Below are 56,408 nucleotides of genomic sequence, written 5' to 3'. Positions count from 1 at the left end.
AGGTCGTCGCCCTTGTCCCTCACCATGGCCCAGCCGAGGGCGTTGCGCAGGCCGCTCCAGGCCTTCTCGCCGCCGTAGAGCCGGCTGATCACGCCGGTCCAGGCCGTGGTGGAGGTGAGGGTGCGGCCCTTCGAGGTCTTCAGCGGCTTGTCCTTGAGGCCGTCGAGGAAGTCGGCGAGCTTCTGCGGGGCGCGGGCGGCGTCGGTGCCGAGCGGGCACGGGTTCTTGGTGACGCAGTCGGCGGCGAAGGCCTTCAGCGCGCGCTCGAAGCCGGCCTGCTGCTCGACGTTGTGCTGGACCAGGGAGAAGGAGGGCGAGGTGGCGCCGTCCAGGACGAGCCGGCCGACCCGGTCCGGGAACTCCTCGGCGTAGAGCGAGCCGAGGTAGGTGCCGTAGGACATGCCGAGGTAGCTGAGCTTCTGGTCGCCGAGGGCGCCGCGCAGCACGTCCATGTCGCGGGCGGTGTTGCGGGTGCCGACGAACGGGAGCACCTGGGCGTACTTGGCCTGGCAGGCGTCGGCGAGCTGCTTGCCGTGGTCGGCGCCGGGGGTGTCGGTGTTGAGCCAGCCGTCCCGGGCCTGGTCGTCGAGGCACTGGAGCGGGCTGGTGCCGGCCGTGCCGCGCGGGTCGAAGCCGACGATGTCGTAGCGGTCGTGCAGCGGGCCGTCGAAGCGCTTCGGGTCGAAGGTGACCATCCCGACGCCGGTGCCGCCCGGGCCGCCCGGGTTGAGCAGCAGGGAGCCGATCCGCTGGTCGGTCCTGGTGGCGGGGTTGCGCACCACGGCGACGTCCAGGGTGGCGCCGGCCGGGGCGGTGTAGTCGAGCGGGACCTTGAGCGAGGCGCACTGGAGGGCCGAGGTGTCGGCGTCGTTCTGCGGGTCCTTCGGGCAGGCGCCCCAGGCGAGTTGCTGGCCGTAGAAGGGCTTGAGCGCCGGGTCGGCGGCGCCGGTCGGCTTGGCCGTCGGCGTCGGGGTCGGGGTGGCGCTGGGTATCGCGGCGTCGGCGGCGGTCGTGGGCGAGGCCTTGGCGCCGCCGCCCCCGCCGGTGCAGCCGGCCAGCAGGGCGACGGCGGCGAACGCGGCGAGGGTGGCGGGCAGGGCACGCCGTGAGGTTCGTGTAGTGATCGAATGCACCGCACACAACTATCACCAGGCACCCACGCCGGTCACATGGGTATACCGGAACCGCCCCGAATCCCGTGCGATGCCCGCCGGTCGGCTCCGGTTTGCCCGATTCCGCCCCACCTCGAACGGTGTCATGCTGGGGCCATGACAGAAAGCAGTGCGGTCGCCCCGCCCCGCGACGAGGCGCACACCGGCGGCAGGCGACGGGAGTTGGCCGCGGCGACGGTCGGCTCGGTGGTCGAGTCCTTCGACTGGAACATCTACGCCGTGCTCGCGCCCTACTTCGCGGCCGACCTCTTCGGCCACGGCAAGCACGGCTTCGGCGGCGTGCTCGGGGCGTACGTGACCTTCGCGGTGGGCTTCGTGGCCCGGCCGGTCGGCTCGTACCTGATCGGACGTCTCAGCGACACCCGGGGACGGCGCTTCGCGCTGAGCCTCGGCATGGCGGTGATCGCCGTCGCGAGCCTGGGCATCGCCGCCGTCCCGGGGGAGCGCACGATCGGGGCCTGGGCGGCGGTCCTGGCCGTCCTCGCCCGGGTGGTGCAGGGGCTCGCCTTCGGCGGGGAGGCCCCGAGCGTGGCCGCGTACGTGACCGAGACGGCCCCGCCCCGGCACCGCTTCGCCTTCAGCTCGGTCTCCTACGGCGGGATCATCCTCGGCTCGCTGCTCTCCTTCGGGGTGCTCACCCTGCTGATCCACACCATCGGCAAGTCCGGCCTGGAGAACGGCGGTTGGCGCTGGGGCTTCGTGGTCGCCGCGCTGCTCGGGCTGGCCGCCGTCTGGGTGCGCCGGTCGGCGCCGGAGAGCGCGGAGTTCCACCGCGCCCGGGCCCGGGCCGCCGCCGGGCGCCCGCCGTTCCTGCGGATGCTGCGCGAGCACCGGTGGGCGGTGCTCACCGTCTTCCTCAACACCCTCGGCGGCACGGTCGGTTACTACTTCGCGCTGGTCTACCTGCCGCAGTACGCCGCCGCCTACCACGTCATCGACAAGGAGCAGGCGGCCTCGTTCATGACCGTGGTGCTCGGCGTGGTGCTGGTCACCATGCTGCTCACCGGCGCCGCCGCCGACCGCTTCGGCCTGCTGCCGGTCGCCCGGATCGGGTTCGGCCTGCCGATCCCGCTGGTCGGGGTGCTGCTCGTCGGGCTGCGCCAGGGCTGGCTGCCGTTCCAGGTCGTCGCCGTGGTGCTGGGGATGCTGGTCGCGACGGTGCTCGGCACGCTCAACGTCTTCACCGGGCTGCTGTTCCCGACCGAGGTGCGGGCGGTGGGCCTCGGCGTGGTCAACGCGGCCACCATCGCCGCGTTCGGCGGCACCTTCCCGCTGCTCGCCGAGTGGCTGGGCGACCGGCACTGGCTCGGGGTCATCCCGGTGTACGTCACCGTCTGCACGGCGGGCCCGGCGCTCGCCCTGCTGACGGCCGTGAAGGTGCCCTCCTTCGCCGCGGCCGTCCGGAACACCGGCACCGTGACCCGGAGTTCACCGGCATCCACCTGACGGACGATCATCGGCTGTGGTTGAGTGGTCTGGACATCCGCCGATCGGGGAGGGCGAGCGTGGACGTCGACACGCCGGGCAGCAGCGCGTCGGACAGCAGTGAGCGGGAGGGCGGTGCCGGGGCGAACGGTGCCGGGGGAAGTGGTGCCGGGGGAACCGGCGGCTGGGACGGCGGTGTCTGGGACGACGGTGCCTGGGAGGGCGCGGCGGCCGGCCGAGCCTCGGAGAGCTGGCTGACCGAAGCCGGCTTCGAGGCGCCGCCGCAGGTCGACCTGCGCACCGACCAGGCGCACTCCGCCCGGGTCTACGACTACCTGCTCGGCGGCAAGACGAACTTCCCGGCGGACCGCGAGGTCGGCGACCGGGTCATCGCCGACCTGCCCGGTGCGCGCGAAGGCGCCGCCGCCGCCCGCGCGGTGATGCACCGGATGGTCCGCCGGCTCGCGGAGGTGCACGGCGTCCGCCAGTTCCTGGACGTCGGCACCGGCATCCCCACCGCGCCCAACCTGCACGAGATCGTCCAGTCGGTCGACCCGTCGTCCCGGGTGGTGTACGTGGACAACGACCCGATCGTGCTGGCCCACTCGCGCGCGCTGCTCACCAGCACCCCCGAGGGCCGCACCGCCTACGTCCAGGGCGACCTGCGCGAGCCGGAGCGGTTCCTGGCGGACCCGGCGGTGGCCGCCACCCTGGACCTGAACGAGCCGGTCGCGCTGACGCTGATCAACATCGTGCACTTCCTCTCCGACGAGGCGGCGCACCCGCCCGTCCGCAAGCTCCTGGACGCCCTGCCCGTCGGCAGCTTCCTGGCGCTGACCGCCGGCACCGCCGACACCGCGCCCGACCGGGTCTCGATCGGTGCCCGCCGGTACGCGGAGGCCGGGATCGAGGTCCACGTGCGCTCGCACGAGGGCGTCGAGCGCTTCTTCGCCGGGCTGGAACTGGACGACCCGGGAGTGGTGCTGATCAACCATTGGCACCCGGAGCCGGGCGGGGCCGCGTCCCCGGCCGACGAGCTGGTCTCGGTGTACGGGGGAGTGGGCCGCAAGGTGTAGGGGTGGAGGGGGCCGCTCCGGCCGGGGTCCCCGCACCGCCGATATTGCGTCAATCCGACGTACGTCAGCCAGGGAGTCAGCCAAAACGATCGTCTTTACGTGTACATGTCATTAAAGTGACTGCCCGTCGAACCCCCCACTCGACAGGCGGAGACCTCATGACCATCGCACGCAGGACCATCCTCAAGGGCACCTCGGCGGCCGGAGCCGCCCTGGTGGCGACAGGCGCCGCGGCCACCACGCCCGCGGCCGCCCAGCCGGCCGACGACGCTCCCACCAGCCCGCTTCTGCAGTCCACCCCGCACCGCACCGGAACGGCCGGAGTGACCGGCCTGCACCTCCAGTTCGGCACCGACGCCGGCACGGAGATGACCGTCTCCTGGATCACCCCGCAGTCCGTCCGCCGCCCGCAGGTGCGCTACGGCTCGCCGGACGGCGGCCTCGGCCGGGTCGTCCAGGCCGAGACCCGCACCTACCGGGACTCCCTCGACAAGGTGGAGGTGTACGTCCACCACGCGCACCTCACCGGCCTGCGCCCGGGCACCCCCTACCTCTACAGCGCGGGCCACGACGGCGCGACCCCCGAGACGGGCACCTTCACCACCGCCCCGCGCGGCCGTGCCCCGTTCACCTTCACCAGCTTCGGCGACCAGGCCGCGCCCAACCTCCGCCGCCTGGTCACCTTCCCGGACGGCATGCCCTCGCCGCTCGGCAAGTACCCGGTGTTCATGAGCAGCCAGGTCGGCACCTCGGCCTCCGCCGACATCGTCGCCGCCGTCGAACGCGTCGGCCCGCTGTTCAACCTCATCAACGGCGACCTCTGCTACTCCTCCTACGCCGGCCGCCACGGCCAGAGCCGCACCGCGACCTGGGCCGACTGGTTCATCAACAACAGCCGCTCCACCCGGCTGCGGCCCTGGATGCCCTGCGTCGGCAACCACGAGAACGAGGGCGGCAACGGCCCGATCGGCGCACTCGGCTACCAGGCCTACTTCTCCCTCCCCGACTCCTCGGCCTCCTCCGACGAGGAGACCCAGGGCATGTGGTACGCCTTCACCGTCGGCTCGGTGCGCTTCATCAGCCTCGCCAACGACGACGTCGCCATCCAGAACTCCGGCGACCTCTACCTGCGCGGCTACTCCGGCGGGGCACAGCAGCGCTGGCTGGAGCGCGAGTTGCGCGCGGCCCGGGGCAACCGCTCGGTCGACTGGATCGTGGTGTGCATGCACCACCCGATGATCTCCAGCTCCATGCACGGCTCCGGCAGCGACCTCGGCATCCGGGAGAGCTGGGGCAGGCTGTTCGACGCCTACGGGGTCGACCTGGTGGTCTGCGGCCACGAGCACTACTACGAGCGCTCCCACCCCGTCCGCGGCACCCTGCCCAACGACACCCGCACCCCGGTGCCGACCGACACCCGCACCGACCTGGTCGACACCGGGCGGGGGACCGTCCACATGATCATCGGCGCCGGGGGCAACGCCGCCACCACCCAGGACGACCTCTTCGAACAGCCCAAGGGCCGGGTGGTCGTCGGCCTAGCGGACCCGAAGCCCGGCGCGCCCTACCGGGAGTCGATCTGGCTCACCGAGGACGCGCCGTGGGCCGCCGTCCAGGACCGCCGGCACGCCCACGGCTTCGCGGCCTTCGAGGTCGACCCCGGCGACCGGCGCGGCGGCACCACCACCATGAAGGTCACCTACTACACCTTCGACGGGCCGCACGGCGACCTCACACCGGTGGACACCTTCACCCTGTACCGGCGGCGGACCGACGGGCGGGACTGACGGGCGGGGCCGACCGGCGCGTCTGACGGGCGGGGCCGACCGGCGCGTCTGACGGGCGGGACAGGCGGGCGGGACTGACCGGCGGGGCCGACCGGCCGGCCCGGGCGGCTCAGCGGCGGAAGACGCCGGTCAGCACGTCCCACCAACTGCGCCGCTGCGCGGGGACGACGGGGGAGGCGGGGGAGGCGGGGGAGGCGGGGGCTGCCGGGGCACTCGGCGCGGCCGGGCCGAGCGGAGTCGGCGCTGGGGTCCGTTCCGGAGCCCGCTCCCCCTGCGAGGTCCGCGCGGCCTCGGCCGCCGCCACCGCCTCCAGCGCCGCCTCCGCCGACTCCTCCGCAGCCTCCGCCTCGGCGAGCGACAGCGGGTCCGGATCGATGTCCTGCGGGGTGAACTCCACCGGCAGCGCGGTCAGGTGCCGGGAGATCCAGGCCGAACTCCAGGTCAGGTCCTCCTCCGGCACCGCGAGCCGGACGTCCGGCAGCAGGGTGAGCAGGATGTCGATGCCGGCCTCGGCGACGTGCCGCCCGATGTCCTGGCCCGGGCACTCGTGCGGCCCGGCGCCGAAGGACAGGTGGGAGCGGTTGCCGTACAGCGGGGTGGCCAGGTCGGGCCGGACCACCGGGTCGACGTTCCCGGCCGCCAGCCCGAGCAGCAGCAGGTCCCCGGCCTCGATCCGCTGCCCGCCCAGCTCGGTGTCGGCCGTCGCCCAGCGGCCGGCCACCAGGGACATCGGCGGCGAGTCCCAGAGCACCTGGTCCAGCGCCTCGCCCAGGGTCATCTGGCCGCCGGACAGGTGGGCGCGGAAGCGCGGGTCGGTGAGCACCATCTTCAGCGAGTCGGCGATCAGGTTGACGGTGGTCTCGTTGGCGGCGAGCAGCACCACCCGCAGGTGCTCCATCACCTCGTCGTCGGTCAGCCCGGCCGGGTGCGCCAGCAGGCGGCTGGTCAGGTCGTCGCCGGGCGCCTCGCGCTTGATGGCGATGGTCCGGCGCAGGCCGGCCACCACGTACTCGTTGCTGGCGATCGCCGTCTCGGTGCCCTTCATCAGGTCCCGGGCGGCGTCGACCAGTTGCGGCCCGTACTCGTCGGGCATGCCGAGCAGCTTGGTCATCACCAGCATCGGCAGGTGCTCGGCGAACTGGGTGATCAGCTCGGCCCGGCCGGTCGGCCCGACGACCTGGACCAGGTCGGTGGTGAACCGCCGGACGTGACGGCGGATGCCGCGCCGGTCGAAGCGGCTCAGGCCGTCCAGCACGGCGCCGCGCAGCCGCCGGTGCTCGTCGCCGTCCGCGAACACGCAGATCGGCTGCCAGGCGATCACCGGCAGCAGCGGGGAGTCCATCGGGACCTCGCCGGTGCGGAACGCCGTCCACAGCCGCGAGTCGCGGGAGAACAGCGAGGGGGTGCGCATCGCGGTGATGTTGGCGGCGTGGCCGAGGATCAGCCAGGCGCGGTGGTCGCCGTGCAGCAGCACCGGGGCGACCTCGCCGTACTCGGCGCGCAGCTTCTCGTAGAGGCCGGCCGGGTCGGCCTCGGCGTCCGGCCCGTACAGGCGCCGCAGGCCGCCGGGGCCGATCGGGCCGGGCTGCTCCGGCGCGCGTACGGTTCCGGCGGTGCCCGACGCGGTCGGAGCGGCCGGAGCACCGGGAGCGCCCGGGGTGGCGGACGACGGGTCGCCGGGGCGGGCGTGCGCCGGGCAGCCGGGCGGCGGGACGGGGACGGCGGCGCGGTCGGGGAACGGGGTGGTCACGGGATCTCCGGTCACGGGGTTCGGGTGGTCGGGGCGGCCAGCTCGTACAGGTAGTGCATCAGCGTCATCAGGGTGTCCCGGCTGGACTCGCGGCTGCGCGCGTCGCAGCTGACGATCGGCACGTCGGGCGGCAGGTCGAGCGCGCCCCGCAGCTCGTCCACCGGGACGGCCGGGGCCTCCGCGAAGCCGTTGACGGCGACGACGAAGGGCACGCCGCGCTCCTCCAGCCGGCCGATCACCTCGAAGCTGACCTCCAGCCGGCGGGTGTCCACCAGGACCACCGCGCCCAGCGCGCCCTCGAACAGGCCGTTCCAGAGGAACCAGAAGCGCTCCTGCCCGGGGGTGCCGAAGACGTACAGGACGAGCCGTTCGCTGATGCTGATCCGGCCGAAGTCCATGGCCACGGTGGTGGAGGTCTTGAGTTCCACGCCGGTCGGGTCGTCCACGCCGACCCCGGCCTGGGTCATCGTCTCCTCGGTGGTCAGCGGGCGGATCTCGCTGACCGAGCCGACCAGCGTCGTCTTGCCGACGCCGAAGCCGCCCACGATCACCACCTTGACCGCGGTGGTGACGGTGTCCGGCAGCAGGTCCGGGTCGGCCGGACCGGGCATCGTGTCAGAGCCGCTGAAGTCCATGGATCACCGCCTCCAACAGGGCACGGTCGGGAAGTTCCGCCGCCGGGACGGCGGCGCGGGCCTCGATCAGCCCGTCGTCGAGGAGGTCAGCCAGCAGGACGGTGACCACGCTCGTGGGCAGCTCCAGGTAGGCGGACACCTCCGCCACGGACAGCGGGGAACGGCACAGCCGCAGGATGGCGGCGTGCTCGGGCTGCAGGGCGGGCGGCGGCTCCGCCCGGGAGACGATCAGGGTGACCAGGTCGAAGACCCCGGGCCCGGACGGGCCGCTGCGGCCGCGGGTGATCACGTACAGGCGGTCGGGCTCGGGGCCGTCCCAGCCGCCCTGGTCTGCCGTCATGCAACCGCCTCACTGTGCTCGTTCATGTGCCCGTCACGTCTCTGCGCCGGGCCGGGAGGCGGTTCACGCGACCACCTCGGGGTTGCGCGGCGGGGTGGACAGGTGCTCGCCGATCCGGTCCACCAGGTCGCGCATCTGGTGGCTCACCAGCCCGGCGTCCACGCCCTCCTCGGCCAGCACCGCGAGGTAGGCGCGGTCGCCGGCGGCCATCAGGTAGAAGTAGCCGCCGTCGACCTCGATCACCACCAGCCGCATCGAGCCGTCGCCGTGCGGGAACTCGTGCCCGATCGCGCCGGCCAGGCTCTGCAGCCCGGCACAGGCGGCGGCGAGGCGGTCGGCGGTGTCCGGCTCGGTGCCGTACTGCGCGATCCGCAGGCCGTCGGCGGACAGCACGATCACGTGGCGCACGTACGGGACGCTGTGTGCCAGGTCGTTGAGGATCCAGTCCATGTTGCTGCGGTGCGGAATCACTGCTCGCCCTTCCCTGCCGTCTCTTCACTGGTGTGTCCGGGGCTCGGGTGCCCGGTCCCCGGCGCACCGGTCCGGCCGGCCGGACCGGCGGACGGTCCGGGCCCGTTGCCCTTGATCCCGTCCATGAACGCCTCCAGCCACAGCCCGGGCTGCTTCGGCTCCTTGGCGGGGCGCGGGGCCTGCGCGGCCGGGCCCGCCACGGGACCGGCCGTCGGACCGGCGGGCTGCGGGGCGGAGGGCGCGGTGCGCGCGGGCGCGGCGAAGGTACGGGTCATCGAGGGGCGGCGCCGGCGCTGCGGCAGTCCGTTGGCCGTGCGCTCGGTCACGATCACCTCGTCGTCCCCGGCCGCCATGGAGGAGGCCGGCGGACCCCACGGGTTGGTCGAGCCGTAGGACGGGCCGACGCCGGCCGAGGTCGTCCGGGCCCCCCACGGCCGGGTCGGCGCCGCGTGCCGGGGCGGGTTCGGCGGGAGCGGGCGCGGCCCCGAGAAGGCGCCGATGCCGTGCGCCCGGCCGGTCGGCGGAGCGGTGGTGAGCAGTTCCTGCGGCACGACGAGCACCGCGCGCACGCCGCCGTACGCGGAGCGCCGCAGCGAGACCTGGAAGCCGTACGCCTGGCAGAGCCGGCCGACGATGGCGAAGCCCAGCCGGGGGGACTCGGTGAGGTCGTCGAAGTCCTTGGAGACCATGGCCTCGCGCATCGCCTGCTCGGCGCGGGCCCGGGCCTCGTCGGTGAGGCCGAGGCCGCCGTCCTCGATCTCGATCGCCATCCCGCTCTGCACCTCGGAGGCGCTCAGGTGCACGTGGGTGTGCGGCGGCGAGTAGCGGGTGGCGTTGTCGAGCAGCTCGGAGACGGCGTGGATCAGCGGTTCGACGGCCGGACCGGTGACCGAGATCTGCGCCACCGGGTGCAGGTCCACCCGCTGGTACTCCAGGATCCGGGACATGCCGCCGCGCAGCACGCTGTACAGGGCGATCGGCCGGGTCCACTGGCGCCCGGGCCGGGCGCCCGACAGGACGGCGATGCTGTCGGCGAGGCGGCCGGTCAGGGCGTTGCCGTGGTCCAGGCGCAGCAGGTCGTCGAAGACCGCCGGGTCGTTGCCGTGCCGGTCCTCCATCTCCCGCAGGTCCTTGGCCTGCCGGTGGATGATCGCCTGGACCCGACGGGCGATGTTGACGAAGGCGCGCTCGGCGGAGTCACGCCGGCTGACCTCGTCGTCGACGGCGACGGCGACGCCCTGCGCCAGCGCCACCAGGGACTTGCGGAACCTGGGCGAGACCGGCACGACGTCCTGCTCGATGTTCCTCACCAGGACGTCCATCGAGTACCCGTAGCGGGCCCCGGCGACCACCCGGCGCAGCTCGACCTCGGCCAGCCGCGCCAGTTCGTCCTCCTGCCCGGCCAGGCGGCGCTGCACGTCGTCCAGCTGTCGGGCGTGCCGCTCGCGCAGCTCCTTCAGCGCCCGCCCCCGGCGGGCCGACTCGGCGGCCACCACGGCCACCAGCACGGTGCCCGTCGCCCCGCACCACAGCACCCCGGCCCGGGCCCCGACGGACACCACCGCCGCGGCGGCCGCCACGGCCGCCGCCATCACGGCCGTCGGCAACAGCCAGCCGAGCAGGGGCGCAGGGCGCCGTCTGGCGTGTGACGATCCAGCTCGAAGCATTCAGCATCCTCAAACGATCGGAACAGTACGGGGACGGGCGGCGGCCGGCTCCGGAGGCATGGTGCTGCAGCATAGCCAAGTTCAGGACAATCCTGACCGAAACTCAAAAATACTGTCCCTCAACCGACTTGTGGCGACGTGCCGGACATGCCCGACATCTCGCACACCAGTCCCGCACCCGCGGGGAGGCCGCCCCGCACCAGGCTTCTCGCCCGGCCGCCGTCGCACCGCCAACCCGGCCAGGATTCGCCCATGCGAAGGGTTTCCGTGCCAAGTCCCCCCACCGCGAGCCGAGTTCGTGCTAGGCCCACGCCCGTCCGTCAACCCGCCACCCCCCGATCACCCACAGGAGGACCCCACCGCACACCTCCGGGCGAGCGTTCCCCCCACCCCGAACACCGGCTTCCACGCCGGGACCCGGGGTCTTCTCCTAGGGTCTTCGCATGACCGAACACGGCACCCGGGCCCCGGGCCCGCTCGACCGGACCCTGCGCCGCCTGATGGGCGAGGAGGCCTGGACGCGGATGCTGGAGGGCGCGTTCGAGCGCAGGCACCCGATCGGTGCCACCCTGCTGCGCCAGGGCGAGGCCGGCACGCACGTCCTCGCCCTGCTGTCCGGGGTGGCCAAGGTGAGCCGCCGCGAGCGCGACGGCGACGTCAGACTGCTGGCGTTCCGCGGGCCCGGCGAACTGCTCGGCGAGGTCGCCGTCCTGGACGACGGGGTCCGGTCCGCGAGCGTCCAAGCGATAACGGACTGCACGGTCGCGGTGCTGGCCAAGACGGTGTTCCTGCGCTTCGTCGGCGAGCAGGACCTGTTCCCCGTGATGGTGCGCTACGCCATGGGCCGGCTGCGGGAGTCCGACCTGGCCCGGTCCGGCGGCGACGTCCTGCCACGGCTGGCGGCAGCGCTCGTCGCGCTGGCGGACGTCTCCGCCGGGGCCGACGGGGCCGGCGGGGCGCGCGGGGCACGCGGGGCGGGGCGGGTCGAACTCGCGCTGACCCGTGACGAACTGGCCCAGCACCTCGGCGTGTCCCGGAACACCGTCACCGCCGCGCTCGCCGGGCTGGCCGCCCACCGCGTCGAGGCGGGGCGGCGGGCGATCACCATCGGCGACCTCCCCGCGCTCCGGCGGGCCGCCGGGACGCCCCGCGCCTGACGCCCCGGACCTCCGTGTGACCTCCGTCACCACGTTTCCGCACCGAGTGGGCACACCGGACGACGCGGCCTCGCGAAGCTTGGTGACGCAAGGTCAGTACGGGAACCACAAGGAGCAGAGATGACGGAGTTCGACCAGCCGCTGCCCGAGGCCAGCGCCCTGCCCTACAGCCGCAGTCGGCACCTCCCGCCCTACCGGGGCATCGTCGCCGTGGACGCCAAGGACTTCACCGGATACCCGGCGATCGAACACGGCAGGATCAGCCAGAACGTCCCGCAGCTGCTCCAGTGGTCCTTCGAGCGGGCCGGACTGGCCGAGGTCTGGGCCGACCGGAGGTTCCCGAACTCCACCGGCGACGGCTACGTGTTCGGCTTCGACCCGGCGTGGATGCCCTACCTGATCCACCCCTGGCTGCACACCCTCCAGGAGGTGCTCACCGAGTTCAACGTGCACTCGGCCGGCACCGTGCGCATCCGGTTGCGGGTCAGCCTCAACATCGGCCCGCTCCCGGACACGGGCGGCGAGTTCGACGGCAACGGCACCCCGCGCAACGACACCCACCGGCTGCTCGACTCCCGCCCGGTGAAGGCCGTGCTGGCCGCCTCCAACGAGGGCGTCACCCAGGTGGCAGCCATCCTGTCCGACCGCTGCTACCAGGACACGGTGGCCGGCGGGTTCACCGGACGCCACCCCGACCACTTCATCGAGGTGCCCGCGACGGTGGAGGGCAAGCGCTTCGACCAGCGGGCCTGGCTCTACGTGCCCGCGCCGTCGGGGAACCTGTACGACCGCAGGATCCTCGGAGACGCCGTCGTCGAGCAGCAGGAGAAGGAGCAGGGGAAGCGCGGCGGCGGGGATGCGGACGGCGGGGCCTCGGCCGGACGTCCGGAGGGCCGCCGCGGGCCGAGGACGCTGGTCAACCAGCGGGCCGACCACGGCAACACCAACAGCGGCACGGTGCACGGCGGCCAGAACGTCACCAATGTGCGGGGCGACTCCGTCAGCGGCTTCGGCGGCGACTACGTGGCGGGCAACAAGGCCGGGACGGTCCACGGCACACAAGGCGACACCGTCCACGGCGACAAGAACGAGCACCACCGATGAGCCCGGACGAGCGGCCGGACGAGCGCCCGGCCATCGAAGGGCCGGCCGTCGTGGCGCCCCCCGGCGCCGGTGCGCCGGACCCGGGGGACCCGGCGGACGACCCGGACCTCGACGACTTCGACCGCGAGTTCGCGAACCGGTTCGGCGCCTGGCGGGATGACCGAGGGCCCTTCATCTACGCGCCGAACGGCAACATCAACACCGGTTCGGTGCACGGGGACCAGCGGGTCGAGAACGGCGGCGCCGACGCGGCCCCCGGCGGCGGCCTGCGGGTGGAGGCGCAGGACGGGCCGATCTCCTTGGCGGAGGTGATGGAGGCCCGGACCGGGTTCGCCCGGCCCGACTGCTTCGCCGAAGCGTCGGAACAGCTCCGCACCGGGCTGCTCCTCCTCGTGGGGGAGCCCGGCACCGGACGGCGGACGACGGCCCTCAACCTGCTGTTCGAAGGTAGCGGGAGCAGCCCCGCGCTGCGCGCGCTCGACAGCGACTCCGACCTGTCCACCTGGCGGCCCACCCACACCGGGGCACGCGGCTACCTGGTGCACGGCCTGTCACCCGAGGTCCGGCTCGGGCCGACGGCGGTCGCCAAGCTGCGCGAACGGCTGCAGGCGGCCGACGCCCGCATGGTGGTCCTGCTGCCGCACGACCCGCACACGCTCCGCCGCCTCGCCCGTGAGCTGGACACCGGCCCGGTGGCCTACACGCCGCCGGTGCCGCGCGCGGTCTTCGACGCGCGGCTGGCGGCGGCCGTGCCGGACGAGGCGCGTCGCCGGGAGCTGACGGACCGGCTGGAGCCGGAGCTGGCCGAGCTGCTGGCGCCCGAGCTGGTTCCGGCCCAGGTCGCCGAACTCGTCGACGAGGTCAGCCGGCCCGGTGCGGAGGGCCCCGATCCGGCCGACCTCGGCCAGCGGCTCAGCTTCCTGGCGGAGACGGAGGTCCCCGACCTCCTGAAGGAGCTCCGCGAGGACTCGGACGGGCTGGCGTTCCTGCTGGTGACGAGCGTTCTGGAGGGCCTCGACCACCGGATCGTCCGGGAGGAGACCGACCGGCTCCTCGAACTGGCCGCCGGGCGCCTCGATTCGGTGCAGCGAGCGAACCCGAACGGCTCGAACGGGGACGTGCTGCAGAGCCAGGCCGGCCCGGCCGAGGGCCCGCAGCCGAACCCGCGGTTCGTCTTCCGGCGGTCACTGGACGAACTGCTGGCGACCATCCGCGCCGAGTGCGCGCCCGACGGGATGCGCCAGGCCTCCGGCTACGCGTACGCGGTGGAGCCGGTCCGCTTCAAACGGCACCGGCAGGCGGAGACGGTGCTCAGGCACGTGTGGCGGCAGTACGGAGAGGTGTCCGGCCTCCTGACCGAGTGGATCGACAAGGTCCCGGGGCACGAACCGGACCTCGCCGGACCGATGGGCCGTGTCGTGGGGCTGGCCGCCGGGTGGAGTGGAGGCCGCCGGGCGCTGCGCCACATCCGGGAGCTGGCCCGGTCGGAGAGCGCGCAGAGCCGCAGCACGGCCGCCTACGCGCTGGGGATCGCGGCCCAGGACCCGGTCATCGCCGGCGAGGTGAAGCACCGCCTCGGCCGGTGGAGCCTTGAGGGCGGGGTACGGCTGCGGTCGACCGTGGCCGACGCCTGCGGCCGGGACTTCGGAGCGGCGCGGCCGGAGCTCGCGATCTCCCTGATCCGGCGCTGCTACCGGGGGGAGAAGGACGACGAGCGCTGGGTCGCCGACGAGGTGCGGCGCTCCCTCGCGAGGCTCTTCGCGGCCGGGCATCAGTCGGCCGTCTTCCGCCAGTTCGTGGAGTGGTCGGAGCAGCCGGGCCGGGACGCGGAGCTCGCGCACCGGACGTTTCCCGGGCTGCTCCGGGACACCGCCTGGTTCCGTGAACAGCTCGGCTCCGACGGGGAGTTCGCCGACGCCGTGGTGGCCTTCGTCCGGCGTTCCCTGAACGACGAGGACCTGTTCGCCGCCACCAGCACCCGGCTGCTCGGCTGGTGCCGTCAGGCGGTCTGGGACGAACCGCTGCGGCCCGCCGTGGAGACGCTGCTCACGGCCCTCGCCGGGGACATGCGGCCCGGGGAGCTGGGGCTGCTGACCGGGATCGACAGCAGCGACGACCCCGACCTGGTCGGCCGTGCCATCGCCCACCGGGCCCTGGAGGCCTGGCGGCACGGCGAGCCGCAACCGTTCCGCTCCGCCCCTACGTTCGGAGGCCCCGATGACCGTCGATACTGACCGGCCCGTCTACACCCAGGCGACCCGTGCCCCGTGGCGGGAGATCCTGCTGCACCGCTGGTCCGGGCGGCGCGACCGTGCGCTGGTCGTACGCGACGGGGCCGGGGCGCACCACCGGCTGGGGGAGCGCCGCCGGGACCTCCCCGAGGCAGGCCGACCGGTCGGACCGGGCGCGGAGGACGGGCCCGGTCCGAAGCCGGGCCTGCGCGGATTCGACCGGGCGTACCTGGTCGAACTGGAGGAGCGCCCGGGCGTCCGGGCGGTCCGCCTCCCGACCCCGTACGGCACGGAGTCGATGGACGTCCACGTCCTGTGGTGGGTCCACGACCCCGCGCAGGTCGTCCGGACCCGCACCAGCCGGGGCTGGCTGCCGGTGCGCAAGGACCTCGAAGGCCGGCTGCACCGGCTCAACGAGCAGTTCGCCGCCGCGCAGACCCGGCTGGGCCCCGACGAACTGCTGCAGTACCTCGCGGCCCCGTACCTGCTGCCGCAGCTCGGCCTCTGCTACCGCGTCGCGGACGTCGCCGCCCGCGAGCACGGCAACGAGCTGCGGCTCGGGGAGCCGGACGCGGCGGACGTGCCCTTCGACTGGCTGGCCAAGAGCGAGGAGGAGTACCGGTTCTGCCGCCGAGCGGTCCAGGACGGCCCGGTCGCCCTCGCGGCCCTGTGGCTCGCCAGGAAGCCCGACGAGGTGCGCGACGTCCTGGACTGGGCCGTCGGCCACGCCGAGCTGCTCCGCGGCGAGACCACCTGGCAGGACCAGCTGGCGGGCATGCTGGGCAAACTGACGGCGCAGGAGCAGCAGGAGCTGTCCAGGATGCTGCGCGACCGGCTGATGGCCCTCGGACGCCAGGTCCCCGGTCCGGCACCGCAGCAGCCGGGCCCGGACTTCGGCAAGGCCCGTCCGTACGTCAACGGCTGGTCCGGCGGGGCGCCGAACGGGGCGCCGCACGGTGTGCCGAACGGGGTGCCGAGGTGACGCGGGCGGTCTTACGCCACGGGCCGGTACGCCGGGAACGCCGTGGAGCCCGCGGCCGCGCGCGGGGCGGGAGCCCCGCGCGGCCGGTCCCCGGGCGGGGCGGCCGGTCCGTGGCGCGGGCCGTGACGTCCGGGTCCGTCAGGCCCGGCCCGTCCTCGCTGTCGGCGATGGAGCGCCTGATGGCGGCCAACAGCGCGGAACTCGTCCGGGCCGACACCAAGGCCGCCGTGTTCCTGGCCTTCACGGGCGCGGTGCTCGCCACGTTCGTCCCGCTGGACGGCGGCGGCGCCGGCCCCGGGGGCCGGGCCCTGCGGTGGGCCGCGGTGGCCTGCGCCCTGCTGGCCGTCGGCTGCTTCGCCTCCGCGCTGGTGCCGCGCCACCGCAAGGGGCGGCGCGCCGGGCCGGCCGGACCGGGCTACTTCGAGCACATCGCCCCGGGAACCGGGCCGGACCGGCTGCGCCGCGCCTTCGAGCGGGCCGGGCGGGACCCGTCCGGTCCGCTGCTGGCCGCGCTGGCCGGGACCAGCGCGATCATCCGGGCGAAGTACCGCTGGATCGAGGCCGGAACCGTGCTGCTCCTGCTGGCCCTTCCGCAGTTCGCGCTGACGCTCCGGCCGCTGTGAGGCCCGGGCCCCGGCCGCCACCGGCCGGGGCCCGGACCGGATGAGCCCGTCACGTCCGATATCCGCCACTGCCCGCCGGGCCGGGCGCTGACAATTGTCACGCCGCACCGGTGTGCGGGGACACTGCCCTCCGCGCCCGGCCCGCCGCCACGATGGACCCATGACCTCCACCGATCTGCACCACCCCGACACCCGTCGGGCCTTCCGCACCGTACGGCGGTTCGTGTTCGCCTACCTCGGCCTCAGCGTCGCCACGCTGGCGGTCGCGTTCGTCCTCCGCGACCACCCCTCCCTGGTGACCTCCGGGGTGTGGGTGCGCGGCGCCATCGTCGTGGCCAGCGCCGCCGTGACCCTGCTGCTCACCGTCCGGGCGTCCCGCGGCGACCGGGGTGCCTACCGGCGGCTGCGGATCATCTCCTCCGTGATGATCGTCGCGATCGCCACGATCATCGTTCTGCCCGGGCTGTTCCCGGTGTGGATGAAGATCGAGCAGGGCCTGTGCGGGCTCGCCCTGCTGGGCGTGGCCGCCGTGGTGAACGGGCGGCACCTGCGTACCCTGTTCGCCAGGCCTGAGGAGGGGGCACGAGGGTGACCGAGCCTGACCGCGAGACCGCGACCGTGTCGGCCCCGGCGGCGCCGCAGGCCCCCGCCCACCCGTGGGCGGGGGCCCGGCGCCGCCTCCTGCTGGGCACCGGGATGCTGGTCTTCCCCGCGCTCACCGCGATGGCCGTGAGCCGCACCGTCGCCGGGTCCGCCGCGGTCGCCGGGTACGCCGTGGTCGGGGTGTTCTGCCTCTGCTACGCGCTCACCGCTGCCGCCGTCGCCCTGGGGCAACGGCAGCGGATCGCACCGCTGTTGGCGGCGATGACCGTCCTGTTCCTCGCCGCGCTGCCGTTCGCCCACGAGGACGCCTTCTTCCTCGCCACGGTGGTCGTCTCCGCGGTCGCCGTGCTGTGGCGCGAGCACGCCGCCCGGACGGTGACCGCCGGCGCGCTGGCCGCGTTCCTGGTGCCCTGGGCGGTCCGCCCCTGGCACACCGGGCCCGGCGGATTCCAGGCCCTGGCCCTGCTGTTCACCGCGCTCACCTGCGGCGCCTTCGCCGAGATCGCCGCCACCAACCAGGAGCTGTTCGCCGCCCGGGCCGAGGTGGCCCGGCTCGCCTCGGAGGCCGAGCGGAACCGGATCGCCCGCGACCTGCACGACCTCCTCGGCCACTCGCTCACCGCGATCACCGTCAAGTCCCGCCTGGCGCAACGGATGGCGGGCCGGGACCTGGACCAGGCGGTCGCCGAGATGACGGCCGTGGAGGCGCTCTCCCGCCAGGCGCTGTCCGACGTCCGGGCCGCCGTCACCGGCTACCGGGAGGTGACCCTGGCCGGCGAGCTGGCGCGCGGCCGTGAACTGCTGCGCGCCGCGGGGGTGGTGGCCGACCTGCCGACGGCGGCGGACGCCGTCGGGCCGGAGCGGCGCGAACTGTTCGGCTGGGTGCTGCGCGAGGGCATCACCAACGTGGTCCGGCACGCCCGGGCCGGGCGCTGCTCGGTGCTGCTCACGGCGACCTCGGTGGAGATCCGCGACGACGGTGTTGGCGGCCGGTTCGGACGCGGCGGTGCGGGCGGTGCGGGCGGCGGCACCAACGGCGGCACCGGGGACGGCCCCACAGGCGGCACCGGGGACGGCAAGGGCCTGACCGGCCTGCGCGAACGGGTCGCGGCCGCGGGCGGTACGGTCGAGGCCGGCCCGGTCGCCCCGTACGGCTGGCGCCTGCTGGTCACCGCCCCGCCCCCGGGCGCTCCCGACTCCCCCCACGAAGGGACGCCATGACGATCCGTCTGCTGCTCGCCGAGGACCAGGAGCTGGTGCGCACCGCACTGCGCGCCCTGCTGGACCTGGAGGACGACTTCGAGGTGGTCGCCGCCGTGGGCCGCGGCGACCAGGTCGCGGAGGCCGCCCGCGAGCACCGGCCGGACGTGGCCCTCCTCGACATCGAGATGCCCGGGCTGGACGGCCTGGCGGCGGCGGCCGTCCTGGCCCAGCAGGCGCCGGGCTGCCGGGTCGTCATCCTCACCACGTTCGGCCGGGCCGGTTACCTGCGCCGGGCGATGGAGGCCGGCGCGCTGGGCTTCGTGGTCAAGGACGCGCCCGCCGAGGTGCTGGCCGACGCCATCCGCCGGGTCGCGGCGGGGGAGCGGGTGGTGGACCCGGAACTGGCCGCCGCCACCATCGCCGCGGGCAACTCCCCGCTCACCGCCCGCGAGCGCGACGTGCTGAACGCCTCCCGCTCGGGCGCCGGCGTGGCCGAGATCGCCGCGAAGCTCTACCTGTCCGAGGGGACGGTCCGCAACTACTCCTCCGCGGCCATCGCCAAGACCGGCACCCGCAACCGTACGGAGGCCCTGCGGGTCGCGGACGAGCGCGGCTGGCTCTGACCCGCCGCCCCCGCCGGGTCCGGTCTCACACGCGTCAGTCCCCGAGGAGGGTGTACGCCACCGAGCGGTCCAGCTTCTGCCGCCGGATCCGGCCCTTGGCGACCAGCGCCTCCAGGGTGTTGCGCACCACCTGCGGGGTGGGCTCGCGGTCCGGGTGGTCGCGCATCAGTTCCGCGCGCAGGTCCTTGGCCGAGCGGGGTCCGGTGTGGCCGCGCAGGAGGTCCAGCAGGAGGTCCGTGAGGAGCGGCTGCCGCGGCTTGCCGCCCGCCCGGGGGCCGGCCGGCCCGGGCTCGCCCTGGGCCTGCTCGGGGAGGGCGGAGGGTTCGGACAGGCCCTCGTACCGTTCGGCGAGGGCCAGGAGTTCCAGCAGGATGGCCTCCTCCTGCTCCAGCCGTTCGATCTCCTCGGCCAGGTCCCGTTGCCGGCGCCGGTTCTCCTCCAGGTCCGTCGCGGCCTGCAGGACGTACCGCGATCGGCGGGTGGCGGCCGATTGGCTGGTCACAACTGTTCACTCCCTCGTCGTGGCTGGGTCTGCGCATGGTACCCACCCGGAGCGCGGTGCAGGGGCGCGGGTGCTCCGTCTGTCCGCCCCGGAGACAGCGTGCGCGCCCCGTCCCGCGCCCCTTCCTGCGGCCCTCCCGCGCGCCCTCCTGCGGCCCGGCCGGAGGTCCGGCCGCAGGAGCGGCCCGGGCCACCGCCGGGGTCCGCCGGGGCTCCGGCCCCGGGCACGGGGAGCGCTCAGCTGAGCCGGAGCACCAGCTTTCCGGTGTTCTCGCCGCGGAACAGCATCCCGAGGGCCTCCGGGAAGGCGTCCACCGTGCCCTCCACCACCTGCTCCGTGGCCTTGATCCGGCCGTCGCCGATCCAGCGGGCGATCTCGGCGGCCGCCTCGGCGTACCGGCGGGCGTAGTCGAACACCACGAAGCCCTCCATCCGGGCCCGCCGGACCAGCAGCGAGAGGTAGTTGGACGGGCCCTGGACGGCGTCCTCGGCGTTGTACTGGCTGATCGCCCCGCAGACCACCACCCGGGCGTGCATCGCGAGCCGGGTCAGCGCGGCGTCCAGGATGGGGCCGCCGACGTTGTCGAAGTAGACGTCGATGCCGTCCGGGGCGTGGGTGCGCAGCGCCTTGCGGACGTCCTCGGCGCGGTAGTCGACCGCCGCGTCGAAGCCCAGGTCCCCGGTGAGCAGCGCGCACTTCTCGGGCCCGCCGGCGATGCCGACCACCCGGCAGCCCTTCACCTTGGCGATCTGGCCGACCATGCTGCCGACCGCCCCGGCGGCGCCGGACACCACCACGGTCTCGCCCTCCTTGAGCGCGCCGACGTCCAGCAGCCCGAAGTAGGCCGTCATGCCGGGTATCCCGAGCGCGCCGAGGTAGGTGGACAGCGGCGCGAGCGCCGGGTCCACGGTGGTCGCGCCCTTGCCGTCCGAGACCGCGTACTCCTGGACCCCGAAGGCCCCGACCACGTGGTCCCCGACCCGGAAGCGCGGGTGGTTCGACGCGAGGACCTCGACCACCGAGCCGGCCCGCATCACCTCGCCCAGGCCCACCGGCGGCAGGTAGGAGGGCCGGTCGTCGAGCCAGCCGCGCATCGCCGGGTCCAGTGACAGGTACCGGGTCCGTCCCAGGAACTCCCCGTCCCCGGGCACCGGCAGCGGCTCGCTCCCGTGCGCCCAGTCCTCCGGCCGGATCTCCCCGACGGGCCGGCGGGCGAGGCGGATCTGGCGGTTGACGGCGGTGTCTCCGGTCATGACGGCTCCTGGGTGCGCGTGCGGGCGGGCTCGACGCACCCGAGCTTAAGCAAGCGCTTAGTCATCTGACCAGAGCCGGGGACCCCCGGATACGCCTCGGCCCGCCGGTGCGGAGGGACGGCTGCCGCACCGGCGGGCCGGGCGGTCAGCCCTCGCCGGGCGCCGGGGCGGGCCGCCAGCCGAGGGCCGGGCCGAGCCGGGTCGCGAGGTCGGTGAGGATCTGCACGTAGTCCTGGTGCCCGAAGGTGAACGGCAGCGCGAAGGCCACCTCGTCGACCTCCCGGTACCCGGCGTGCGCGTGCAGCCGCTCGACCAGTTCCTCGGAGGTGCCGACCAGGTCGGGCGCGAAGAGCAGCCGGGCCGGGCCCTGCGGGGTGCCGGTGCGCGCGTTGCGGGCGTCGGCGTACGCCTCGTACCGGGCGCGCTGGTCCGGCGTGGCGGAATCGGTGGGGATGACCACCAGGCCCTGCGAGACCCGGGCGCGCCCGCCGTCGGGGTGGTGCTCGCGGAACGCGCGGATCACCCCGGCCTGGATCCGGGCGAAGTCGTGCGGGCCGTCGTCCGCCTCCGCCTTCACCACGCTGCTGGTGAGCAGGTTGAGCCCCTGCTCGCCGGCCCAGCGGGCGGAGCGCAGGCTCCCGGCGCCGTACCAGAGCCGGGAGGCGAGGCCGGGGGAGTGCGGCTGGACCCGGCGGGAGTACACCTCGATGCCCTCGGTGCCGGCGAAGTCGGAGGCGTCCTCGCCGCGGACCAGGGCGAGCAGGCGTTCGGCGCGGCGGGGGCTGAAGTCCTCGTGCTCGGCGGTGTCGGGGTGGAGCGCGTCGCGCACCCGGTCGTAGTGGACGGGCGGGCCGACGCTGAAGCCGGGGTTGAGCCGGCCGCCGGACAGGACGTCCACGGTGGCGAGGTCCTCGGCGAGCCGCAGCGGGTTCTCCCAGCCGAGCGGGGTGACGGCGGTGCCGAGATGGATCCGGCTGGTGCGCTGGGTGGCGGCGGCGAGGACGGCGACGGGGGAGGAGATCCCGTACTGGAGGTGGCGGTGGCGGAGCCAGGCGCTGTCGAAGCCGAGCTGCTCGCCGAGCGTGATGAGGTCGAGGGTGGACTCGTGGCCCCGGCGCGGGTCCGCCTCGTCGAAGAGCCCGATGGTGAGGAAGCCGAGCTTTTGCAGCGGGCGTGGGTCCGGCGACATGGTGGGTGCTCCGCGTGGTGTGAGGCGGCCCCGGGGGAGGGCCGGGGGCGGGTGGTGCCCTTCGAACGTACGCATCCGGGCCGGGGCCGGACAAGATCGGCACGTGATCCGGACACCTGACCGCAACGGGGCGCAACACGGTGCCATGTCCGGCGGCCCCCGCCCGGGTGGGACGGGCGGGGGCCGCCGGACGGGGCCGCCAGACGGGGGCCGCCGGACGGGCCGGTGTCAGCAGCTGCGCAGCTCAGGGCTCTGGTTGCGGATCTGGTTGTGCAGCGAGGTGAACTCGCGGTACGCCTGGCCATCCTCGGAGCCGGGGCGGAAGGCGCCGACGCGGTGGCAGTTGACGAAGGCGAGCTTCACCCCGAAGTGGTCCTCCAGGCTGCCCCGGATGGCGTTGCTGGCGAGCGCGCGCAGCAGCTGGGCGCGCTGCTCGTCGCTGGGGGTGGTGTTGTCGGTGCTGAACTCGGCGTCGCCGGCCGCGAGTTCGGTGCTGAGGCCGGCGACGACCTGGTAGGCGTACGGGAGCGAGGCGCGGACGGTCTCGAGGAAGTCGGCCTCGTCGACGCGGCCCTCCCGGGCCTGGGCGAGGAGCGCGGGGGAGACGTCGAGCGACATGGGTGTCCTCTTTCGGGGGGATGCGTGGGGTGCGCGGGTTCGCGGCGCACGTCGGTCCCGGTGGGCAGCGGCCATGGGCAGCGCTCACCGGCCATGGTTTTCGAAGATGAAAACCATTGCTGTTAAGACTCTCCCGTCCGGCCCGACGCCCTGTCAAGCACCGCCCCCCGAAGGGCTGACGCCCGCCGCCACCGGCAGCCGGGGCACCTTGATCACGACGACGGCGATCAGCACCGCCAGGGCCGCGAAGACCAGCCCCAGCTGGAAGGCGCTCGCGATGCCGTGCACCAGCACCTCCGAGGAGTACGGCGCCGGCAGCTTCCCGCTCGCCCTGAACCGGGCGACCTGCTGCGGGGTGGCCTGTCGGAGGAAGCTCCGGACCTGCTGCCCGGCCTCGTTGCGGCTCGCCGTGCCGTACACCGTGACGAGGATCGACAGACCGAGCGAACCGCCCACCTGCTGCATCGTGTTGAGGCTGCCGGTGGCCGCGCCGGTCTCGTGCGGGGCGACATGCGAGACGACGGTGAGCATCACCGGGACGAAGATCGAACCCATCCCGAAGCCGAACAGCAGGGTCGGCCCGAGGATCCCGCCCAGGTACGTGGTGTGGACGTCGATCCGGGTCGCCCACGCGACACCGGCCAGCACCAGGGCCGAGCCGGTGACCAGGAACGGCTTCGGGCCCCACCGGATCTGGTTGCGCGCGGCGAACTGGGCGGCGGCGACGATCGCGACGCTGATCGGCAGGAACGCGAAGCCCGCCCGCAGCGGGCTGAAGCCGAGGATCTCCTGCACGAACAGGGTGATGAAGAAGAAGATGCTGAACATCGTCGCGGCCACGCAGAGCATCAGCCCGTACGCGCCGGAGCGGTTGCGGTCGCGGAGCAGATGCAGCGGGGTGATCGGCTGCGGGACGCGCCGCTCGTTGAGGACGAACGCCGCGAGCAGCACCACCGCGAGGCCGAACGCGGTGAGCGTCACGGAGTCCGTCCAGCCGTGGTCGGAGGCGCGGATGAACCCGTACACCAGCGAGACCATGCCGGTCGTGGCGGCGAACGCGCCGGTGAGGTCGAAGCGCCCGGGGTGCCGTTCGGACTCGTTGATGTAGAGCGGCGCCAGCAGGGCGATCGCGATGCCGATCGGCACATTGACGAAGAGGACCCAGCGCCAGGACAGCCAGGAGGTCAGCATGCCGCCGAGCAGCAGCCCGATGGCGCCGCCCGCGCCCGCGACCGCGGAGTAGACGCCGAAGGCCCGGTTGCGCTCCGGGCCCTCCTTGAAGTTGGTGGCGATCAGCGCCAGCGCGGTCGGCGAGGCGATCGCCCCGCCCACGCCCTGGAGGGCGCGCGCGGCCAGGAGCCAGGGGGCGTTCTGGGCGACGCCGCCGAGCAGCGAGGCGAAGCTGAACACCAGCACACCCACGACGAACACCCGCCGGCGGCCGAGGATGTCCCCCGCGCGCCCGCCGAGCAGCAGCAGCCCGCCGAAGGTCAGGGTGTAGGCGTTGATGACCCAGGACAGGTCGGTGGTGTTGAACCTCAGCGCCTGCTGGATGTGCGGCAGGGCGATGTTCACGATCGTGATGTCGAGAACGACCATCAGCTGGGTGGCCGCGATGACGGTGAGGGCTATCCCTGGGTGCTGGCCCCGACGTGCGGTCGCGGGCGGAGCCTCAGCCAGGGCACGCGAGGTGGCCATGGCACCTCCCCCAATGGGTTCGGGGGTGAACGGCGGGCAGGGAACGGATCCGCTCACCACTACCGACGGTATGCCCGGGCGATAGGGAACACAACCGTTCATTACGGATATGTGGCTACTAACCGGTCACCCCGCGTATCGCCGCGAAGCCGGACCGGTGCTCTCAGGCGCCGGCCGATCACGGTCGTGCCGCGGAGGCGCTTGTCGGGCCGCCGCCCGGCAGGCAGCACGGCGGCCACTCGCCCTACCAGGTGCCCGTGGGGTCAGCGGGATCCTGCGGACCTGAACGTCCCGTGTGGCCAGTGGCCGAGCCAGAACGCCGCGGTGGACGGGCTGGCGTAGCCCTCGGTGGAGCCGTCGTGTGGAAGGAACTCGGTGGGGGCGAGGTAGCCGTCGCCGGGCGCGAGGCGTATCCGCAGGCACGTCATCGGGAGCCCGGCGGCGGCGTAGGCCCGCAGGTCATCGGTGTGCGGGTAGCACGTCACGTGGTCGGGTCGGATGGCACGGCAGATCTGTTGGATGTCGGCGTCGCAGACCAGTAGATACCGGGTCCCGGGGCCGAGGTTCACGCACAGGCGCCGACGGCCGAGGGCTTTGTCGTGGTAGCTGAGCTTGTCCCAGTTGTCGAGGTGCAGGCCGATACGGCGGCCGTCGCGGTAGTTGTGGGTGGTGGTGAGTGCCCGCGCGGGGCTTTCGGCCCGGCCGAGCCGGGTGACGTGCGGGGCGGTGAGCAGGCGCGCTTCGATGGCGGCGGCGTCGACCAGTTCGACGAGCGTGGTGTCGACGGCGGCGGGGGAAGCAGCCCGGCGGACCATGTCGTCCGGGGGAGGGTGCCAGGGTCCGGCCGGGACGACCGCCCCGTCCTCGTAGCCGCTCTCGCCGCTGGTGACCCGTACGGTCGTGGCCTCGCACCGCCGACGGATCACGTCGGCCGGCGCCGCGATGTGCAGGCTCATCGGCGCCTCGCGGAGGCAGGGTCGTCCAAGTCGTCCCCGAAGACGGCCTCCAGCTCGGTGACGAGGGCACGCGCGAGTTCGGCTTCCTGTCCCCGGTCGATGATGACCTTCGCCAGGTTCCCGGCACCGCGCAGCTCGGACAGGTCGTTGCCGCGCAGGTCGAGTTCCCGGTACGACCCGTGCTCGAACTCGGTGCGGCGCAGCGTGCAGTCGTCGAGCACGGCGCGGTTGAGGTCGCAGCCTGCGAACGTGGCCTCGGTGAGCGTGCACTTGGAGAAGACGGTCGGGCCGCTGGCCCTGATCCGGGTGAAGGCGGCGAAGTCGAGCTTGCAGCCTTCGAAGAGGACGTTGTCGAGAGTCAGGCCGGTGAGCGTTGCGCCCATGAGCTTGCAGTCGCGGAAGACGACACGGGAGAGCTTGCTGTCGGACCACTGCATGGAGCCGAGGTCGAATGCCGGGGCGGCGTTCGCGTTGTCCCAGGTGGGCCGGTTGTCGAACTTTCCGACGGCCGGCTGCGCGCTGGTGGCGGCGATGAGGTCGGTGATCACGGGGGCATCGGATGCCTCCAGCAGTTCGAGCAGGGTCATGCGGCTTGCTCCTCTCGGACGGTATCGGACAGGGCGACCACGAGGGCTTGCCTCGACACGCGGCAGTAGCTCGTTTCGGTGGTGTCGAAGCGGCCGGTCTCGAAGTACCGGTTGCCGGCCTGCGCGCCCCGGCAGAAGCCGAAGAACTCGCAGGTCGCCTCGCAGCGGTCCAGGCCGGTCAGGAACTCGTCCACGTACCGGAGCCGGTGGGCGCTCTCCAGCATCGAGGCGATGGACTGCTCCAGAACGTTCCCGGCCCGGAAGTCGTCGTAGGCGGGGGAGGCGGTGTCGGCGAGTTCCGGTGACAGCAGGACGACGTCGCCCGTCGCGGAGATGGTGGGGATCGGGTCGATCAGGGTCGAGCGCCAGCCGTCGCCGGCGCGCATGGCCCGCAGATAGCCGCCGAGCCGGTCGACCTCGCGCACCGTGAGGCCGGCATTGCGGCGGGTCCAGGACGATCCACACGTCCGCAGCGAACAGCTTGGCAAGGGTGGACAGTCGCGGGAACAGGTTCGGCTGGTGGATGGCGCACACCAGCTCGGTGGGCGGTGCTGTGTCAGTCGAGCAGCTTGCTGTCGAATCCGTCGGCCAAGAGCCGCTGGTACGCATCACGGACCGTCTCCGGAACATCCTGGGCGACGGCGAACCCGAGCCTCGGGTACTCGATCACCCGCTGGAGGTCGCCCACGAGGCTGTCGATCACGAGCCCGTCGTCGCCGATCGTCTTCACGTAGTCGTTCAGGTTCATCGAGGCCGAGGTACACACCGCCTCGACCTCCGGCCACACCTTGCGGCACGTGGCGTACGCCCGGCGCTCCATGTAGGGCATGCTCACCAGCAGCACCGAGCGCACGTCGACGCCGGCCGTCTCCAGGAATTCCCTGGAGAGCTGGACGTTCTGCCCGGTGTTGCGCGCCTGTGGTTCCTGGTGGATCGCGTGCTCGGGCACGCCGAGGGAGAGGGCGTGCTCGGTGAAGTGCGCGGCTTCGCCACGGGGGAAGTGGTCGGGCCGGGACGGATTCGGGCCGCCGGTGAACACGATCCGCTGCACCAGGCCGTCCAGGTACAGCGCGGCCGTCTCGGCCGCGACGCCGAGGTCGTGGCAGCCCAGGCCGATCGCCACGTCGCACGGGCGCCGCTCGTGCCCCATCCGGTGGTAGTCCCAGATCAGCGCGGTGTCCGCCCACTGCCGGTCGGTGATCTCGCGCTGCCGCGTGTCCGCCACGTTGTTCTCCCGCTCATTGGAGGCACGGTGCCCGCCGTTGGAAGCGACTCCGGATGCCTTGGATGCTCCTCTGCTGGTGGGTCATACCGTACTGGGCCGCCTTCGCCTCGGCCCTTCCCAGCAGGGCAAGCCCCTCTTCGGCGGTGGCGTGGTCGCTCAGCAGGATGTGCCCGTGTGCGGTGGTCAGCCGTACGTCCTGCATCGGAGCTGAGCCGGTGGTGTTGGCCCGCGCCACCTCGATCAGTCGCACGGCCTCCCCTAGGTTCCGCGCGCCGCGGTGAGCGAGTGCGAGCTTCTGGTGCCCCGTCGCCCAGTCCTCCGTCTCTCCAAGGTTTTCGAACACCTGGAGTGCCGACGCGGTGATGCCGATGGCCTGCTCGTGCTGCCCCTGTTTGTCCAGTGAGGTGCCGACCCACAAGGCCGCCCGCGCACGGTCCCGCGCGCTGAGGCGCGGGTCGCCGGCCAGGTCCGAGTACCGGGACACCGCAGCATCGAGCTGTCCGGACATCTCCGTGACCACCGCCAGCGACAGGTCCAGCTGCGCCGTCCGCCGCGGGATGTCCAGCCGGGTGAACAACAACCGCGCCTGGGCGTAGGACGCCGAGGCTGACAGCGGGCCTAACAACGCGCCCTGGTCACGGCGAAGGTCTCCCACCAGCGCCGTCGAACGGGCCGACGGGTAGAGCCCGCGGTCGTCCAGGTCGGCCACCGGCCAGCGTGACCGCCAGCGTTCCAGCAAGTTCCCGGCGAAGACGAAGTCCTGCCGGGCCGCTGCGAGAACCGCCCGTTCGATGTCCTCCGTCCACGACTCGTACTCCCACGCCCGAGGCCGGGCCTGAGCCTCAGCGAACACCGGAGCGCCGGGATGTAGCGCTAGGAGAGCTTCGAAACGCATTCGAGCCTCGGGATCGCACTGACGAAGTACGGTGTCGAAGATCGCCTGAGTGTCGGGCCGGGGCCGGGTGCCGGCCCCCAGCCTCTCCCAGTTCGTCACGGCCCGCACCGACATGCCCAAGATCGCGGCCCAGTCCCGCACCGATTTTCGGCACGCCGACCGCAGAGCCTGCGCTTCCAGTCCGGTCCACACGATCACTGCCGCCATCGCTACCTCCCGCTCCGGGGAGCCATCGAAGCACTGTCGGCAGTGCTGGTGCGCCGGAACTGCCACGGAACTGCCACGCCACGTGATTCCGCAGCGATCGCGGCTCCGGCAGTCTCGACTGCGGACGGCCTCCTCGATCGGAAGGACCTTGTCGGATGCTGACCGAGCAACTACCCGTCCCTTCACCCCTCGTGGTGGGGCTCCTCCGCACAGCCGTTGCCGCGGCACTGCCTCGCCGACTGGCGTTGACCGGCGTCCTCGACGACTTCTGCGAGCGACGGGAGCTGTACCTCGCCGAGGTGATCACCGACGACGGCTCCGAACCGGACACCCTCCTCGCCTGCGTCGAGGAGAAGCCCGCCCTGTACGCCGTCGTCCTGCCCACCATCGCGCACCTCGGCGGCCGGCCCGACGCCGATCGGCGCCGTCGGCACCTTGAGGGCGCCGGCATACGTCTCCTGGTCGCACGGACCTGAGCAGCCAACTGCCCGGGACGAGGTGGGCCGCAGCAGCACCTCCGCCGATCCCAAGGTCCCAACATGCGCAGTGGCTTGATCAGAGAATGCTCCAGGCGAGCCGGTCTTGGCCGGACTGCAGCCCGTGAATGCGTTGCCGAATCTCCGCGAGCGTCGGGCTGTCAAGCGAGGCCCGTTTGGCATTCGTCGTGATCATCCGCAGTTCCCGGAGCCCCGACAATACCGGGTAGCCCTGCCACGAGGTCACGTCGAAGCCGTACCGGTCGGCGAACTCCCGGTAGTGGGAACGACCATAGCCGAACCGACGGCAGTGGATCTCGACAGTGACAAGGTCGAGTTCCGGCTGCCCGAAACAGGCGGTGTCCCAGTCGCACAACACAGCCGCCCCCTGGTGGTGGAGGGCGTTGCGGTGCTGCGGATCGCCCTGCAACAACCCGGGAGCCAAGACGTAGCGCACCTGGCGAAGGGCTTCGTCCAGTTCGGCCAAGCGCCGCTTGAGGAAGGCGAGATCCCCCGACGGGAGCGCGGTCGTCTCGGCGATCGAGCGCCTGATCGCCCCAACCGTGTCGACGGGCCGCACATCGAAGGGAGGAGGTGGAAGCTCGTGAAGAGCACGAAGTGGTCCGGCGAGATGCACTGCCGGAACAGGGTAGTCGGGCTGAGGGTGGTAGTGCCAGAACGTAACGGCATGCCCATCGACGATGACCGGCTGCTCCACCGGCAGCAGCTCGACGGTGGGGAAGCCGTGGGCGGTGAGCCACTGAACCAGTCGGACGGTGCGGCGGACACTGGCCAGGGGCGTGCCGACCCGAGCGATCTTGGCGACCGCCCCAGCGGCCGGCAAGAGGTATACGGCGTTGGTGTGGCCGCGCAGCATCACGGCGTCGGCCGGGCTGAGCCCGGCTTGATCACAGGCAGCGTTGAGGACGTTGACAACCTCGGACTCGGCGAACCCGCCGATCCGGACGACCGGAGCACTCATACCTGCCAGGCTGACGGGCGGCAGGCGGATCTGTCACGTCGAGCCGGTCGGGAGCGCCAGGAGTTCGCCGAGTTCTCGGGCAGCGCGGGGCCGTACGTTCTCCGGCGTTATCTTGATGATGTCAGCCGCACGGGCACCGAGGATCTGGGTGCGGTGGTGCTCAGGCAGCGTCAGGTAGGTGTCACGGGCCAGTTGGAATGCCTCGGACACGCTGCGCTGCTTGACCAGGCACATCGCCTGCTCCAGGCGCAGCAGCGCCGGGTCGATGCCCGTGCGGTCAGGGTAGAGACGCAGCGCCTCGTCCTGGGCCCGGCCGGCTTGTGCCGTGTCACCGAGCGCGGTGTGGGCGCCAGACAGGTACAACTGGAGGCGCCGGTAGGGGAAGGCCCACGCGTCGTCCCCTGGGGCTGTCGGGCGACTGCGTTCGAACAGGTCGCGGGCCTGCGCGATCGCAGCGCGGGCGCCTTCATCGTCCCCCCGGTGCGCCCTGACGCGGGCGTCAGCGGCGGCGGCGAACGCCCCGGTCGCGGTCGGACGTCCGCGGTTGAGGAGCACGGCCTCGTGGGTGAGGGCCGCTGCCTCCTCCAGGGGGCCGTAGTAGAACGGCAGCATCGCGGCCTGTACCCGTACCCGTGTCCGCAGATCGCGGTTGCCGCTGTCGTCGGCGGCCGACCCCGCGGTGCCGTACCAGTCCCGGGCCTGCTCCTTGCGCCCGAGCTTCATCAGGGCGTCAGCGGTCAGAGTGGACAGCACGGCGAGCATCTCGGACAGGCGCACCTGCACGAGCGCGGGTTGTCGTTCCTCGGAGTACTGCCGGACTTCTTCCAAGGTCGTCAGCAGTCTGGTCAGCATCACTATCGGTGGGTCGCTCACGTACGCCCTCCGCAGGGTGAGCAGCTTGCTGTCCAGGGATTCCAGCTCGCCGCTGGTGAGCGTCGTGGCGGCCAGCGTGCGCTCGATGGCGCGACGGTGGGAGCGTGCCAGCGAATCGAGCGGGTCGCCGCCGCGCGGAGGGGCGGGGGCTGCCGCGAAGCGGGGCGCCGGAAGACGAGGCTCGGCGGGTGCCAGGAACGCGAGCCCAGAGGAATCCTCCTTCCGGTAGCCGCCGGCAAGGCCCAGCCCCTGCGTGTCGGTCTCGTACAAGCGGCACAGCAGGTCGATGGTCTGCGCCCGGGGCATCCGGACGCGACGCTCCCAGGCGCCGAGTTGCTCGGCGTCCAGGTTCGGACGGTCGATCCCGGAGAGCGAGCACAGGGAGACCAGTTCGGCGACCGCGCGCTCACGCGTCCACCCCCGGCCGAGGCGGTGAGCACGCAACCGACTGACACCACAGCACTCGACGATCGCGGACACCGTGGCGTCGATGGTCCACCCGCCCGCCTCGGCAGTAGCCCTGATTCGTGCTGCACAGGACGGCCTGTGAGTCACGATTCACCTCCCTGTCGCTCCCGAGATTCTAGCCGCCCTGAAATAACTGAAGGTGAGTCAAAACCAGTAATCAATTACCGGTTTACCGAAATTCGAGGCCGGTCTCAGTGAGTTCGGCCAGGAACAGCAACTTCTCCCGTTTGCCGGGCGGCCGGAACGCAGCGAATCTCTGTGGACACGCGATGAGTGCCGCTCGCAAGCCCTCGCCGACGGCCCGGGGCCACCTGCCCTGAGTACAGCCCGGAGGAACAGCCATGCACCGTGTCTTCAACTACCGGACCCCGCTGAGAACCGCCTCGATGGGCGTTGTCCGCACACTGCTCCAAGAGCAGTTGAACAAGCTGGACGGGGTCAATCTCGACGAGAGCCGGGCGTACGCACTGCGCCTGTGCGCCTCAGAGATCGTCGACAACGCGGTCAAGCACGGCGCCGATCTCGCCGACACCGATGCCGAGTTGAGCGTCGAGGCCGGTCTCGACACCGCGCGGAGCCGGTTGCGCGTCACCGTCACCGACCCTCGCCTGACGAAGCCGGACATGGGCAGTCGGGCCGAGAGCCTGAGCGCGACCGGAGGTCGTGGGATCACCGTCGTCATGGGCTACGCCGACGATGTCGGATGGCACCAGCGCCTCGACGCTCAGAAGCAGCCGACCGGCTGGTCCGTCTGGTTCGAACTCGACGTGGAAATGGATCCGGAGACGTTCGGCCGGGCCACCGCGGAAGCGGAAGTGCAGCCGGACCCTCCCGCCATACAGGCCTCGACGCTGCGCCTGAAGATCGTCTCTGGGCTCGCCCGCATGGGAGTGGCTGGATGGCGCCGGCCGAGCAGGCGCCACAGGGAACGCACCGCCGCGTAGCCGACGGCCGACAGGTCCGGCGCTTGCCGGACCTGTGATCGACTCCCGGCCGGCCTTCGCCACTCCCGCTGGCGGGCCCGGACGGGCCCGCGCCGTGGCCGACCAGTGACGTTCGGCCTCGGTGCCCGCGCCGTTCGCCTTCCTCCGTCCCACATCGGAAGGACGCGGCAGTGCCCGGCCGCCCCGGACGGCACCGGCAGGCTGACTCGTGAGGAGGAGAGCTGGCCGTTGCCGTGAGCAGGGCACGGCGCCCTCAGTGCCCGCCTGCCGGGAACCCGGACCCGCTTACCCCCGCGTGGCCCCGAGCGGACCCGGCCCGACGGTGAACCCACCTTCCCGAAACGATGATCACTCAGGAGAGCCGGTGACGGTTGACAGCGCGTGCGTCGAGGCCCCGCAGTTATGGGCCCGACAGAAGTTGGGGGGCGTGCCGTTCGGGGCCGGCGTGCCGCAGCTGCTCTTGGGGGAGGCGCTTGACCGCATCGCGACGGAGCTGCCCCGACTGGGCGGCCCCCGCGCCGCTGACCCGTCAGTGGAATGTCTCTCGGAGGCCGTCGAGGACACCGCCCGCAGGCTTCGCCGTGACGCTGGTGCCTGCCCTCGCCCTCTGTTGCTGGACATCATGGGATCACGGCGCTGCCCGACGGCCGTGGCGTCAGCCCCCGCGTGGACGGCGAGCAGATGACCCACCTCGCCCGCCCGGCTCGATCGGCGGTTCGATCACCGGCGCCACCACGCTGGGGGCGGCCGTGATCACCACGGCACACACCTTGGTCCTTCCGCCCGCGCTCGGCGCAGGGCCGACGGCCCCGCCCATCTCGGCCCGTCTTGTCGTCGGGAACCCGTGCCCGGGCTGCCAGCGCAGGCCTCGGCTCTCCGGTGTCCACGGCACCGTCCTGCACCTGCTCTCCACCGGGTGGGATCCGGTGGAGGTCGACCGGGCGTACAGCTGGTGGTGGGGGGCGACGTCCGTGTACGTGCGCGTGGCCGCGCGCTGCCTCCACACGGAGAGCACCGCCCACGCGGTCGACATCGCCGTCCGCGCGGGGCTCCTTATCCCGCTTGCCCGCCAGGCCGGCGACCGCCTGCCGGTCACCGCAGCCATGCAGGCCACCGGACAGCTGATCGCCCACGGCCACAGCCGGGCCGAGATCGCCGAGATCCGCGGCGTCGGACCGCGTGCGGTGTCCACGGCCGTCCGGCGCCTTCGCGAGAGCCTCGACGCCGGTAGCGACGCCGAAATCGTCCTTGCCCTGCATGCCCTCGCGCTGCTCGACGCCCGCCACCCCTGCCCCTGCCGCCCTCAAGCCGACATCGCCGCCGAGACCGCTCCCCACCGCGGCTCGACCGCCCCGAGCATCCAGGAAGCCGCATGACCCCGTACCCGCCCTGGCTGCCACTCTCCGGCGACGCCGGATCGCCCAGCCGGCTCCCGAGCAGCGCCAGCTCCACCCGCCGTGTCATCGGCTACCGCCTTTCGGGCAGCCCCACCGGCATCGAGAGCGTCCCGGACCGGCCCCTCCCGCGACGCCGACCCGGCACCCACCTGCCCAGCCACCGACGCCCGGAAGGTGCAGCGTGACCCCCGACGAGAGCCGCGCCGTAGTCATCGCGACGGCCCGAGCTGCTGCGCCTGGTCCTGGGCCGGGAGGACCTGTACCCGACCGTCGCCGTTCCGGGACACTGGAACGCCAACACCCGCCCACCGGCAAGACCCCGCACCCCGATTGCCCGCCGCGGGTCGTGGTCACGCTCGGGCCCGAAGGTACCGACGCCGAGGCCGAAGCCCGGCGGCACTTCCGTCGGGTGCTGCTCGCAGGCTCCTTCGAGCTGGCCGTGCAAGCCGCGATCACCAAGGGCTGCCACGCGATGGTGGCGGCCGGCTTTGCGGAACGGCACCGCCCGGGCGGCGAGGTCTCCGACCTCTGGGTCGACCTCCACTTCCGCCACCTCGGTGAAGTCGAACTCGTCGGCGTGTGGGAGGCGCCGACCAAACCGATGTGCCTCGCCGCCCGGCCCACGGTGGGGCGCCCTCGTACCCTGGCGCTCCACCCGGCGACCAAGGCGTTCGCCGACCGCTACCTCCCGGACGCCGAACGCCGCTACGTCGATGCCAAGCCCCTGGCGGTACAGCAGGTCCTCGACGGTTGCGCGGAAGGCTGCATCGGCTCGGTCGATGTCGTCCGGCAGGCCGGACTTACCGTCCTGTGCGAGTTCCGGCCCACGATGGTCTGGTGCCTCTACCAGCCCGTCAACCTTCACATACAGAGTGATTAGGGCAAACGCGACTAACTGCGCGAATCGCTGCTAGGCTGCGCGCCAGTTCCCAACTGCTGGGAGCAACAAGTGACTTGGGAGAAGACATGACCAAGGTCCTCATTCTCGGCGGTGCCGGATTCATCGGGTCCACCATCGCCAGCGCCTGTCTGGACGAAGGCATCGAGCCCGTCATCCTGGACGATCTGTCCACCGGACGACCGGAGTTCGTCACCGACCGCACTTTCTACCGAGGCGACATCGCCGACGGCCACCTGGTCGACCGGATCTTCCGCGACCACCCCGACATCGAGGCCGCCATCGGCTGCGCCGCCCAGATCGTCGTCCCCGAGTCGGTTGCCGACCCGATCGGCTACTACGACACCAACGTCACCAAGGGCCTGGCCCTCGTCAACCACCTGCTGCGCAACGGCTGCCACCGGTTCGTGTTCTCCGGCTCGGCCGCGATCTACGACTCCGGCCAGGCCATCACCGAGGACGCGCCCCTCAAGCCGCTGTCCCCGTACGCCCGTACCAAGGCCGCCTTCGAAGGCGCACTGGAGGACATCACCGGCGGATCCCCGCTGCGAGTCATCACCCTGCGGTACTTCAACCCGATCGGCGCCGACCCCAAGCTCCGCACCGGGCTGCAGACCACCCGCCCGACCCACGCCCTCGGCGTCATGATCGACCGCTACCGCGCCGGCGAACCGTACCCGGTCACCGGCACCGACTGGCCCACCCGCGACGGCTCCGGCATCCGCGACTACGTCCACGTCCAGGACCTGGCCCGAGCCCACATCGCCGCGGTGCGCCGCTTCGACACCGTCGTGCCGGAAAGCGGCCCCCGCTACCTGCCCGTCAACCTCGGCTCCGGCACCGGCACCACCGTGTTCGAGCTGATCAAGGCGTTCGAGGACGTCACCGGTGAGCCGCTCGCCCACCACGTCACCGGAGCCCGGCCAGGCGACATCGCGGGTGCCTACCCGGCCATCGACCGCGCCCGCGCCCTCCTGGACTGGAACCCCGAGCACAGTCTCCAGGAGGGCATTGCCGCGGCCCTGGCCTGGATCAAGATCCGCCACACCATCCTCAAGGACGAGTGATGACACCTGCCGAACACGGGCCCCGGCCGGCGGCGTCGATCGTCGTCGCCGGCTACGGGGCACTGACCTCGGGCATCCTGCCCCACCTCGCAGCCCTGCCCGACACGCGAGTCGCCCTCACCAGCCGCCACCTCGCCCAGGCCCCGCACCCCACGATCTCCCTCATCACCCCGGCCGAGCTCGCGGCCCGCTCTCCGGACCTGATCCTTGGCTGCTTCGAGACCGACACCCGCCACCAGGTCTTCTGGGCCGACCGGCACGTCACCACCGCCGTCACCGAGCACCGCCCGGCGTGCCTGGACCTGTCCACCATCAGCCCCGAGCGGGCCGAACGGTGGCACCAGGAGATCACCGCCCTCGGTGGCCTCCCCTGGGAGTGCCCCGTCACCGGCTCCCGTCCCGGGGCCAGAGCCGGCATCCTCTCCGCGTTCCTCCATGCCCCCGCCCCGCACGAGACGGCCGAACGTGCCCTGCTGGCCTTCACCCGCCACCGGTACCGGTTCACGGCCCCGGGCAACCCGGCCCGCTTCAAGCTGATTTTCAACGCCTGGGGCGCCACGCTCCTGTACGCCGCAGGGGAGTTCGCCCGCCAGCTGCCGCTCCGACTCGGCGCCGACTACCCCGAGGCCGCTCGCATCGTGACCACCGACGGCTGGATGGCCACTCTCGCCGCCCAGAAACTCCACCGCATCACCGAACGCTCCTACGAGGAACCGGACTTCTCCGTCCATCACATGATCAAAGACCTCCATTACGCCCGCGATCTTCTCGGCGACCTGCCACTCCTGACCGCCGCGCTGAACGCCTTCACTGAGGCCGAGTCCCGTCACGGCCCCTACGCCGACTTCACCGCCGTCGCCGACACCCGAGGAACGCCGTGAAATCCAACGACCTCCCCCAACTCCTTCGCCAGTTGGCCCGCGAATTCGACGGCATGACCGCTATGTCCGTGGCACTGTCCGGCTCCCTTGCCCGAGGCGACCATCGCACCGGACGCAGCGGACACATCACTTCCGACCTCGATCTGGTCCCCGTCGTCGTCGCCGCAGCCGACGCGTCGGCTGCCCGCGCCGGGTTGCAGCCGATCTTGCAAAGGCTCGCCGACACGTTCCGCATCGAAGCCACGGCTGCCGTCACCACCCTCGCGGCATTCCGGGCGGCCGGCCACGCCCCCTACCGCACCAGCATGCGGCCCGACTGGTTGTGCGACGGCCTCGGCCTTGGTCCGAGGGCCTTCGACCTGCCCGGCCCCGACGACGGTGACCCGCACGCGGCCCTGGCCTGGGCGATGCAGCCCGTTACGTACTACCTCGCCAAGGCCACTGCCCAGGACCCGCAGACCAACCTGCTCAAGGCTCGCTCCGCCGCAATGGGGCTGGCTGACACCTTCGACCTGGAGGGCGTGCGCAGCAGCCTCGACGACCTCCCGCGTGCCTTGCGCAACCTGATCGTTGAACGCCGCATCGCCCCGCTCAGCTCCACCGCCCGATACCTCGACGGCCCCACTCGCCCCGGCGCCGCGCAGGCGGTCCGCGACGCCGTCTTCGCGGAGAACCAGGGCCTGCCGTTCGCGGACTCGGCTGTCGCCGCGTGGCCGTCCGATCTCTAACGTCCGCGTTTCACTTGTGGTGGTGTCCGGATCATGAGCGGGAACGCGAAAGTGCCTTCTGCACTGGGAAGATGAGGCTTGCCGAAGGTCTCTGTCAGCTCGGTGGGAAGGCATTTTCTACGTGCACACTACCGGGCCACGTCCCCGGATCGTCGTCTCCGCTGACGGGCGCGGGGTGGTCAGCCATGCCGGGTCGTGGTTGCTGGCCGATCCCATCGATGCCACCGGCCTCGCTCATGCCTTCGGCGACGCTCTGCGCCGGCTGCGTCCGCGTGGCACCGGACACGATCCAGGCCGGATCACGCCCGCAAGCCTGTTGAGGGCCCTTCAGGGCTGATTGCCACCCCTGATGCCTCAGAAGCAGCCTCTGGGGCTGGACATCTTGTGAACCCTCCAGGGCTGGCTACTGCCACGAAGCGCTACGGCAACCGGCAGGAGGAGATCGGGTTGCGAACCCTCCAGGGCTGGCTGCTGGGAAGATCCACTACCTGGGCACGGACTACCAGTTCGGGTTGCGAACCCTCCAGGGCTGGCTACTGCGCCTTGCCCTGTGATCCGGCCGTGCGGTGTGCCTCATGTTGCGAACCCTCCAGGGCTGGCTACTGCCACCGCGAAGCCCTCGGCCTCCAACTCGTCGACCCGTTGCGAACCCTCCAGGGCTGGTTACTGCCCGAGGGTAAAGCACCAGGCCCGAAGGCGTGGGCGGCCTGCTTGCGGCGGTGCTGTTGCGGCGACTCGCCGGTAGTGCATCGCCGCAGGTCAGGGCGCTTTGGATCCGGTGGTTCCGCGGGTGGAAGCTGTTCTGGTCGAGGGGCCGGCGGCGGTGCCGGGGCCTTTAGCACAAAAGGCTAGCTATTGGCGCATATTGTGAGGAATACGATGTCGATCGTTCGCGCCCAACTAGCTTGCGGCGTGTTCGGGTTGCGACATGCGGGTCGGGAGAGTGCGGTGCGGCTGAGGGTCGATGTGACGCCGGATGCGTCGAGTGTGCGGTGGGAGGACCTGCACGGCGCGGCGCGGGGTGTGGTGTACGGGCTGCTCGGTGGCCAGGATGAGGCGCTGGCGCGGGCTTTGCACGACGGGGGGTGGCGGGGGAAGCCGTTGAAGCCGGTGGGGGTGGCCGGTCCGCTGTTTACGGGGGCGCCGCGCAGGAAGGGCGTGTACTGCACGTCGAGTGACGGGTCCGTGTGGTTCGGGTCGCCGGTGCCGGAGATCGCGTCGGTGTTGGTGAGGGCGCTGGCCGGGACCGAAGAACTGGTGTGGGGGGCCACCCGGTTGCGGGTGCGCGGGGTCGCGGTGGATATGGACGCGGCTCTGTCGGCGGGGGCAGGGCCGGTGGAGCTGGAGACCGTGACACCGGTCGTCCTCAAGTACGAGGACCGCAATTTGTTGCCGGGCGACGAGCACTATCTCGACCGTCTGCAGCACAACCTGGCGCACAAGGCGGACGTGCTGGGTTTGCCGGCGCCGCGTGGCGTTGAGGTCCTGGAGGCCGGCCCCCGGCGGCGGTTCACGGTTCGTGGGGCGCCGCGGATCGGGGCCCGGGTGCGGGTGGCGATGGAGGCTGACGGCCGGTTCGTGGATGCGATCCGTTCCTGGGGCCTGGGTCTGGACACGATCCAGGGTTTCGGGTGGGTGCGGTGACCTCCCTCGTAGCCACAGGCCATCCGTTGCAGCGGGCGGGTGCCTGGGCCGCGGCGGTGATCGCCGAGCGCGATGATCCGAGCCGGGTGAGCGTCGCCGACCTGGACACGGTGTCGTCCATTCTGACGGCGGACGTGCTGGCGGCCGCGACGGCGCCCAAGGGCAGCGGCCGCTACGACTGGTGGAAGGTCCTGTTCGCGCTGTATCCGAACTCGAAGGCCACGCACAGCAAGCGGTCCTCCGACCCGGACGTGCTGACGCCTGACATCGAAAGGCTCTTCGCTCCGGACCTGCCGGGCGCCGGGCCGATGAGGCCGTGCACGTTCTGTGCCGCCGGTACGGCCGTCGTGTGGGCGAAGTCCAACCTGCCGCTGTTCGACACCAGCAAGGCCCTGAACACCTTGCCGCCCGGGGTTCCCGGCTGGCCGGTCTGCCGGGGGTGCCGGATCGCGATGTGGGCGCTCCCTTACGGTGCCTGGGTGACGGCGGGTTCGGCCACTGTGCTGTCCTGTGAGGATCGTTCTGCGGAGCGGGAGTTCGCCCGCCGTAACGTGCGGCGCGCCCGCCGTGTCATGCAGGCCGGGTTTACCGGGCTGCCCGCCGGGACCAGGCCGGAGTTCCTCGTGCTCACCGCGCTGCGGGATGCCACTGACGGTCTGTGCGCGACCACCCTGTGGAGCTTCAAGAACGACAACCAGGAACCCTGGCTGCGCGTCACCCGCACCCGGCGCGCCATCCCGGCCTTCCTCGCCACCGTGGACGGCAACGCGCCACTGCGCCGCGGCTGGCAGCTGCTGAGCCTCTCCCTGAACCGGTACGACGACGAAGGGGGGATCGCCACCAGCGGCGCGAGCGAGGCGGCGCGGCTGCTGTTCGAGGCCGAGGACGGGCGGAGCCGGCCGCTGCTCGGACAACTGCACCGCGTCCTTGCGGACGCAGACGGCGCATGGAGCGTCACCGACCGCGAGGCCCTGGTCCGGCTCGCCTTCACCTACGCCGAGGAGGTCTTCGGAATGGAAACGGATCTCGAACCGGTGGCGACGCTGATCGCCGACTGGATCGCCCGGGGTACCAGCCCGCGCGGGCGCCTGGCCGAGTACCGCAGGGCCGCGCTCAGCGACTACCTGCTCGGCTCGCTCCTGGTCCAGGCCTACACCCGTCTGCAACTGGACGGGAACAAGACCCAGTTGGCGGGACCGGAGCTGTGGAAGCCGCTGATCCGACGTCAGCCGCGGGCCTGGGAGCAGCGGATGCTCCTCTTCGCGCAGGTGTCGGTGATGCTCCAGCAGCGCGGCGTCCCGGTCGGCGGCAAGGAGCCCGACCCGCAGCAGGAACGCGCGATCCAGCAGCTGGCGGATCAGCCGGCGTTCGCGCAAATCCGTGGCGACGAGTACGACGGCTACCACGACTACGAGACGGAGCAAGCGTAAATGGCGTACCTGGCAGGAATGATGGTGCTCTCCGTGCAGGCCGGGGCACCCAACAACGGACGGGGCGAGGACACCATGTCCCGCGTGAAGTACGCGAGGATCAGGGGCCGCAAGCACCCGTACGTCTCCGCGCAGGCGGCGCGCCGCTGGATCCGGGAGACCATGGTCGAGCGCGGCTCGGTGCCGTCCCCGGTCACCAGGGTCGGCAAGGCCCAGGGCAAGGCACAGAAGGCCAACACCCAGGCCCACCCTGTCCGTTACGCGGACGACGACCTGTTCGGCTACATGCGCACCGGCGCGAAGAAGGACGACGCGGCCACCACCCTGCGCGACAGCCCGTTCATGCTCGGCACCCTGATGTCCGTCGAACCCGTGTATCCGACGGAGGACTTCGGCGTCATGTCGCGCGGGGTCACCGAACCGGTCCTGCACGGCCACGAGTTCTACACCGCCGACCTCGCCGCGCCCTTCCTGCTCGATGTCCCGAGAATCGGCACCTTCACTCTGCCGGGCCCCGACGGGGTGGGGCGACCCAACTACCTCACACAGGAGCAGGCCCTTCAGGTGGCGGAGGCCGCGGTGCTCGGCGCCACCACCGGCCTGTTCCGTGACCAGCCGGCCGTGCGGCTGCCGCTGGAGGAGCGCCGCTGCCGGGCCGCGTTGCTGCCCGAGGCGATCGCGCACCTGAGCGGTGGCGCGAAGCAGGCTCTGCACTACGGAGACCGGGTACCCGCCCTGATCGTCCTCGTCCCCTTCAAGGGTGGCATCAACCCGCTGGGTAACGTGATCGACAGCGACCCCGATACGGGAGTGCGCGTGCGTGGCGACGTCCTGGTCCAGGAGCTCGGGGCGTGGGCGGGGGAGTGGGAGGCCCCTGTTCGCATCGGATGGCGGCCCGGTTTCCGCGACCAGGCGCGCGAGGACTTCGAGAAGCAGTGCGCGCGTGAGCTGGACGAGGGCAGTATCGTCATCGACCACCCCCGCACCGTCCTGCTCCAGCTCGCCGACGACCTGCGTGAAGGCCGGCTGGACGGCTGGTTCGACGACCCGGAGCCGCGATGAGCCCGGTACTGCCGACCGGGTCGCTCCGGGCGCTGCGTGCGACGTTCCACGCCCCCGTGGCCTCCTTCCGGGACCCGCTGTTCCCCGGCATCACCCGCATCCTCCCGGTGCCGCCGCCGTCCACCGTCCGCGGGCTGCTTGCCGCCGCCACCGGCGCGTACACCGAACCCTTCGTCTTCGGGATGGCGGCCTGGTCGGAGGGCCACGGCACGGACACCGAGACCTACCACCCGATCGCCGCCGACGGCAGCAACCAGGCCATCGGGGGTCGTGTCCGGGCCGGAAAGGGCGGAGCCACGGCCAAGGACCGGCCCTTCCTCGCCGACGTCCACCTGACCCTGTGGCTCCCCGAACCGGACGGCGACCGGTTCGCCCGGGCGCTGCGCCGGCCGCGCCACGCCCTGCGCCTGGGCCGCTCCCAGGACCTCGTCCACCTCACCGGACTCGCCCAGGTCCTCCTCGAACCCGCCGAACGGGCGGTCGTCGGCCACGCCCTCGCCCCCGTCGACGGCCACGACGTGCCTTCCGCCCACGAGCACCGCCTCGCCGACACCGTCTCCGCCGACCGTCTCACCACCAGCTGGTCGCCGTACCTGTGGTGCGACGAGCCCGTCGGAAAGGCCCCGGTCCGTGGCGCCTACCGCGAAGCACCCACCGACAACGAACACCCGCTCAAGGACACCCAAGCCGTATGGCTCCTGACCCCCTGACCCCACCACTACGGCGCGCCCTCACCGACCTGCGTGCCAAGTCCCTGCCCCGCGACGACCCGGAACGCCTCACCGTCCACCTGCGCACCGTGCACGACACCGTGGCCCAGCTCGAAGCCCGCATCGCCACCGCCGGCGTCATCGCCACCGAACCCCTGTTCTGGGCCCAGGTGCGCGCCGCAGCCCTCCTGCACGACGCGGGCAAGATCGCCGAGAGCTTCCAACGACAGCTCGAACCCGGCGGCGAACCGTGGGGAGAACGTCACGAAGTCCTCTCCCTCGCCTACGTCGACCTCCTGGCCCCGGCCGCGGCCTGGAGCCCCCAGGAACGGCTACTGATCGCCACCCTCGTCGCCGGCCACCACCGGCCACTCCTCGCCGCATCCTCCCTCGGCGGCGGCAAGCCCGCCCTGTCCCGCCTCTACAACGCCGGCACCCGCTGGGACCAGGCGCTCGGCCGCCGGCCCGGTCCCGACAGCAGGCCGCAAGTGCCACGCGGCCTGCACCAGGAACTCCTCGCCTGGCTGGCCGGCTTCCTCCGGACCGAACCGGTGCCGCCCGCGCCCGGCGACCCGACGACCGCCGACCGGGCCCGCCTCCTCCTCGGGGAGGTCCTCGTCGCCTGGAGAGAACCCGTCAAAGCCCACACGGGCCTGCTCGCCGTCCTCGCCCAAGGCGCGCTGACCCTCGCCGACCACGCCGGCTCGGCCCACGTGGACCTGCAGACCCACATGCCGTTGCCGACCGACTACCTGGCCCGCCTCCCGTACACCCCGCACCGCCACCAGCAGCAGGCCTCCGACACCACCGGGCACCTGGTCCTCATCGCCCCCACCGGCAGCGGCAAGACCGAAGCCGGACTGGCCTGGGCGGCACGGCAGTTGGCCGGCATGCCCGGGCGGCCCCGCCTCGTGTGGACCCTGCCCTACCGGGCCTCGCTCAACGCCGCCCGCACCCGCTTCGAGCGCACCCTCCAACCGGCCGCCGGCCAGGAACGACCCGACATCGGACTCCTCCACGGCGCCCTCGCCCGCACCCTCCTCACCGAAGCCCTCGAAGACGACTGCTGCGGCCCCACCAAGGACGGCGCCCGCAAAGCCCGCGCCCGCGCCAACGCCATGCGCCTGTTCACCCAACGCCTGCGCGTCGCCACCCCCCACCAACTCCTTGCCGCCGCGATCGCCGGTCCCACCCACTCCTCCGTCCTCCTCGAACAGGCCAACTCCCTCTTCGTGCTGGACGAACTCCACGCCTACGACCCCGAAACGTTCGGCCGCCTGTGCGCCGCCATGCGGCTGTGGGAACAACTCGGCAGCCGGATCGCCGTCCTGTCCGCCACCCTCGCCCCGCCGTTGCTGGCCATCGTCAACGAGAGCCTTCAGCACCCGGTCACCTGCCACCGGGCCGCACCCGGCACCGCCCCCATCCGCCACCGCCTCGTCGTCGACGACCTCGCGCTGGTGCACCCGGACAGCGTTTCGCGCCTGGAGGGTTGGCTCGGCGAAGGCCACAGCGTCCTCGTCGTCACCAACACCGTCGCCACCGCCCAGAACCTCTTCACCGCCCTCGCCGACCACGCCCGGCAGCAGCGCCCCGATGATCCGCGTGCCGCGCTTCTGCTCCACTCCCGCTTCAAGAACCAGGACCGCGACGCCATCGAGACCTGCCTCCTGGCACGCCACCCCGAACGCCGGCCCGGCGAACCGCGCCACCGCGGCGGCCTCGTCGTCGCCACCCAGACGGTCGAGGTCTCGCTACAGCTTGACTTCGACCGGGGAGCGGTGGAGAACGCCCCCGTCGAGGCCGTCGCCCAGCGCGCCGGCCGCGTCAACCGCCGAGGCCTGCACCCGGACGGACCGGTCGAGTTCCGCGTCCACCGCACCGACAGCCACCGCCCCTACGACCCCGGAGCCGTCGACGCCGCCTGGTCCGCCCTCACCACCCTGGTCGCCGAAGGCGTCACCACCCTCAGCGAACAGGACATCGACCGCCTCCTCCAACTCGCCTACGACACCGACTGGGGCCGACATTGGGCAGACCGGGCCAGGCAGGCACGCGACGACTTCACCACCGAGTTCCTCACCTTCACCGACCCCTTCCACGACCGCACCGAACACGCCAAGACCCTCGGCGAACGCTTCGACACCGTCGAAGTCCTGCTCCGCGGCGATGCCCAGAAATACCGGGAGCTCGCGGTCGGCGAGGAAGCGGACCCCCTCCTCGCCGCCGGACTGCTCATCCCCCTGGGCTACGGCCTGCTGAAGACCTACAACGCCACCTTCGACCGCGCCCTCGGCATCCACCTCATCGACGGCCGGTACGACCACGTCCTCGGCCTTCGCCCACCCGCCGAGCCGGAGACCATCCTGTGAAACCCGTCCCCACCAACCCACTCGACGACGACCAGGGCCTCGGCGGCGTCCACATCAAGTACCTCCGCCACTGCCCGCGCCAACTCTGGCTCGACTCGCGCGGCTACCGCCCCGAAGGCCGCAGCGACCTCGTCGCCTTCGGCGAAGTCGTCAACGAGACCACCTTCGCCCGCCGCCGGGACGTCGACCTCGGCGAAGCCCGCATCGACTGGGTCACCGCCGGCGCCGTCATCCACGAAACCAAGTCCTCCCGCGCGCCCTCACCCGCCCACGACGCCCAGGTCCGCCACTACTGCCTGCTCCTCGAACGCCGAGGCGTCAACGTCCGCGGCGGCATCGTCCACTACCCCCTCATCCGCCGCACCACCGACGTCCCCTGGAACGAGGAGTCGCGGGACCAGGCCGAGGCCGCCGAGGACGAAGCCCGCACCGTCATCGCCTCCACCACACCCCCCGACCGCCAGACCCGCGCCGCCTGCCGCGGCTGCTCCTACCTCGACTACTGCTGGGGAACCTGATGCCCGCCGCCGGCCGCACCTACTGGCTCACCGAACCCTGCCGCATCCGCCGCGAAGACAACAGCATCCGCATCGAACGCCCCGACGGCAGCCCCGTCCACATCCCCATCACCGACATCCGCGACCTCGTCACCTTCGACCACGTCGACCTCAACACCTCCGCGATGTCCCTCCTCAGCCGCCACGGCGTCACCGTCCACGTCCTCGACCACTACGGCAACCACGCCGGACACTTCGCACCCGCCGAAGCCATGTCCTCCGCCACCGTCGTCCGCCGACAAGTCGAGATCACCGCCGACCCCGCCCAACGCCTCCCCATCGCCCGCGCCCTCCTCCTCGCCACCGCCGAGAACCTGCGCTGGGCCCTCGACACCGACCTCCTCGACCCGGCACTCGAAACCCTGCGCACCGCACTGCCCGACTGCCACGACACCGACGAACTCATGGGACAGGAAGGCAACTTCCGCCGCACCGCCTGGGCCGTCCTCGACGCCCACCTCCCCGCCTGGCTCCGTCTCAACGGACGGACCCGCCGGCCACCCACCAACGCCGGCAACGCCTTCGTCAGCTACCTCAACGCCCTCGTCTACGCCCGCGTCCTCACAGCCCTGCGCAGCACCCCCCTCCACCCCGCGATCGGCTTCCTCCACGCCGACACCGACCGCCGCCGCAACACCCTCGCACTCGACCTCGCCGAACCCTTCAAACCCCTGTTCGCCGAACGGCTGCTGCGACGCGCCGCCGGCCAGAAACACCTCAAGCCCAGCGACTTCGAGACGGAGGTCGGCCGCGCCGCGCTCAGCTCGGACGGCCGCAAGAAGATCGCCGCCCTCGTACGGGACGAACTCGCGACAACGATCTACCACCGCACGCTCAAGCGGCAGGTCAGCTACGAGGAACTCATCCACCTCGAAGCACTCAAACTCGTCCGGCTCTGCCTGGAGGACACGCCGTACAAGCCCTTCCGGCCCTGGTGGTAGCAGCCGATGTTCGTCATCCTGGTCTACGACACCGCAGCCGAGCGCAACCCGAAAGTCCTGAAGACCTGCCGCAAGTACCTCCACTGGACCCAGCGCAGCGTCTTCCACGGAGAACTCACCGCAGCCCAGTACCGCGCCCTCACCCACACCCTCAACACCGTCATCGACCCCGCCTACGACAGCGTCGTCACCTATACCGCCCGTTCCCCGGACATGATCGACACCACAACACTCGGCACCACCCTCGGCGGGCCGGGCGACATCCTCTGACCAGCGCCGCTGCAGTACCGGCGGGTTGCCGCACCCTCATGATCCACGGTGGTACTCGCAGGAAGTTTGACCTGGGACTTTACCCTCGGGTCGTGATCAGCCCTGGAGGGCTTGCAACCCGTCGTTCTCCTTGCGCTGCCCGGTCTTCTTGTTCGTCGTGATCAGCCCTGGAGGGCTTGCAACCTGTGCCGGCCGACGAGCAGGAGCGGTTCCTCCAGCGGTCGTGATCAGCCCTGGAGGGCTTGCAACAGGTCTACGGCGCAGTCCCCGAGACGGGTGACCGCAGTCGTGATCAGCCCTGGAGGGCTTGCAACAGGATGTCCGCGGTGAGGTAGGGCGCCTCGATCACCGTCGTGATCAGCCCTGGAGGGCTTGCAACATCCCGCCGCCTTGCGGCCGCAGGTACACCACGCGCGTCGTGATCAGCCCTGGAGGGCTTGCAACCCGCCCGCTGGCGCTCCGAGCTCCTCCAAGGCCACCGTCGTGATCAGCTCTGGAGGGCTTGCAACGCGGACGCATCCGCACCACCGCCGTGATGGCCGCCGGTCGTGATCAGCCCTGGAGGGCTTGCAACAGCGGGCCCATGCCCCAGTGCCGGGCCAGGGCGTCGAGTCGTGATCAGCCCTGGAGGGCTTGCAACGTGACGCGGGCGGCGTGGTGCTCCAGGTCCATGCGGGGTCGTGATCAGCCCTGGAGGGCTTGCAACGCGATGGGGCCGGCCGTGCCCTCGCGCTGGGCGATCCCGTCGTGATCAGCCCTGGAGGGCTTGCAACAGGTTGTCCAAGGTGGTACCGCGGTAGGGCTTGGGTCGTGATCAGCCCTGGAGGGCTTGCAACCCGAGCGGACCGAACCGGGCACCCCGAACGGGATCCAGTCGTGATCAGCTCTGGAGGGCTTGCAACGTCAGCTCGTACGAGCCGACGCAGCCCGGCAGGTCGAGTCGTGATCAGCCCTGGAGGGCTTGCAACCGAGGCTGACGTCCCGGTCCTTGAACACCTCCCACAGTCGTGATCAGCCCTAAAGGGCTTGCAACGTGAGCGTGCGGTCACGGGCCTTGTCGCGTTCGGCGCGTCGTGATCAGCCCTGGAGGGTGCGGAACGATCCCATGATCGGGCCTGGCAATGGCGGGTGCGTCGGGGGTCATGTTCCGGAGCGATCGCAACGAGCCAGGCCAGGGGTAGAGGTCCTGGGCTTGGTCGGTGGTCATCAGCCTCGGAGGGCTACGGAACGCGGGTAAGTTGTGATCACGAGCGCGAGGGCCCCGGAAGGCACCGCTCGTCATCGGTGGCCGACGAGTGGGTTGGGGGTCCACCCCCATACGTCGGTTCGGGCGTCGTCGGCCAGCCGCATCGTGGTGTAGGCCTTCACGGGCAGGGTCGGGGCGAAGAAGAGGGCGTGGTGCCGACGGTTCCAGTCGTCGGCGGGCAGTTCGGCGTAGGTGGCGTCGACGGTGCGGGCCACGTGGTGCCACAGTGCCTCGTTCCCGGTCCGGTGGATGATTTCCGCCAGGAGCATGACCAGCGCGCCGGCGAGCTTGGTGTGCAGGACGACCGGGTCGTCGGTCGTCAGGCCGTCGCGGAGCGCGGGGCAGTTCCCGAAGCGGGCGGGGCTGATCCGGACGCCGCCCAGGTCGCGGTAGAGGAGCCGCACCGGCCGGGCGTCCCGGTCCAGGACCAGCAGGGTGTTCTGCCCGTGGGCCTCCAGGGCGACGCCGCGGTCGAGCATCCGCAGCAGTGGCGGCACGGTGACGGCCACCACCGCCGCCGCGTCGGGGCCGGCGGCGGCGAGGGCCGAGAAGGGGACCGCCACCTCACCGGGCCGGAGATGGCGCTCCGGGGGTTCCCTGAGGACGGCGGACAGGTGGGAGTCGATCCGCGCGGCGTGCACCTCGCGCAGGAAATGCCAGCCCGGGGAGGTCGGGCAGCACGCGCGACAGCGCCGGACCGTTGTCCACGGCGGCCCGGGACAAGCCGCGTACGGCCGCGGTCAGTTGCACGTCGATGGAGGTCTTGACCTGCCATCGCGGGGTGGCGAGCGAGCGCAGCGACATCAGGGGCCGGGCCGGCCATGAGGCCGCGGGGGTCAGGCCGTACCGGGGCAGTACGTGGTCCCGCTGCCAGGGGTGGACGGGGAGGAGGAGGGTTTCGCCGTCGACCAGCGGCCAGCCGGGTGTGGTCCGCAGGCGTTCGCGCGGGACCGCCACCAAGGGGAGGTCGATGGTGGGGCGGTACTCGGGCGCGTACCTGACCAGCTCGGCGATGGACATTCCGGGCCGGTTGCGACAGCACGGATGGACCGGATGGCCGTCGACGACGCTCTGTTCGTACCAGGAGCTGTCGCGTGTCCCGGCGTCGCCCGCCGGCCCGTGCGCACGGGCGAGCGCGAGTCCGTCGACGCTTCCGGAGACCTCCGAGGCGAGCCGGTCCCCGGCCGGCCCGCGCCACAGGGCGCGGACCAGGTCAGCCGGGTCGGTGACGGTCCGTCGGCCGACCGTCAGCCCGGGCAGGGCCGGGGAGATGATTCCCGCGGCCGCCGCGGGACCGGTGACCAGGCATCCGTTGTCGAAGGCGACCGTCAGCGAGGAGGCGTCGTCCTTTCGCCACAGCAGCCCGGGCAGCGGCTCGCGGGCCAGCGCACCCCACAGCCGCCCCAGCACGGCGGCCCGCGCGGCCGGCCGGACGGCGTCGAATCGGGTGACGAGTTCGGGCAGGGTCGCCGTCAGTTGGGCGCGGTACGCCACAGTCGCTCCTGTCTCGGTCCGTGCGGCCGCCGGGCGGTGTCTAGGACGTCCGCCGCGAACCCGCAGCCATTCGCCATTCGGGAGGTACGCCGGTGTCCCTCAACTGCCAGCCGCCGTCGCGGCGGAGCCGGTCCCGGTAGCCGAAGACCGTGTCGGGAAGGGGGACGGTCGGGCCGCCGTGCTTGGCGAAGGCCTCGCGGGCGGCCCGGTGGAGGCGGTGCGTCGCGACCCCCAGCGCCCCGGCCGCGACGTCGGCCAGGCGGGACAGCGCGTGGTGCGCCATGAAACCGTCGTAGGTGAGGCCGAACATATGGGCCGGGGGCTGGTGGACGTCGCGGGAGATGACGTTGGCCGGCGGCAGGTCGCGGTTCATCCCCCGGGCCCGGCGGATCCCCGGGTCGATGTAGACATCGCAGTCCCGGTAGAGGACGGCGGTGCGCCGGCCGTCCCGGTCGAAGGCGAACAGGGCGTTCTGGCCGTGCAGTTCGAGCGCGCACCCGGTCTGCCGTGCGGCGCTCAGCCAGAGCCGCACCATCGGCACCACCACCCGCCGGGCCAGCCAGTCCGCCGCCGCCTCCGTACTGCGGGCGATGAGCTGCTCCATCAGCGTCGGGTCGTCGGGACGCCGGACATCATGCCCGTAGAGGGCGAAGAGCGGGACGGTGTAGTGCGGTGGCCCGGCGGCGAAGTCACCGTCCCCCGGGGGTCCGTGGCCGGGGCCGACGGTGTTCCCGGCGCGTGGCCGGAACTCCCGGACCAGGAAGCCCCACGCGGTGTCGGGCTCCGTGCCGAGGACCCCGCCGCCCGTCTCGGGCAGCACGGGCAGCCCGGCGGCCGCCATCTCCTCGCACGCCCACAACTGGGCCGAGATGACCGGCTGCCGCAGTGACCTGACGAACCGCGAAAGGCGCCTGGGGTAGTGCAGTTTGACGAAGTGCGGCTCCACCGGGACGCCGCCCATGCGTTCGACGAAGACCGTCCTGGCGTTGGCCGAAGGCACCACCAGCAGGTCGGGACCGCGCTCGGCGGAGCGGAGGACGTCACGCCCCGGCAGCGGGCCGTGGGTCAGCGTCGCGGGGTGCACGGGCAGGAGGAAGGCGTCGCCGGCGCGGTAGAGCCCGGCGACGGCGGATTCGAGACGGCTCGGGAGGAACACGCCGAGACCGGGGGGCACCACGAAGGTGGGGACGGTGAAGCGCCGGCGTCCGCGCTGGGGGTGGTACCGGTCGGGAATGTCCATGTCCGCGGAGTAGGCGCTGTAGCCGCGGGTCCCGCCGCCGAGGTAGCGCTCCGCGTACTGCCAGGTGCCGAGCAGGTCTTGTGCGTGGTCGAGGATCACAGCCACCGCCCGGGGGAGGACGTGTCGTCGACGCGTTACCGCGCCACCGCATGCTCGATGGAACGCGTCGGCGGCATCCTTCGTGTCCACGACGAGGACCCCGAAGCCGCGGGGTGTTCGGTCCCCATGAGTCCACGCCGATCCGCGCTCCGTGGCAACCGCGCGCGGGGGGCGCTCGGGGCGCTCGGGGCGCACGGGGCGCGCGGAGGCGTTCGGAGACGTTCGGAGACGGGAGACGCACCGCACGGAGACCGCCGACGCGGGCGAGCGCCGTACGCGGACCCTCCCGCCGCCACCGGTCGACCGGTCCGACCGACTGTTCCCGGGGTCTCGCGGCAAGGGGCCGCCGCCGCGCACCCGGGAGGTCTTCGACGATCTCGGCGTCATCGAAGCCGTCCAGGCGGCCGGGCCGTCGCCGCGTCAGCCCAGCGCGCGGTCGAGGTTGAAGGCGGCGCTGATCAGCGAGAGGTGGGTGAAGGCCTGGGGGAAGTTGCCGAGCTGTTCGCCGGTCGGGCCGATCTCCTCGGCGAACAGCCCCAGGTGGTTGGCGTAGGTGAGCATCTTCTCGAAGGCCAGCCGGGCCTCCTCCAGCCGGCCCGCGCGGGCCAGCGCCTCCACGTACCAGAAGGAGCAGATCGAGAAGGTGCCCTCGGGGCCGCGCAGTCCGTCCGGGCTGGCGGCCGGGTTGTAGCGGTAGACCAGCGAGTCGGAGACCAGGTCCGCGGTGAGGGCGTCCAGGGTGGAGAGCCACTTGGGGTCGGTGGGCGAGACGAACTTGGCCATCGGCATCATCAGCAGCGAGGCGTCCAGCTCGCCGTCGTCCAGGGCCTGGACGAACGCGCCCCGCCGGTCCGACCAGCCGCGGGCCATGATCTGCCGGTAGATCGCGTCCCGGGACCGGCGCCAGCGGGGCAGGTCGGCGGGCAGGCCGCGGCGGTTCGCCATCCGGATCGCCCGCTCCAGTGCCACCCAGCACATCAGCCGGGAGTACACGAAGTCCCGGCGGCCCGCGCGGGTCTCCCAGATGCCCTCGTCGGGCTGGTCCCAGTGGTCGCAGAGCCAGTCCGCCACCGCGCCGACCTCGTCCCAGCGGGCGCTGCTGATCGGCTGCCCCCACTTGTCGTACAGGTAGACCGAGTCGATCAGGGCTCCGTAGATGTCCAGCTGGAGCTGGCCGGTGGCGGCGTTGCCGACCCGCACCGGCGCGGAGCCGAGGTAGCCCTCCAGGTGCGGCAGCTCGTACTCGGGCAGCTCACTGCGGCCGTCGATGCCGTACATGATCTGCAGCGGGCCGTTCGCACCGGTGCCGCGCAGGATGCCCCGCTCGCCGAGGAACCCCATGAACGCCTCGGCCTCCGAGGTGAACCCCAGGCGCAGCATGGCGTAGACGCAGAAGGCGGCGTCGCGGACCCAGACGTACCGGTAGTCCCAGTTGCGCTCGCCGCCGATCCGTTCGGGCAGGCTGGTGGTCGGCGCGGCGACGATCGCACCGGTCGGCGCGTAGGTGAGCAGCTTCAGCAGCAGCGCGGAGCGGTTCACCATCTCCCGCCACCGGCCGTGGTAGCGCGAGCCGGCCAGCCAGTGGCGCCAGAACCGGACGGTCGCCTCGGCCTGCTCCTGCGCCTCGGCGCGCGGACACGACCGGGTCGGGACGTCGTCGCCGATCCGGTCGAGGGCGAACACGTGGGACTCGCCCTCGACGAGCTTGAAGTGCGACCACACGTCCAAGCCGTCGGACTCCAGCGGTGCGGTGGAGGTCAGCGCGAGCGTCAGCGACGGGGAGCGGAAGACCGCCTCGTGGCCTTCGAGGCGCACGGTGTGCGGCTCGGCGCCGTAGCCGAAGCGCGGGGCGATCCGCGCCCTGAACGGGAGGACCCCCCGGACGCAGACCACCCGCCGGATCAGCCGGTGCCGGGCGGCCTCGCGGGACTCGTCGACCACGGGCATGAAGTCCTGGATCTCCGCCACCCCGTCCGCCGCGAAGAACCGTGTGATCAGCACGTTGGTGTCGGGGAAGTAGAACTGCCGGGTGCGGGTCGGGGCCTCGGCGGCCAGGTCGAACGACCCTCCCCGGTCGGCGTCGAGGATGGACCCGAAGACACTGGGCGCGTCGAAGCGCGGGCAGCAGTACCAGTCGATGGTGCCGTTGGTGCCGACCAGGGCGGTCGTCCGAAGATCGCCGATCAGGCCGTGTTCGGAGATCGGCAGGTAGCGGCCACTGGCCGCCTGCTCGAAGCCGGTCGTGTCGAACGCCATGTCGGCCTCCTGCCGCTGCGGCGCGGGCCCGGAGACGAAGCCCTGCCTCTCATGCTAGATCGACACTCGGGGCGCGGCTCGGGGCGCGGCTCGGGGCGCGGCTCGGGACGGGCCGTGCCCGCCGGCGGGCACGGCGGGGCCGAGGTAGTCGGGCGGCTACCGGGACAGCACCACGGTGGAGACGAAGAGGACGACGGCGAGGACGACGGTGCCCAGCACCGCGAGCCGCACGGGCGACAGCCGGTCCCGGAGCTGCTTCTCCGGCTGGACGCGCAGGCTCGGGCCGGTGCTGTGCTTCCACCAGTCGACGACCTGCCGGAAGTCGGCGTCGAAGTCCTCCGATGGGTGGAGGTCGCTGGTCATCAGGGTGGAGATCCAGTGGCGCCGGCCGTCGGTGGTGTGGATCCGGGCCACCCGTGTGGGCGCGCCGCGGCCCTGGAACTCCGAGACGTCGATCCAGGAGATCTGCTGCCAGGAGTAGGTGCGGCCGCGGCCGAATCCCCAGGAGACGGTGACCCCGTCGGTGCCGATCCGGCTCCAGTAGCGCATGGAGAGGAGGCGGCTCGCGGCGGCCAGCGCCACCGTCCCGCCGACCAGCAGGACCATGGGGCCGAGGCCGAGGTGGAACTTCAGGTGGCCGGCGACGAGTTCGCCCGTAACGACGATGAGTACCGGCCCGAGATCGGTCCAGTCCGGACGGAACCTGTCTTTCCCCCGGAAGATCAGTTCATTCACATGGCGCACCCTACGCCGCCCTCGACCCGGCCTCGCGGGAGGGTCGGGGGCGCCGGCCGTGCGGCTCCCGTCAGGGTGGGTCGAATACCGACAAGTCGGCTGGTACCGCACCTGGTTGTGCCGGCTCGCGCTGGGCGGGGACGGCCCCGGCAAGCCGACGGGCTGTCAGGCCGACGAGCCGACGAGCCCGACCCCGGTACCGATCAATAGGGTTGAACGGAAAGCTGACCTATCTCCCCCGTCCGGCTGGCGGCGGCGCGGCACGCGGCGGGTGGATGGGGGCGCGGGGCTAGGGTCGGCGGCGCCGGTCCGTCCCGGCACGGGAGAACGATGCCGAGGATCCCCAGAATCCGTTCGCGGTGGGCGCGCGCCGCCGCCGGGCTGTCCGTGCTCGCGTCCGCGCTGACGGGCTGCGGGGGCGGCGGCCACGGCAGGGCGGTCACCCTGGACTGGTACAACTTCCCGGACGACTCGGGGGCGCTCCAGCAGGCCGCCGACCGCTGCGGGCAGCAGTCCGGCGGGCGCTACACGATCCGCTACGACAAGCTGCCCCGGGGCGCGGACGGCCAGCGCCAGCAGCTGGTGCGCCGGATGGCGGCGCACGACAGCGGCGTGGACATCCTCGGCCTGGACGTCACCTGGCCCGCCGAGTTCGCCGAGGCGGGCTGGATCCGGGAGTGGACCGGGACGATGCGGGACCAGGGCACCGCCGACACCCTCGACGCGGCGGTGCGCACCGCCACCTGGCGGGGGCGGCTGTACGCCGTGCCGTACAACTCCAACACCCAACTGCTCTGGTACCGCGACGACCTGGTGTCGAGCCCGCCCTCGACCTGGGCCGGGATGCTGGCCGAGGCCGAGCGGCTGGCGGGGGAGGGCAAGCCGCACCGCGTGGAGATCCAGGGCGCGCAGTACGAGGGCCTGACGGTCTGGTTCAACACCCTGGTCACCAGCGCCGGAGGCACCGTCCTCACCCCCGACGCGCTGGCCCCCTCGCTCGGGGCGCCCGCCGTCACGGCGGCCTCGGTGATGCGCGACCTGGCGGTGTCCTCGGCCGCCGACCCCTCGCTGCCCAACCAGATGGAGGACCAGAACCGGCTCGCCATGGAGTCCGGCACGGCCGCCTTCGAACTCAACTACCCCTTCGTCTACCCCTCGATGAAGGCGAACCGGCCCGACCTGTTCCCGCACTTCCGCTGGGCCCCGTATCCCGCCGTGACCCCCGGCCGGCCCGCCAGTGTGACCATCGGCGGGATCGACCTGGCCGTGGGCGCCTACAGCCGGTACCCCGACCTGGCCTTCGAGGCGGCCCTCTGCCTGCGCGACCGGGAGAACCAGCTCACCAACGCGCTGAAGGGCGGCCTCCCGCCGTCGCTGCGCGGCCTGTACGGGGCGGCGGAGCTCACCGAGAGCTACCCGTTCGCCGCCGAGGTGCTGGCCGCCCTCGACACCGCGAGCATCCGGCCGCAGACCCCGGCCTACCAGAACGTCTCCATCGCCGTCTCGCACACCCTCTCCCCGCCCGCCGGCATCCGCCCGGAGCAGGACGTGGCCGATCTCGGCGGGCAGATCCGGGACGCCCTCGGCTCGAAGGGGCTGATTCCGTGACACCGACCGCCGGCGCCCGCGACACCACGGCACCCCCGCCCCCGCCACGACCGCTTCCACCGCCTCCGCCGGCGCCGGCCGGCCCCTCCCGGGGCGCCCGCCAGGAACGCCGGCTGGGCCTGCTGCTGTGCGCCCCCGCGGCCTTGGTGATGCTCGCGGTCACCGCCTACCCGATCGGCTACGCCGTCTACCTGTCGCTCCAGCGCTACGACCTGCGCTTCCCGGAGCAGGCGCACTGGGTCGGGCTCGCCAACTACGGTGCGGTGCTCACCTCCCCGTACTGGTGGCAGGCGCTCGGCGTGACCGCGCTGATCACCGTGGTGTCGGTGACCGTCGAGCTGCTGCTCGGCCTGGCGCTCGCCCTGGTGATGCACCGCACCGTCCTCGGACGCGGCACCGTCCGCACCGCCGTCCTGGTGCCGTACGGGATCGTCACCGTGGTCGCCGCCTACTCCTGGCAGTACGCCTGGACACCGGGGACCGGCTACCTGGCCGCCCTGCTGCCCGAGGGCAGCGCCCCGCTGACCGATCAGTGGCCGGCCGTCGGCCTGATCATCCTCGCCGAGGTGTGGAAGACCACCCCGTTCATGGCGCTGCTGCTCCTGGCCGGCCTGGCCCTGGTGCCGGAGGAGACGGTGCGGGCGGCGATGGTCGACGGGGCGACCTCCGGGCAGCGGCTGCGGCTGGTGGTCCTGCCGCTGATGAAGCCGGCCATCCTGGTCGCCCTGCTCTTCCGCACCCTGGACGCCTTCCGGATCTTCGACAACGTCTACGTGCTCACCGGCGGATCCAACGGCACCGGCTCGGTGTCGATCCTCGGCTACGACAACCTCTTCACCGCGCTCAACCTGGGCATCGGCTCGGCGATCTCGGTGCTGGTCTTCGTCTGCGTGGCGCTCATCGCGCTGGTCTTCGTCAGGCTGTTCGGCGCGGCCGCGCCGGGCGCCGGGCCGGAGCAGCGGTGAGCGCCCGGCACGCCCGGTCGCTGACCGGCTGGGGCGTCGTCAACCTGACCGTCGTCCTCTACGCGCTCTTCCCGGTGTGGTGGATCGTCGCGCTCTCCTTCAAGGCCCCCGCCACCCTCTCCGACGGCGCCTTCGTGCCGCGCACCTGGACCTGGGACAACTACCGGGGCATCTTCCGGACCTCGGAGTTCACCCGCGCCCTGGTCAACTCGATCGGGATCGCGGTGATCGCCACCACCGTCGCCGTCGTCCTCGGCACCATGGCGGCGTACGCGGTGGCCCGGTTGCGCTTCCCCGGCAAGCGGCTGCTGATCGGGGTGTCCCTGCTGATCGCGATGTTCCCGCCGATCTCGCTGGTCTCCCCGTTGTTCGACATCGAGCGGGCGCTCGGCCTCTTCGACACCTGGCCGGGCCTGATCATCCCGTACATGACCTTCTCGCTGCCGCTGGCGATCTACACCCTGTCGGCGTTCTTCCGCGAGATCCCCTGGGACCTGGAGAAGGCGGCCAAGGTCGACGGCGCCACCCCGTGGCAGGCGTTCCGGCTGGTCATCGCGCCGCTGGCGGCGCCCGGCGTGTTCACCACCGGCATCCTGGTCTTCATCTTCTGCTGGAACGACTTCCTGTTCGCGATCTCGCTGACCTCCACCACCTCGGCCCGGACCGTCCCGGCCGCCATCGCGTTCTTCACCGGAAGCTCCCAGTTCGAGCAGCCGACCGGCTCGATCGCGGCCGCCGCCGTGGTCATCACGATCCCGATCGTGGTCTTCGTGCTGCTCTTCCAGCGCCGCATCGTCGCCGGCCTCACCGCCGGCGCAGTCAAAGGTTGAGACCGCCGCACCCGGCGGACCGGAAAGGCGGACCGTGGCCGAGATCGTCCTCGACGGCATCACCAAGCGCTACCCCGACGGCGCCCTCGCCGTCCGCGACGTCGACCTCACCATCGCCGACGGCGAGTTCGTGATCCTGGTGGGCCCCTCCGGCTGCGGAAAGTCCACCACGCTCAACATGATCGCCGGGCTGGAGGACATCACCGAGGGCACCCTGCGCATCGCCGGGGAGGTCGTCAACGACCGGGCCCCCAAG

General features: G+C 72.3%; 53 protein-coding genes, 1 pseudogene and 2 CRISPR repeat arrays (2 of these 56 running past the window's edge). Of the genes and pseudogenes, 31 read left to right on the top strand and 23 right to left on the bottom strand.

The annotated features are described in order from the left end of the window. Positions 1-1,133, bottom strand: the 5' portion of a protein-coding gene (locus tag ACFQ6N_RS18140; protein ID WP_380650086.1) for an alpha/beta hydrolase. The gene continues 481 nt to the left of window position 1, outside the view; 1,133 of the gene's 1,614 nt are visible here — the first part of the coding sequence; its start codon is at positions 1,131-1,133; the stop codon falls past the left edge of the window. A 135-nt stretch (positions 1,134-1,268) separates the two neighbouring features. On the opposite strand from ACFQ6N_RS18140, the gene ACFQ6N_RS18135 reads away from it, so the two are divergent. From ACFQ6N_RS18135 to ACFQ6N_RS18125, 3 genes are all read left to right on the top strand, one after another. Further along, positions 1,269-2,618, top strand: a complete 1,350-nt coding sequence (locus tag ACFQ6N_RS18135) for an MFS transporter (protein ID WP_380650085.1) — start codon at positions 1,269-1,271, stop codon at positions 2,616-2,618. A gap of 233 nt (positions 2,619-2,851) precedes the next feature. Beyond that, on the top strand, positions 2,852-3,673 hold the full coding sequence (locus ACFQ6N_RS18130; protein ID WP_380650088.1) for an SAM-dependent methyltransferase: 822 nt from the start codon (positions 2,852-2,854) through the stop codon (positions 3,671-3,673). Positions 3,674-3,831: 158 nt separating this feature from the next. After that, a complete protein-coding gene (locus tag ACFQ6N_RS18125) occupies positions 3,832-5,460 on the top strand; it encodes a purple acid phosphatase family protein (RefSeq protein WP_380650084.1) in 1,629 nt (542 codons plus the stop codon). Between the two features lie 109 nt (positions 5,461-5,569). Here ACFQ6N_RS18125 and ACFQ6N_RS18120 read toward each other — a convergent pair whose 3' ends face one another. The 5 genes from ACFQ6N_RS18120 to ACFQ6N_RS18100 all read right to left on the bottom strand — a co-directional run bounded on the left by ACFQ6N_RS18120 (position 5,570) and on the right by ACFQ6N_RS18100 (position 10,323). Beyond that, complete coding sequence (locus ACFQ6N_RS18120; protein WP_380650083.1) at positions 5,570-7,210, bottom strand: cytochrome P450; 1,641 nt, start codon at positions 7,208-7,210, stop codon at positions 5,570-5,572. Positions 7,211-7,221: 11 nt separating this feature from the next. Next, positions 7,222-7,845 carry an ATP/GTP-binding protein gene (locus ACFQ6N_RS18115; RefSeq protein ID WP_380650082.1) on the bottom strand — a complete coding sequence of 208 codons (624 nt, stop codon included), beginning with the start codon at positions 7,843-7,845 and terminating at the stop codon, positions 7,222-7,224. Then, complete coding sequence (locus tag ACFQ6N_RS18110; protein WP_380650081.1) at positions 7,826-8,185, bottom strand: DUF742 domain-containing protein; 360 nt, start codon at positions 8,183-8,185, stop codon at positions 7,826-7,828. The genes ACFQ6N_RS18115 and ACFQ6N_RS18110 overlap by 20 nt, the downstream gene beginning before the upstream one ends. Before the next feature lie 63 nt (positions 8,186-8,248). Continuing rightward, entirely contained in the window at positions 8,249-8,635 is a 387-nt protein-coding gene (locus ACFQ6N_RS18105; RefSeq protein WP_380650080.1) for a roadblock/LC7 domain-containing protein, read from the bottom strand. Positions 8,636-8,652: 17 nt separating this feature from the next. Next, complete coding sequence (locus tag ACFQ6N_RS18100) at positions 8,653-10,323, bottom strand: ATP-binding protein (protein WP_380650079.1); 1,671 nt, start codon at positions 10,321-10,323, stop codon at positions 8,653-8,655. Positions 10,324-10,766: 443 nt separating this feature from the next. On the opposite strand from ACFQ6N_RS18100, the gene ACFQ6N_RS18095 reads away from it, so the two are divergent. The 8 genes from ACFQ6N_RS18095 to ACFQ6N_RS18060 all read left to right on the top strand — a co-directional run bounded on the left by ACFQ6N_RS18095 (position 10,767) and on the right by ACFQ6N_RS18060 (position 18,849). Then, positions 10,767-11,480 (top strand): Crp/Fnr family transcriptional regulator, encoded by a 714-nt coding sequence (locus ACFQ6N_RS18095; RefSeq protein WP_380650077.1) that lies wholly within the window; start codon positions 10,767-10,769, stop codon positions 11,478-11,480. A 120-nt stretch (positions 11,481-11,600) separates the two neighbouring features. Then, on the top strand, positions 11,601-12,584 hold the full coding sequence (locus ACFQ6N_RS18090) for a hypothetical protein (protein WP_380650075.1): 984 nt from the start codon (positions 11,601-11,603) through the stop codon (positions 12,582-12,584). Beyond that, entirely contained in the window at positions 12,581-14,818 is a 2,238-nt protein-coding gene (locus tag ACFQ6N_RS18085; protein ID WP_380650073.1) for a hypothetical protein, read from the top strand. Before ACFQ6N_RS18090 ends, ACFQ6N_RS18085 begins: the two co-directional genes overlap by 4 nt. Beyond that, positions 14,802-15,797, top strand: coding sequence for a hypothetical protein (locus tag ACFQ6N_RS18080; protein WP_380650071.1), 996 nt, complete (start codon positions 14,802-14,804; stop codon positions 15,795-15,797). Before ACFQ6N_RS18085 ends, ACFQ6N_RS18080 begins: the two co-directional genes overlap by 17 nt. A gap of 179 nt (positions 15,798-15,976) precedes the next feature. Then, complete coding sequence (locus ACFQ6N_RS18075; RefSeq protein ID WP_380650070.1) at positions 15,977-16,420, top strand: Pycsar system effector family protein; 444 nt, start codon at positions 15,977-15,979, stop codon at positions 16,418-16,420. 160 nt (positions 16,421-16,580) lie between these two features. After that, positions 16,581-17,012 (top strand): hypothetical protein, encoded by a 432-nt coding sequence (locus ACFQ6N_RS18070; RefSeq protein ID WP_380650069.1) that lies wholly within the window; start codon positions 16,581-16,583, stop codon positions 17,010-17,012. Further along, the gene (locus ACFQ6N_RS18065) at positions 17,009-18,244 is read left to right on the top strand and encodes a sensor histidine kinase (RefSeq protein WP_380650067.1); all 1,236 of its coding nucleotides are present in this window, start codon (positions 17,009-17,011) and stop codon (positions 18,242-18,244) included. Before ACFQ6N_RS18070 ends, ACFQ6N_RS18065 begins: the two co-directional genes overlap by 4 nt. Next, positions 18,241-18,849, top strand: coding sequence for a response regulator (locus tag ACFQ6N_RS18060; protein ID WP_380650065.1), 609 nt, complete (start codon positions 18,241-18,243; stop codon positions 18,847-18,849). Before ACFQ6N_RS18065 ends, ACFQ6N_RS18060 begins: the two co-directional genes overlap by 4 nt. 34 nt (positions 18,850-18,883) lie before the next feature. Here the strand turns inward: ACFQ6N_RS18060 and ACFQ6N_RS18055 are convergent, their stop codons facing one another. The 10 genes from ACFQ6N_RS18055 to ACFQ6N_RS18010 form a co-directional block, all read right to left on the bottom strand. Next, positions 18,884-19,351 carry a hypothetical protein gene (locus ACFQ6N_RS18055; RefSeq protein ID WP_380650063.1) on the bottom strand — a complete coding sequence of 156 codons (468 nt, stop codon included), beginning with the start codon at positions 19,349-19,351 and terminating at the stop codon, positions 18,884-18,886. A gap of 236 nt (positions 19,352-19,587) precedes the next feature. Next, complete coding sequence (locus ACFQ6N_RS18050; protein WP_380650062.1) at positions 19,588-20,604, bottom strand: NADP-dependent oxidoreductase; 1,017 nt, start codon at positions 20,602-20,604, stop codon at positions 19,588-19,590. A 145-nt stretch (positions 20,605-20,749) separates the two neighbouring features. Then, positions 20,750-21,793, bottom strand: a complete 1,044-nt coding sequence (locus ACFQ6N_RS18045; RefSeq protein ID WP_380650061.1) for an LLM class flavin-dependent oxidoreductase — start codon at positions 21,791-21,793, stop codon at positions 20,750-20,752. A gap of 228 nt (positions 21,794-22,021) precedes the next feature. After that, entirely contained in the window at positions 22,022-22,411 is a 390-nt protein-coding gene (locus ACFQ6N_RS18040) for an SCO5389 family protein (protein WP_380650059.1), read from the bottom strand. A 153-nt stretch (positions 22,412-22,564) separates the two neighbouring features. Beyond that, on the bottom strand, positions 22,565-24,109 hold the full coding sequence (locus tag ACFQ6N_RS18035) for an MFS transporter (protein WP_380650058.1): 1,545 nt from the start codon (positions 24,107-24,109) through the stop codon (positions 22,565-22,567). A 263-nt stretch (positions 24,110-24,372) separates the two neighbouring features. Next, entirely contained in the window at positions 24,373-25,065 is a 693-nt protein-coding gene (locus tag ACFQ6N_RS18030; protein WP_380650056.1) for a hypothetical protein, read from the bottom strand. Next, positions 25,062-25,652 carry a multiple cyclophane-containing RiPP AmcA gene (amcA, locus tag ACFQ6N_RS18025; RefSeq protein ID WP_380650054.1) on the bottom strand — a complete coding sequence of 197 codons (591 nt, stop codon included), beginning with the start codon at positions 25,650-25,652 and terminating at the stop codon, positions 25,062-25,064. Before amcA ends, ACFQ6N_RS18030 begins: the two co-directional genes overlap by 4 nt. Beyond that, positions 25,649-26,077, bottom strand: coding sequence for a hypothetical protein (locus ACFQ6N_RS18020; RefSeq protein WP_380650052.1), 429 nt, complete (start codon positions 26,075-26,077; stop codon positions 25,649-25,651). The genes amcA and ACFQ6N_RS18020 overlap by 4 nt, the downstream gene beginning before the upstream one ends. Before the next feature lie 131 nt (positions 26,078-26,208). Further along, positions 26,209-26,877, bottom strand: coding sequence for a YdcF family protein (locus ACFQ6N_RS18015; RefSeq protein WP_380650050.1), 669 nt, complete (start codon positions 26,875-26,877; stop codon positions 26,209-26,211). Between the two features lie 13 nt (positions 26,878-26,890). Continuing rightward, on the bottom strand, positions 26,891-27,979 hold the full coding sequence (locus tag ACFQ6N_RS18010) for a hypothetical protein (RefSeq protein ID WP_380650049.1): 1,089 nt from the start codon (positions 27,977-27,979) through the stop codon (positions 26,891-26,893). Positions 27,980-28,134: 155 nt separating this feature from the next. On the opposite strand from ACFQ6N_RS18010, the gene ACFQ6N_RS18005 reads away from it, so the two are divergent. Beyond that, a complete protein-coding gene (locus tag ACFQ6N_RS18005; RefSeq protein ID WP_380650047.1) occupies positions 28,135-28,455 on the top strand; it encodes a hypothetical protein in 321 nt (106 codons plus the stop codon). A gap of 79 nt (positions 28,456-28,534) precedes the next feature. On the opposite strand, the gene ACFQ6N_RS18000 is transcribed toward ACFQ6N_RS18005, so the two are convergent. Both ACFQ6N_RS18000 and ACFQ6N_RS17995 read right to left on the bottom strand, forming a co-directional pair. Beyond that, positions 28,535-29,437 carry a phosphotransferase family protein gene (locus tag ACFQ6N_RS18000; protein WP_380650045.1) on the bottom strand — a complete coding sequence of 301 codons (903 nt, stop codon included), beginning with the start codon at positions 29,435-29,437 and terminating at the stop codon, positions 28,535-28,537. 33 nt (positions 29,438-29,470) lie between these two features. Next, a complete protein-coding gene (locus ACFQ6N_RS17995; protein WP_380650044.1) occupies positions 29,471-30,790 on the bottom strand; it encodes a hypothetical protein in 1,320 nt (439 codons plus the stop codon). A gap of 329 nt (positions 30,791-31,119) precedes the next feature. On the opposite strand from ACFQ6N_RS17995, the gene ACFQ6N_RS17990 reads away from it, so the two are divergent. The 15 genes and pseudogenes from ACFQ6N_RS17990 (at position 31,120) to cas2 (ending at position 45,679) form a co-directional block, all read left to right on the top strand. After that, positions 31,120-31,722: an ATP-binding protein gene (locus tag ACFQ6N_RS17990; protein ID WP_380650042.1), complete on the top strand. Its 603-nt coding sequence runs from the start codon at positions 31,120-31,122 to the stop codon at positions 31,720-31,722. Positions 31,723-32,471: 749 nt separating this feature from the next. Next, a complete protein-coding gene (locus ACFQ6N_RS17985; protein WP_380650040.1) occupies positions 32,472-33,098 on the top strand; it encodes a hypothetical protein in 627 nt (208 codons plus the stop codon). Positions 33,099-33,465: 367 nt separating this feature from the next. Next, positions 33,466-33,999, top strand: coding sequence for a hypothetical protein (locus ACFQ6N_RS17980; protein WP_380650039.1), 534 nt, complete (start codon positions 33,466-33,468; stop codon positions 33,997-33,999). Between the two features lie 86 nt (positions 34,000-34,085). Continuing rightward, the gene (galE, locus tag ACFQ6N_RS17975; protein ID WP_380650037.1) at positions 34,086-35,084 is read left to right on the top strand and encodes a UDP-glucose 4-epimerase GalE; all 999 of its coding nucleotides are present in this window, start codon (positions 34,086-34,088) and stop codon (positions 35,082-35,084) included. Next, on the top strand, positions 35,084-35,965 hold the full coding sequence (locus ACFQ6N_RS17970) for an NAD(P)-binding domain-containing protein (RefSeq protein ID WP_380650036.1): 882 nt from the start codon (positions 35,084-35,086) through the stop codon (positions 35,963-35,965). The genes galE and ACFQ6N_RS17970 overlap by 1 nt, the downstream gene beginning before the upstream one ends. Beyond that, positions 35,962-36,693 (top strand): hypothetical protein, encoded by a 732-nt coding sequence (locus ACFQ6N_RS17965; RefSeq protein WP_380650035.1) that lies wholly within the window; start codon positions 35,962-35,964, stop codon positions 36,691-36,693. Before ACFQ6N_RS17970 ends, ACFQ6N_RS17965 begins: the two co-directional genes overlap by 4 nt. Before the next feature lie 91 nt (positions 36,694-36,784). Beyond that, positions 36,785-36,994 (top strand): annotated as a pseudogene (locus ACFQ6N_RS17960) (IS1380 family transposase); the annotation flags it as partial. A gap of 80 nt (positions 36,995-37,074) precedes the next feature. Beyond that, positions 37,075-37,363: a CRISPR direct-repeat array (repeat unit 29 nt; unit sequence GTTGCGAACCCTCCAGGGCTGGCTACTGC). 209 nt (positions 37,364-37,572) lie between these two features. Next, positions 37,573-38,337 carry a CRISPR-associated endoribonuclease Cas6 gene (gene cas6, locus ACFQ6N_RS17955; RefSeq protein WP_380650034.1) on the top strand — a complete coding sequence of 255 codons (765 nt, stop codon included), beginning with the start codon at positions 37,573-37,575 and terminating at the stop codon, positions 38,335-38,337. Beyond that, positions 38,334-39,767 (top strand): hypothetical protein, encoded by a 1,434-nt coding sequence (locus ACFQ6N_RS17950; RefSeq protein WP_380650033.1) that lies wholly within the window; start codon positions 38,334-38,336, stop codon positions 39,765-39,767. The genes cas6 and ACFQ6N_RS17950 overlap by 4 nt, the downstream gene beginning before the upstream one ends. Then, the gene (gene cas7i, locus ACFQ6N_RS17945; RefSeq protein WP_380650032.1) at positions 39,768-40,829 is read left to right on the top strand and encodes a type I-B CRISPR-associated protein Cas7/Cst2/DevR; all 1,062 of its coding nucleotides are present in this window, start codon (positions 39,768-39,770) and stop codon (positions 40,827-40,829) included. After that, on the top strand, positions 40,826-41,539 hold the full coding sequence (cas5, locus tag ACFQ6N_RS17940; protein WP_380650031.1) for a CRISPR-associated protein Cas5: 714 nt from the start codon (positions 40,826-40,828) through the stop codon (positions 41,537-41,539). The genes cas7i and cas5 overlap by 4 nt, the downstream gene beginning before the upstream one ends. Then, positions 41,521-43,911, top strand: coding sequence for a CRISPR-associated helicase Cas3' (gene cas3, locus ACFQ6N_RS17935; RefSeq protein WP_380650030.1), 2,391 nt, complete (start codon positions 41,521-41,523; stop codon positions 43,909-43,911). The genes cas5 and cas3 overlap by 19 nt, the downstream gene beginning before the upstream one ends. Further along, on the top strand, positions 43,908-44,429 hold the full coding sequence (locus ACFQ6N_RS17930) for a CRISPR-associated protein Cas4 (protein ID WP_380650029.1): 522 nt from the start codon (positions 43,908-43,910) through the stop codon (positions 44,427-44,429). The genes cas3 and ACFQ6N_RS17930 overlap by 4 nt, the downstream gene beginning before the upstream one ends. Further along, positions 44,429-45,409, top strand: coding sequence for a type I-B CRISPR-associated endonuclease Cas1b (gene cas1b, locus ACFQ6N_RS17925; RefSeq protein WP_380650027.1), 981 nt, complete (start codon positions 44,429-44,431; stop codon positions 45,407-45,409). The genes ACFQ6N_RS17930 and cas1b overlap by 1 nt, the downstream gene beginning before the upstream one ends. A gap of 6 nt (positions 45,410-45,415) precedes the next feature. Continuing rightward, complete coding sequence (cas2, locus tag ACFQ6N_RS17920) at positions 45,416-45,679, top strand: CRISPR-associated endonuclease Cas2 (RefSeq protein WP_380650025.1); 264 nt, start codon at positions 45,416-45,418, stop codon at positions 45,677-45,679. Between the two features lie 89 nt (positions 45,680-45,768). Continuing rightward, positions 45,769-46,778: direct repeats of the CRISPR family, unit length 29 nt; unit sequence GTCGTGATCAGCCCTGGAGGGCTTGCAAC. A gap of 179 nt (positions 46,779-46,957) precedes the next feature. Here cas2 and ACFQ6N_RS17915 read toward each other — a convergent pair. The 5 genes from ACFQ6N_RS17915 to ACFQ6N_RS17895 form a co-directional block, all read right to left on the bottom strand. Beyond that, complete coding sequence (locus tag ACFQ6N_RS17915; protein WP_380650024.1) at positions 46,958-47,488, bottom strand: IucA/IucC family C-terminal-domain containing protein; 531 nt, start codon at positions 47,486-47,488, stop codon at positions 46,958-46,960. 1 nt (position 47,489) lies between these two features. Beyond that, entirely contained in the window at positions 47,490-48,419 is a 930-nt protein-coding gene (locus ACFQ6N_RS17910; RefSeq protein WP_380650022.1) for an IucA/IucC family protein, read from the bottom strand. Between the two features lie 40 nt (positions 48,420-48,459). Next, positions 48,460-49,758, bottom strand: coding sequence for a ferric iron reductase (locus tag ACFQ6N_RS17905; protein WP_380650020.1), 1,299 nt, complete (start codon positions 49,756-49,758; stop codon positions 48,460-48,462). Positions 49,759-50,178: 420 nt separating this feature from the next. Beyond that, on the bottom strand, positions 50,179-52,014 hold the full coding sequence (locus tag ACFQ6N_RS17900; protein ID WP_380650018.1) for a glycoside hydrolase family 15 protein: 1,836 nt from the start codon (positions 52,012-52,014) through the stop codon (positions 50,179-50,181). Between the two features lie 156 nt (positions 52,015-52,170). Then, entirely contained in the window at positions 52,171-52,749 is a 579-nt protein-coding gene (locus ACFQ6N_RS17895) for a hypothetical protein (RefSeq protein ID WP_380650016.1), read from the bottom strand. A gap of 330 nt (positions 52,750-53,079) precedes the next feature. Between ACFQ6N_RS17895 and ACFQ6N_RS17890 the strand changes: the two genes are divergently transcribed. The 4 genes from ACFQ6N_RS17890 to ACFQ6N_RS17875 form a co-directional block, all read left to right on the top strand. Further along, positions 53,080-54,357, top strand: coding sequence for an ABC transporter substrate-binding protein (locus ACFQ6N_RS17890; RefSeq protein WP_380650014.1), 1,278 nt, complete (start codon positions 53,080-53,082; stop codon positions 54,355-54,357). A 113-nt stretch (positions 54,358-54,470) separates the two neighbouring features. After that, positions 54,471-55,322 carry a carbohydrate ABC transporter permease gene (locus ACFQ6N_RS17885; RefSeq protein ID WP_380650087.1) on the top strand — a complete coding sequence of 284 codons (852 nt, stop codon included), beginning with the start codon at positions 54,471-54,473 and terminating at the stop codon, positions 55,320-55,322. Further along, positions 55,319-56,152, top strand: a complete 834-nt coding sequence (locus ACFQ6N_RS17880; protein WP_380650013.1) for a carbohydrate ABC transporter permease — start codon at positions 55,319-55,321, stop codon at positions 56,150-56,152. Before ACFQ6N_RS17885 ends, ACFQ6N_RS17880 begins: the two co-directional genes overlap by 4 nt. Before the next feature lie 34 nt (positions 56,153-56,186). Continuing rightward, positions 56,187-56,408 carry the 5' end (the start) of an ABC transporter ATP-binding protein gene (locus ACFQ6N_RS17875; protein ID WP_380650011.1) on the top strand. 966 nt of this gene lie beyond the right edge of the window, so 222 of the gene's 1,188 nt are visible here — the first part of the coding sequence; its start codon is at positions 56,187-56,189; its stop codon lies beyond the right edge, outside the window.

The sequence above is a fragment of the Kitasatospora sp. NPDC056446 genome, from assembly GCF_042796115.1.
GTDB lineage: Bacteria > Actinomycetota > Actinomycetes > Streptomycetales > Streptomycetaceae > Kitasatospora.
This window is presented reverse-complemented; position numbering and strand designations above follow the sequence as displayed.

What these genes read in the sequence shown, in the direction of transcription:
- ACFQ6N_RS18045 (WP_380650061.1), bottom strand. Translation starts at nt 21,793, where the DNA reads ATGTCGCCGGACCCACGCCCGCTGCAAAAGCTCGGCTTCCTCACCATC.
- ACFQ6N_RS18110 (WP_380650081.1), bottom strand. Translation starts at nt 8,185, where the DNA reads ATGACGGCAGACCAGGGCGGCTGGGACGGCCCCGAGCCCGACCGCCTG.
- ACFQ6N_RS17970 (WP_380650036.1), top strand. Translation starts at nt 35,084, where the DNA reads ATGACACCTGCCGAACACGGGCCCCGGCCGGCGGCGTCGATCGTCGTC.
- ACFQ6N_RS18010 (WP_380650049.1), bottom strand. Translation starts at nt 27,979, where the DNA reads ATGGCGGCAGTGATCGTGTGGACCGGACTGGAAGCGCAGGCTCTGCGG.
- cas3 (WP_380650030.1), top strand. Translation starts at nt 41,521, where the DNA reads ATGGCTCCTGACCCCCTGACCCCACCACTACGGCGCGCCCTCACCGAC.
- ACFQ6N_RS18030 (WP_380650056.1), bottom strand. Translation starts at nt 25,065, where the DNA reads ATGAGCCTGCACATCGCGGCGCCGGCCGACGTGATCCGTCGGCGGTGC.
- ACFQ6N_RS18005 (WP_380650047.1), top strand. Translation starts at nt 28,135, where the DNA reads ATGCTGACCGAGCAACTACCCGTCCCTTCACCCCTCGTGGTGGGGCTC.
- ACFQ6N_RS18115 (WP_380650082.1), bottom strand. Translation starts at nt 7,845, where the DNA reads ATGGACTTCAGCGGCTCTGACACGATGCCCGGTCCGGCCGACCCGGAC.
- ACFQ6N_RS18125 (WP_380650084.1), top strand. Translation starts at nt 3,832, where the DNA reads ATGACCATCGCACGCAGGACCATCCTCAAGGGCACCTCGGCGGCCGGA.
- ACFQ6N_RS18035 (WP_380650058.1), bottom strand. Translation starts at nt 24,109, where the DNA reads ATGGCCACCTCGCGTGCCCTGGCTGAGGCTCCGCCCGCGACCGCACGT.
- ACFQ6N_RS18000 (WP_380650045.1), bottom strand. Translation starts at nt 29,437, where the DNA reads ATGAGTGCTCCGGTCGTCCGGATCGGCGGGTTCGCCGAGTCCGAGGTT.
- cas2 (WP_380650025.1), top strand. Translation starts at nt 45,416, where the DNA reads ATGTTCGTCATCCTGGTCTACGACACCGCAGCCGAGCGCAACCCGAAA.
- ACFQ6N_RS17890 (WP_380650014.1), top strand. Translation starts at nt 53,080, where the DNA reads ATGCCGAGGATCCCCAGAATCCGTTCGCGGTGGGCGCGCGCCGCCGCC.
- ACFQ6N_RS18095 (WP_380650077.1), top strand. Translation starts at nt 10,767, where the DNA reads ATGACCGAACACGGCACCCGGGCCCCGGGCCCGCTCGACCGGACCCTG.
- galE (WP_380650037.1), top strand. Translation starts at nt 34,086, where the DNA reads ATGACCAAGGTCCTCATTCTCGGCGGTGCCGGATTCATCGGGTCCACC.
- ACFQ6N_RS17900 (WP_380650018.1), bottom strand. Translation starts at nt 52,014, where the DNA reads ATGGCGTTCGACACGACCGGCTTCGAGCAGGCGGCCAGTGGCCGCTAC.
- cas7i (WP_380650032.1), top strand. Translation starts at nt 39,768, where the DNA reads ATGGCGTACCTGGCAGGAATGATGGTGCTCTCCGTGCAGGCCGGGGCA.
- cas5 (WP_380650031.1), top strand. Translation starts at nt 40,826, where the DNA reads ATGAGCCCGGTACTGCCGACCGGGTCGCTCCGGGCGCTGCGTGCGACG.
- ACFQ6N_RS18105 (WP_380650080.1), bottom strand. Translation starts at nt 8,635, where the DNA reads ATGGACTGGATCCTCAACGACCTGGCACACAGCGTCCCGTACGTGCGC.
- ACFQ6N_RS18085 (WP_380650073.1), top strand. Translation starts at nt 12,581, where the DNA reads ATGAGCCCGGACGAGCGGCCGGACGAGCGCCCGGCCATCGAAGGGCCG.
- ACFQ6N_RS18050 (WP_380650062.1), bottom strand. Translation starts at nt 20,604, where the DNA reads ATGACCGGAGACACCGCCGTCAACCGCCAGATCCGCCTCGCCCGCCGG.
- ACFQ6N_RS18080 (WP_380650071.1), top strand. Translation starts at nt 14,802, where the DNA reads ATGACCGTCGATACTGACCGGCCCGTCTACACCCAGGCGACCCGTGCC.
- amcA (WP_380650054.1), bottom strand. Translation starts at nt 25,652, where the DNA reads ATGACCCTGCTCGAACTGCTGGAGGCATCCGATGCCCCCGTGATCACC.
- ACFQ6N_RS18075 (WP_380650070.1), top strand. Translation starts at nt 15,977, where the DNA reads ATGGCGGCCAACAGCGCGGAACTCGTCCGGGCCGACACCAAGGCCGCC.
- ACFQ6N_RS18060 (WP_380650065.1), top strand. Translation starts at nt 18,241, where the DNA reads ATGACGATCCGTCTGCTGCTCGCCGAGGACCAGGAGCTGGTGCGCACC.
- ACFQ6N_RS17990 (WP_380650042.1), top strand. Translation starts at nt 31,120, where the DNA reads ATGCACCGTGTCTTCAACTACCGGACCCCGCTGAGAACCGCCTCGATG.
- ACFQ6N_RS18100 (WP_380650079.1), bottom strand. Translation starts at nt 10,323, where the DNA reads ATGCTTCGAGCTGGATCGTCACACGCCAGACGGCGCCCTGCGCCCCTG.
- ACFQ6N_RS18040 (WP_380650059.1), bottom strand. Translation starts at nt 22,411, where the DNA reads ATGTCGCTCGACGTCTCCCCCGCGCTCCTCGCCCAGGCCCGGGAGGGC.
- cas1b (WP_380650027.1), top strand. Translation starts at nt 44,429, where the DNA reads ATGCCCGCCGCCGGCCGCACCTACTGGCTCACCGAACCCTGCCGCATC.
- cas6 (WP_380650034.1), top strand. Translation starts at nt 37,573, where the DNA reads ATGTCGATCGTTCGCGCCCAACTAGCTTGCGGCGTGTTCGGGTTGCGA.
- ACFQ6N_RS18090 (WP_380650075.1), top strand. Translation starts at nt 11,601, where the DNA reads ATGACGGAGTTCGACCAGCCGCTGCCCGAGGCCAGCGCCCTGCCCTAC.
- ACFQ6N_RS18135 (WP_380650085.1), top strand. Translation starts at nt 1,269, where the DNA reads ATGACAGAAAGCAGTGCGGTCGCCCCGCCCCGCGACGAGGCGCACACC.
- ACFQ6N_RS18070 (WP_380650069.1), top strand. Translation starts at nt 16,581, where the DNA reads ATGACCTCCACCGATCTGCACCACCCCGACACCCGTCGGGCCTTCCGC.